General features: G+C 40.0%; 57 protein-coding genes (2 of these 57 running past the window's edge). 25 read left to right on the top strand and 32 right to left on the bottom strand.

What is annotated here, in order from left to right; translation table 11 throughout:
- A protein-coding gene (sthA, locus tag LEP1GSC195_RS18265; RefSeq protein ID WP_015683044.1) for a Si-specific NAD(P)(+) transhydrogenase crosses the window boundary here: on the bottom strand, window positions 1-337 show its beginning. 1067 nt of this gene lie to the left of the window's left edge; the window shows 337 of its 1404 coding nt (coding positions 1-337); it begins with the start codon at window positions 335-337; its stop codon lies off the left edge, out of view.
- A 173-nt stretch (window positions 338-510) separates the two neighbouring features.
- On the opposite strand from sthA, the gene LEP1GSC195_RS18260 reads away from it, so the two are divergent.
- From LEP1GSC195_RS18260 to LEP1GSC195_RS18250, 3 genes are all read left to right on the top strand, one after another.
- Window positions 511-3282 (top strand): adenylate/guanylate cyclase domain-containing protein, encoded by a 2772-nt coding sequence (locus LEP1GSC195_RS18260; protein ID WP_015682987.1) that lies wholly within the window; start codon window positions 511-513, stop codon window positions 3280-3282.
- Between the two features lie 120 nt (window positions 3283-3402).
- Window positions 3403-4038: a peroxiredoxin gene (locus tag LEP1GSC195_RS18255; RefSeq protein WP_002975579.1), complete on the top strand. Its 636-nt coding sequence runs from the start codon at window positions 3403-3405 to the stop codon at window positions 4036-4038.
- A gap of 50 nt (window positions 4039-4088) precedes the next feature.
- Window positions 4089-4505, top strand: a complete 417-nt coding sequence (locus LEP1GSC195_RS18250) for an OsmC family protein (protein WP_015683041.1) — start codon at window positions 4089-4091, stop codon at window positions 4503-4505.
- Between the two features lie 42 nt (window positions 4506-4547).
- Here LEP1GSC195_RS18250 and LEP1GSC195_RS18245 read toward each other — a convergent pair whose 3' ends face one another.
- The 4 genes from LEP1GSC195_RS18245 to dinB all read right to left on the bottom strand — a co-directional run bounded on the left by LEP1GSC195_RS18245 (window position 4548) and on the right by dinB (window position 7802).
- Entirely contained in the window at window positions 4548-5144 is a 597-nt protein-coding gene (locus tag LEP1GSC195_RS18245; protein WP_015682929.1) for a YdeI/OmpD-associated family protein, read from the bottom strand.
- Window positions 5145-5208: 64 nt separating this feature from the next.
- The gene (locus tag LEP1GSC195_RS18240) at window positions 5209-5967 is read right to left on the bottom strand and encodes a DUF547 domain-containing protein (protein ID WP_015682976.1); all 759 of its coding nucleotides are present in this window, start codon (window positions 5965-5967) and stop codon (window positions 5209-5211) included.
- A gap of 53 nt (window positions 5968-6020) precedes the next feature.
- On the bottom strand, window positions 6021-6722 hold the full coding sequence (locus tag LEP1GSC195_RS18235; protein WP_015682944.1) for an alpha/beta hydrolase: 702 nt from the start codon (window positions 6720-6722) through the stop codon (window positions 6021-6023).
- A gap of 3 nt (window positions 6723-6725) precedes the next feature.
- Complete coding sequence (gene dinB / locus LEP1GSC195_RS18230; RefSeq protein WP_015682861.1) at window positions 6726-7802, bottom strand: DNA polymerase IV; 1077 nt, start codon at window positions 7800-7802, stop codon at window positions 6726-6728.
- A gap of 76 nt (window positions 7803-7878) precedes the next feature.
- On the opposite strand from dinB, the gene LEP1GSC195_RS18225 reads away from it, so the two are divergent.
- The gene (locus LEP1GSC195_RS18225; protein ID WP_015682813.1) at window positions 7879-9012 is read left to right on the top strand and encodes a PP2C family protein-serine/threonine phosphatase; all 1134 of its coding nucleotides are present in this window, start codon (window positions 7879-7881) and stop codon (window positions 9010-9012) included.
- Entirely contained in the window at window positions 9009-11009 is a 2001-nt protein-coding gene (locus tag LEP1GSC195_RS18220) for a PAS domain-containing sensor histidine kinase (RefSeq protein WP_015683058.1), read from the top strand. Before LEP1GSC195_RS18225 ends, LEP1GSC195_RS18220 begins: the two co-directional genes overlap by 4 nt.
- Here LEP1GSC195_RS18220 and LEP1GSC195_RS18215 read toward each other — a convergent pair.
- Together LEP1GSC195_RS18215 and LEP1GSC195_RS18210 are read right to left on the bottom strand one after the other, a co-directional pair.
- Window positions 10993-11388, bottom strand: a complete 396-nt coding sequence (locus LEP1GSC195_RS18215; RefSeq protein WP_015682997.1) for an ExbD/TolR family protein — start codon at window positions 11386-11388, stop codon at window positions 10993-10995. The genes LEP1GSC195_RS18220 and LEP1GSC195_RS18215 overlap by 17 nt on opposite strands.
- The gene (locus LEP1GSC195_RS18210) at window positions 11375-11740 is read right to left on the bottom strand and encodes a MotA/TolQ/ExbB proton channel family protein (protein WP_232227857.1); all 366 of its coding nucleotides are present in this window, start codon (window positions 11738-11740) and stop codon (window positions 11375-11377) included. Before LEP1GSC195_RS18210 ends, LEP1GSC195_RS18215 begins: the two co-directional genes overlap by 14 nt.
- 124 nt (window positions 11741-11864) lie before the next feature.
- Here LEP1GSC195_RS18210 and LEP1GSC195_RS18205 point away from each other — a divergent pair, with 124 nt between their 5' ends.
- From LEP1GSC195_RS18205 to LEP1GSC195_RS18195, 3 genes are all read left to right on the top strand, one after another.
- Complete coding sequence (locus tag LEP1GSC195_RS18205) at window positions 11865-12590, top strand: ubiquinone/menaquinone biosynthesis methyltransferase (protein ID WP_015682922.1); 726 nt, start codon at window positions 11865-11867, stop codon at window positions 12588-12590.
- Between the two features lie 180 nt (window positions 12591-12770).
- Window positions 12771-14552: an LruC domain-containing protein gene (locus tag LEP1GSC195_RS18200; protein ID WP_015683054.1), complete on the top strand. Its 1782-nt coding sequence runs from the start codon at window positions 12771-12773 to the stop codon at window positions 14550-14552.
- A 61-nt stretch (window positions 14553-14613) separates the two neighbouring features.
- A complete protein-coding gene (locus LEP1GSC195_RS18195) occupies window positions 14614-16023 on the top strand; it encodes a non-ribosomal peptide synthetase (protein ID WP_015682914.1) in 1410 nt (469 codons plus the stop codon).
- A gap of 7 nt (window positions 16024-16030) precedes the next feature.
- Here LEP1GSC195_RS18195 and LEP1GSC195_RS18190 read toward each other — a convergent pair whose 3' ends face one another.
- Together LEP1GSC195_RS18190 and LEP1GSC195_RS18185 are read right to left on the bottom strand one after the other, a co-directional pair.
- Window positions 16031-16402: a PAS domain-containing protein gene (locus tag LEP1GSC195_RS18190; protein ID WP_015682828.1), complete on the bottom strand. Its 372-nt coding sequence runs from the start codon at window positions 16400-16402 to the stop codon at window positions 16031-16033.
- Window positions 16403-16433: 31 nt separating this feature from the next.
- The gene (locus LEP1GSC195_RS18185; protein WP_015683017.1) at window positions 16434-16688 is read right to left on the bottom strand and encodes a hypothetical protein; all 255 of its coding nucleotides are present in this window, start codon (window positions 16686-16688) and stop codon (window positions 16434-16436) included.
- Between the two features lie 74 nt (window positions 16689-16762).
- Between LEP1GSC195_RS18185 and LEP1GSC195_RS18180 the strand changes: the two genes are divergently transcribed.
- Together LEP1GSC195_RS18180 and LEP1GSC195_RS18175 are read left to right on the top strand one after the other, a co-directional pair.
- Complete coding sequence (locus LEP1GSC195_RS18180) at window positions 16763-18013, top strand: methyl-accepting chemotaxis protein (protein WP_015682955.1); 1251 nt, start codon at window positions 16763-16765, stop codon at window positions 18011-18013.
- 73 nt (window positions 18014-18086) lie between these two features.
- Entirely contained in the window at window positions 18087-18581 is a 495-nt protein-coding gene (locus tag LEP1GSC195_RS18175) for a DUF4442 domain-containing protein (RefSeq protein WP_015682901.1), read from the top strand.
- Window positions 18582-18585: 4 nt separating this feature from the next.
- Here the strand turns inward: LEP1GSC195_RS18175 and LEP1GSC195_RS18170 are convergent, their stop codons facing one another.
- The 5 genes from LEP1GSC195_RS18170 to LEP1GSC195_RS18155 form a co-directional block, all read right to left on the bottom strand.
- Complete coding sequence (locus LEP1GSC195_RS18170) at window positions 18586-20571, bottom strand: hypothetical protein (protein ID WP_015682992.1); 1986 nt, start codon at window positions 20569-20571, stop codon at window positions 18586-18588.
- 193 nt (window positions 20572-20764) lie between these two features.
- Window positions 20765-21223 (bottom strand): TraR/DksA family transcriptional regulator, encoded by a 459-nt coding sequence (locus LEP1GSC195_RS18165; RefSeq protein WP_015682815.1) that lies wholly within the window; start codon window positions 21221-21223, stop codon window positions 20765-20767.
- Between the two features lie 8 nt (window positions 21224-21231).
- Window positions 21232-21393, bottom strand: a complete 162-nt coding sequence (rpmG, locus tag LEP1GSC195_RS19625) for a 50S ribosomal protein L33 (protein WP_081431684.1) — start codon at window positions 21391-21393, stop codon at window positions 21232-21234.
- A 34-nt stretch (window positions 21394-21427) separates the two neighbouring features.
- On the bottom strand, window positions 21428-22372 hold the full coding sequence (locus tag LEP1GSC195_RS18160; protein ID WP_015683030.1) for a bile acid:sodium symporter family protein: 945 nt from the start codon (window positions 22370-22372) through the stop codon (window positions 21428-21430).
- Between the two features lie 22 nt (window positions 22373-22394).
- Window positions 22395-23597, bottom strand: a complete 1203-nt coding sequence (locus LEP1GSC195_RS18155; protein WP_015682862.1) for an aminotransferase class V-fold PLP-dependent enzyme — start codon at window positions 23595-23597, stop codon at window positions 22395-22397.
- Between the two features lie 55 nt (window positions 23598-23652).
- Between LEP1GSC195_RS18155 and alr the strand changes: the two genes are divergently transcribed.
- Both alr and LEP1GSC195_RS18145 read left to right on the top strand, forming a co-directional pair.
- Window positions 23653-24783, top strand: coding sequence for an alanine racemase (gene alr, locus LEP1GSC195_RS18150; RefSeq protein WP_015682943.1), 1131 nt, complete (start codon window positions 23653-23655; stop codon window positions 24781-24783).
- Window positions 24784-24792: 9 nt separating this feature from the next.
- A complete protein-coding gene (locus LEP1GSC195_RS18145) occupies window positions 24793-25686 on the top strand; it encodes an alpha/beta fold hydrolase (protein ID WP_015683034.1) in 894 nt (297 codons plus the stop codon).
- On the opposite strand, the gene LEP1GSC195_RS18140 is transcribed toward LEP1GSC195_RS18145, so the two are convergent.
- On the bottom strand, window positions 25683-26492 hold the full coding sequence (locus LEP1GSC195_RS18140; RefSeq protein WP_015682994.1) for a carbon-nitrogen hydrolase family protein: 810 nt from the start codon (window positions 26490-26492) through the stop codon (window positions 25683-25685). The genes LEP1GSC195_RS18145 and LEP1GSC195_RS18140 overlap by 4 nt on opposite strands.
- 20 nt (window positions 26493-26512) lie before the next feature.
- Between LEP1GSC195_RS18140 and argB the strand changes: the two genes are divergently transcribed.
- From argB to LEP1GSC195_RS18125, 3 genes are read left to right on the top strand one after another with little or no spacing between them, the layout of a single operon-like run.
- Window positions 26513-27391: an acetylglutamate kinase gene (argB, locus tag LEP1GSC195_RS18135; RefSeq protein WP_015682916.1), complete on the top strand. Its 879-nt coding sequence runs from the start codon at window positions 26513-26515 to the stop codon at window positions 27389-27391.
- Window positions 27392-27397: 6 nt separating this feature from the next.
- Complete coding sequence (locus LEP1GSC195_RS18130) at window positions 27398-29143, top strand: SpoIIE family protein phosphatase (RefSeq protein ID WP_015682876.1); 1746 nt, start codon at window positions 27398-27400, stop codon at window positions 29141-29143.
- 15 nt (window positions 29144-29158) lie between these two features.
- Window positions 29159-29749 (top strand): hypothetical protein, encoded by a 591-nt coding sequence (locus LEP1GSC195_RS18125; protein ID WP_015682938.1) that lies wholly within the window; start codon window positions 29159-29161, stop codon window positions 29747-29749.
- 10 nt (window positions 29750-29759) lie between these two features.
- Here the strand turns inward: LEP1GSC195_RS18125 and LEP1GSC195_RS18120 are convergent, their stop codons facing one another.
- Window positions 29760-31067 (bottom strand): ATP-dependent 6-phosphofructokinase, encoded by a 1308-nt coding sequence (locus LEP1GSC195_RS18120; RefSeq protein ID WP_015682858.1) that lies wholly within the window; start codon window positions 31065-31067, stop codon window positions 29760-29762.
- 84 nt (window positions 31068-31151) lie between these two features.
- Between LEP1GSC195_RS18120 and LEP1GSC195_RS18115 the strand changes: the two genes are divergently transcribed.
- A complete protein-coding gene (locus LEP1GSC195_RS18115) occupies window positions 31152-31973 on the top strand; it encodes a hypothetical protein (RefSeq protein WP_015683023.1) in 822 nt (273 codons plus the stop codon).
- On the opposite strand, the gene LEP1GSC195_RS18110 is transcribed toward LEP1GSC195_RS18115, so the two are convergent.
- From LEP1GSC195_RS18110 to LEP1GSC195_RS18070, 9 genes are all read right to left on the bottom strand, one after another.
- Window positions 31966-32355, bottom strand: coding sequence for a hypothetical protein (locus LEP1GSC195_RS18110; RefSeq protein WP_040507244.1), 390 nt, complete (start codon window positions 32353-32355; stop codon window positions 31966-31968). The two genes, LEP1GSC195_RS18115 and LEP1GSC195_RS18110, sit on opposite strands and share 8 nt — an antisense overlap.
- Window positions 32356-32519: 164 nt before the next feature.
- Window positions 32520-32831: a hypothetical protein gene (locus LEP1GSC195_RS18105; protein ID WP_015682849.1), complete on the bottom strand. Its 312-nt coding sequence runs from the start codon at window positions 32829-32831 to the stop codon at window positions 32520-32522.
- 33 nt (window positions 32832-32864) lie between these two features.
- Window positions 32865-36581, bottom strand: coding sequence for a methionine synthase (metH, locus tag LEP1GSC195_RS18100; protein ID WP_015682918.1), 3717 nt, complete (start codon window positions 36579-36581; stop codon window positions 32865-32867).
- 60 nt (window positions 36582-36641) lie between these two features.
- Window positions 36642-36941: a ferredoxin family protein gene (locus LEP1GSC195_RS18095; protein WP_015682883.1), complete on the bottom strand. Its 300-nt coding sequence runs from the start codon at window positions 36939-36941 to the stop codon at window positions 36642-36644.
- A gap of 48 nt (window positions 36942-36989) precedes the next feature.
- Window positions 36990-38309, bottom strand: coding sequence for an adenosylhomocysteinase (gene ahcY / locus LEP1GSC195_RS18090; RefSeq protein WP_015682890.1), 1320 nt, complete (start codon window positions 38307-38309; stop codon window positions 36990-36992).
- Complete coding sequence (locus LEP1GSC195_RS18085) at window positions 38293-39282, bottom strand: ArsR/SmtB family transcription factor (protein WP_015682846.1); 990 nt, start codon at window positions 39280-39282, stop codon at window positions 38293-38295. The genes ahcY and LEP1GSC195_RS18085 overlap by 17 nt, the downstream gene beginning before the upstream one ends.
- Window positions 39283-39348: 66 nt before the next feature.
- On the bottom strand, window positions 39349-41889 hold the full coding sequence (locus LEP1GSC195_RS18080) for a methyl-accepting chemotaxis protein (protein WP_015683039.1): 2541 nt from the start codon (window positions 41887-41889) through the stop codon (window positions 39349-39351).
- A gap of 76 nt (window positions 41890-41965) precedes the next feature.
- Window positions 41966-43093 carry an Lsa36 family surface (lipo)protein gene (locus LEP1GSC195_RS18075; RefSeq protein ID WP_015683032.1) on the bottom strand — a complete coding sequence of 376 codons (1128 nt, stop codon included), beginning with the start codon at window positions 43091-43093 and terminating at the stop codon, window positions 41966-41968.
- Between the two features lie 53 nt (window positions 43094-43146).
- Window positions 43147-44067, bottom strand: coding sequence for a DMT family transporter (locus tag LEP1GSC195_RS18070; RefSeq protein WP_015682886.1), 921 nt, complete (start codon window positions 44065-44067; stop codon window positions 43147-43149).
- A 44-nt stretch (window positions 44068-44111) separates the two neighbouring features.
- Between LEP1GSC195_RS18070 and LEP1GSC195_RS18065 the strand changes: the two genes are divergently transcribed.
- The gene (locus tag LEP1GSC195_RS18065; protein ID WP_040507243.1) at window positions 44112-44414 is read left to right on the top strand and encodes a hypothetical protein; all 303 of its coding nucleotides are present in this window, start codon (window positions 44112-44114) and stop codon (window positions 44412-44414) included.
- A gap of 11 nt (window positions 44415-44425) precedes the next feature.
- Here the strand turns inward: LEP1GSC195_RS18065 and LEP1GSC195_RS18060 are convergent, their stop codons facing one another.
- The gene (locus tag LEP1GSC195_RS18060) at window positions 44426-44704 is read right to left on the bottom strand and encodes a TIGR04454 family lipoprotein (RefSeq protein ID WP_015683024.1); all 279 of its coding nucleotides are present in this window, start codon (window positions 44702-44704) and stop codon (window positions 44426-44428) included.
- Window positions 44705-44769: 65 nt separating this feature from the next.
- Between LEP1GSC195_RS18060 and LEP1GSC195_RS18055 the strand changes: the two genes are divergently transcribed.
- The 4 genes from LEP1GSC195_RS18055 (at window position 44770) to LEP1GSC195_RS18040 (ending at window position 50264) form a co-directional block, all read left to right on the top strand.
- Window positions 44770-45126, top strand: coding sequence for a VOC family protein (locus LEP1GSC195_RS18055; protein ID WP_015682832.1), 357 nt, complete (start codon window positions 44770-44772; stop codon window positions 45124-45126).
- A 55-nt stretch (window positions 45127-45181) separates the two neighbouring features.
- Window positions 45182-47242, top strand: coding sequence for a methyl-accepting chemotaxis protein (locus LEP1GSC195_RS18050; protein WP_015682907.1), 2061 nt, complete (start codon window positions 45182-45184; stop codon window positions 47240-47242).
- Window positions 47243-47525: 283 nt separating this feature from the next.
- Window positions 47526-49304, top strand: a complete 1779-nt coding sequence (locus LEP1GSC195_RS18045; protein ID WP_015682840.1) for a M61 family metallopeptidase — start codon at window positions 47526-47528, stop codon at window positions 49302-49304.
- Entirely contained in the window at window positions 49305-50264 is a 960-nt protein-coding gene (locus LEP1GSC195_RS18040; protein WP_015683052.1) for a magnesium transporter CorA family protein, read from the top strand.
- Window positions 50265-50266: 2 nt separating this feature from the next.
- Here LEP1GSC195_RS18040 and LEP1GSC195_RS18035 read toward each other — a convergent pair whose 3' ends face one another.
- Genes LEP1GSC195_RS18035 through efp form a run of 5 tightly spaced genes read right to left on the bottom strand, consistent with a single transcriptional unit; the run spans window position 50267 to window position 54760 of the window.
- On the bottom strand, window positions 50267-52087 hold the full coding sequence (locus LEP1GSC195_RS18035) for a hypothetical protein (RefSeq protein WP_040507242.1): 1821 nt from the start codon (window positions 52085-52087) through the stop codon (window positions 50267-50269).
- A gap of 3 nt (window positions 52088-52090) precedes the next feature.
- Complete coding sequence (locus LEP1GSC195_RS18030) at window positions 52091-52828, bottom strand: SDR family NAD(P)-dependent oxidoreductase (RefSeq protein ID WP_015682954.1); 738 nt, start codon at window positions 52826-52828, stop codon at window positions 52091-52093.
- Window positions 52829-52833: 5 nt separating this feature from the next.
- Window positions 52834-53574, bottom strand: a complete 741-nt coding sequence (locus LEP1GSC195_RS18025; protein ID WP_040507241.1) for an SDR family oxidoreductase — start codon at window positions 53572-53574, stop codon at window positions 52834-52836.
- Entirely contained in the window at window positions 53571-54191 is a 621-nt protein-coding gene (mtnB, locus tag LEP1GSC195_RS18020; protein WP_015682998.1) for a methylthioribulose 1-phosphate dehydratase, read from the bottom strand. Before mtnB ends, LEP1GSC195_RS18025 begins: the two co-directional genes overlap by 4 nt.
- A 2-nt stretch (window positions 54192-54193) precedes the next feature.
- A complete protein-coding gene (gene efp, locus LEP1GSC195_RS18015) occupies window positions 54194-54760 on the bottom strand; it encodes an elongation factor P (RefSeq protein ID WP_015682970.1) in 567 nt (188 codons plus the stop codon).
- Window positions 54761-54828: 68 nt separating this feature from the next.
- On the opposite strand from efp, the gene LEP1GSC195_RS18010 reads away from it, so the two are divergent.
- The 4 genes from LEP1GSC195_RS18010 to LEP1GSC195_RS17995 all read left to right on the top strand — a co-directional run bounded on the left by LEP1GSC195_RS18010 (window position 54829) and on the right by LEP1GSC195_RS17995 (window position 57514).
- Entirely contained in the window at window positions 54829-55893 is a 1065-nt protein-coding gene (locus tag LEP1GSC195_RS18010) for a KamA family radical SAM protein (RefSeq protein ID WP_015682915.1), read from the top strand.
- The gene (locus LEP1GSC195_RS18005) at window positions 55877-56431 is read left to right on the top strand and encodes a hypothetical protein (protein ID WP_015682868.1); all 555 of its coding nucleotides are present in this window, start codon (window positions 55877-55879) and stop codon (window positions 56429-56431) included. Before LEP1GSC195_RS18010 ends, LEP1GSC195_RS18005 begins: the two co-directional genes overlap by 17 nt.
- An 87-nt stretch (window positions 56432-56518) precedes the next feature.
- On the top strand, window positions 56519-56725 hold the full coding sequence (locus LEP1GSC195_RS18000; RefSeq protein WP_002975617.1) for a hypothetical protein: 207 nt from the start codon (window positions 56519-56521) through the stop codon (window positions 56723-56725).
- 3 nt (window positions 56726-56728) lie between these two features.
- Complete coding sequence (locus tag LEP1GSC195_RS17995) at window positions 56729-57514, top strand: hypothetical protein (RefSeq protein WP_015682850.1); 786 nt, start codon at window positions 56729-56731, stop codon at window positions 57512-57514.
- A 16-nt stretch (window positions 57515-57530) separates the two neighbouring features.
- On the opposite strand, the gene msrB is transcribed toward LEP1GSC195_RS17995, so the two are convergent.
- Window positions 57531-57671, bottom strand: the end of a protein-coding gene (msrB, locus tag LEP1GSC195_RS17990) for a peptide-methionine (R)-S-oxide reductase MsrB (RefSeq protein ID WP_015682924.1). 405 nt of this gene lie beyond the right edge of the window; only the last 141 of its 546 coding nucleotides appear in the window; the start codon falls outside the window, past its right edge; its stop codon occupies window positions 57531-57533.

Raw genomic sequence — 57671 nt, 5'->3', positions numbered from 1 at the left:
GTGTGGTGACACGGTTTTGAATCATTTGTTCTCGTGTGACATCCTCTTCTTTTTCAATAACAGTAGAAGCACGGAACATGAGTTCCTGTAATGTGAGCATTGCAGTTTGGGGAGACTGCATCCCATGCAGTTTGGACAACTTTAAGTTCCGATAGAACCGGCTCGTTTCTTGTAAGGATTTCGAAGGGATCGTTCCATAGTGGACACAACCACCACCCAAGTAAGGGTCTTTTTCTATAATGGCTGCTTTTTTTCCCATTTTGCTTGCTTGGATAGCAGCTTTTTGTGCGGCAGGACCGCCCCCGATGGCGAGTAAATCAAATCGATTGATGGACATTTGCTAAAAAAACAATACCGACGGAGTGAAAAATAGCAAGCAAAATTGAAAGAACAAACTTCCACTGGGTTCTTTCCTTTTTTCGCCTAACAAAGTAACATACTAATTACAAAATATCTTGCCTTGGAAACTGAGAGTCTCATGTTTCATCTATCCCTATGGAATTCTTTAAAATGATCCAATCCGGGCTCACCTCCGTCTGGAAAATCCTTTCCGAAGGAATTAGAGCCAAACTCGCTTGGTTTACAGGCACCCTAATCGCCTTAACTATTCTTTTACTTTCCATCATTACCGTCCGCCAACAAACAGCCATCCTCTCGGAAAGTTATGAAAAACAAGCCGCCGTCTCCAAGAATTTTATCGCTAGTCTGGTAATGGAGATTGAGAATATATCGCAAAACTTAATTCGAATTGAAGAATTCAAATCAAGAATAGAACGGCAAAGAGAAGAATTAAAAAAATACCGAACTGCCAAAGTAGTGACTAAAAAAAAGACAGTTTCTGTCTTCGGTTTCCAAACGAATCTTTTTGGATCCCTTGGGACATCTAAGGTAGTCAAGAAGGTAGATACATTTTTTTCAGTGTACTTAACAAAAGATGATGTGGATGTTTTGGAAAGGGAGATCCGTCACCAACTTCGGGAAGCGGCCAATCGGAATATCAGCGAAAGAGAATGGAACACACTAGTTCACCTTGCATCTTCTTATGTTCGCAATGAAGAAAAATATATAGAAGCCCAAAAACAAACACCTCCAGAAGATCCGGATGCTAAACTCAATTGGGAAACCAATCTTAAAAATCTAAAAAAAGAAATACGAAATCATAAATCCCAACTAGACCTTTTCATCGCAAAGTTCTATGCTGATTCCAAAAAACGCAAACTAGAAGAACTAGGTCTCGACACCCAACTCTTTAGGATCCAAACCTTCCCTTTATCTGCAATGATTCCAGGAGAAACTTCACTAGCTTCTTTTGATACACAAATCATCGACAATACCTCTCCATTGGCAAAGATCGATCAGTTCGATCAAATGGAAGAAAGTTTGGTGGAATCTTTCCAACGCCTAGCAGATGATATATCTTCACTAGATGAAAATGAAAAACAGTATGTTTATGAATGGGAAGACAGAGAAATCCAAGCTCTCCATTCCCCCCTATTCCGTCACCAAAACTCTACAAAAAGAGCCTTTCATCTAAGTAGTGTTAAGTCTAGTTTAGGTGACTACAGAGAAGTCATTAAAGAGGACTATCGGATCACTAACGAACTTTCGGAACTCATTCCAAAACTGAGAGAACGTATCCAGTTCTTAAAAAATTCCAAACCACCGATTCCTCCCGCCAAGGACAAACTTTTTACCAGTTTTTATAAATCCTACAATGAACTCATTGAATCCAGAGATCAAATCTTTGATGCGGTAACCACAAACTACCCCATTCCAGAGGAAAATTGGGAAAAAATTGAATCCTTAAGAAGTTTACGTGATGTGGCCTTGGAAGATTGGATTTTAATGAAATTCAAAACTGATCCCACCGAATACGAAAGGTATTACCAAGACCCAGAATCCAGGGAAACACAAAGGAATCGATGGAAAGCCATTCGAAAATGGATTGTCAATGCCGAGCAGGAAACACCAACAAAAGAGTTAAAAAAACTTTTCCCTGATGGAAGTTTTGGCCACTCCCGAAGTGAATCAGAAGAAATCATGTGGAAGTTAGACGGAACCCATCTTTTGGAATCGGAAAATGTTCCAAACTTGGTATTACGTGATAATTTTTCAGGCCTCATTCGAACCCTAGTGGATAGAACTGACGGGATTCGAGCCATCAAAGACAACAGAAACCAAATTGTATTCACAGCCATTACCATTTGTTTGGTGGCGATTCTATTTGCTATTTTTATCTCTGGTGTGGTGGTTCAAAAAATCCGAAAAATCATTCGCAGTGCAGAAGATGTAGGCCAAGGAAATCTTCATGTCCATTTTGATGATGGGGGAAATGACGAATTTGGAAATCTAACCGTGGCATTGAACCAGATGGTGTCCGGCTTAGAAGAACGGGAAAAGATGCGTGGTGTACTTGGAAGTATGGTGGATCCTGTTGTGGTAGGGGAAGCCCTCAAAGATTTAGAAAAACTAAAACAAGGAAGTGAAAAAATCATCACTGCTTTCTTTTCAGATATAGCAGGTTTTAGTGCCATATCTGAAAAACTAAATTCAAAGGAACTCGCCAATTTACTGAACGAATATCTATCGGCAATGACTATCATTTTAAAACATCATGATGGGGTTTTGGACAAGTACATTGGGGATGCCATCGTCGGAATTTTTAATGCACCACTCGATGTAGAAAACCATTGCCTGAAAGCAGTATCTGCCAGTGTCGAAATGCGAGACAAACTAGAAGTTCTAAAAGAAGAATGGATAAAAAACAATAAATACATTCCAGAAGCCCATACAATGAAGTTCCGAATTGGACTAAACATGGGTTATGCGAAGGTTGGATTTATGGGAACTGATGCCCTTGCGTCCTATACGATGATGGGAGATACAGTGAATCTTGCAGCGAGGCTTGAGGCAGCAGGAAAAGACTATGGTGTTTGTATTTTAGTTTCTGAATTTGTTCATGATGAAGTCAAAGCGCATTTTTTCACTCGGAAATTAGATATTGTTCGCGTGAAAGGCAAAACCAAACCAGTGACACTCTTTGAAGTTCGTGCTAAAAAAGGAGATGAAACAGAAGCAGACCATAAATTTGTCGAAGCTTACGAAAGCGCCCTTTTCTCTTATTTAAACCGTAAGTTCGAGGAAGCGGGGAAAAAGTTCTACACCCTCCTTACTACAAATGGCGACGAGGCCTGCAAACTCCTTTGGGAACGATGCCAGTACTACCTCGAATCCCCTCCAGAACCAGATTGGGACGGGGCTTTTACCAGGACAAAAAAGTAAGAAATCTACGAATTATTTCAATAAAATGGAAATTTCCTCCAATAAAGTGTAACAAACTCTTGCATTTTTAGAGAACCATTCTAAATTGGGACCAACTGATCATCTTACAGGAGACAACTCATGGCACTACGTTTAGGCGATGAAGCACCCAATTTCCAAGCGGAAACCTCTGAAGGCAAAATTGACTTTCATGAATATTTAGGACAAGGTTGGGGGATTTTGTTTTCTCACCCCAAAGACTATACTCCAGTTTGTACGACCGAACTTGGATATGTTGCAAAAATTAAACCAGAGTTCGAAAAACGCAATGTGAAAGTGATCGCACTTTCTGTTGACCCTGTTGACAGCCACAAAGGTTGGATCTCTGATATCAACGAAACACAAGGAACCAAAGTTAACTACCCTATCATTGCTGATGCCGATCGTAAAGTATCCAATCTTTATGATATGATCCACCCGAATGCTAGTGAAACGACTACTGTTCGTTCGGTATTTGTTGTAGGGCCAGATAAAAAAGTGAAGTTAACTCTTACTTACCCTGCTTCCACGGGAAGAAACTTTGATGAACTATTACGTGTGATCGACTCTTTACAACTCACTTCTCAGTTTAGCGTAGCAACTCCAGCGAACTGGAAAGACGGAGAAGATACAATCATCGTTCCATCCGTTTCTGATGAAGATGCAAAGAAAAAATTCCCAAAAGGATTTCGCACCATCAAACCTTATTTACGTTACACTCCACAACCAAATAAGTAGTATTTAAGCAAGCGGGTCTTTGGCCCGCTTCGCTCTTTCGTTTTTTAATTATGAATATAAAACTGAATCGAATTGAATCCCCTTACGTTTTGGAAGCTCGGAACGAATCCGGAAATTCCATTCGGATCGATGCCTCACCGGAAATCGGTGGAAAAAATTCTGGTCCAAGACCTATGGAACTTTTGATTATGGGGCTTGCCGGTTGTAGTAGTATCGACGTTTTGATGATCCTTGCCAAACATAGAATTGAAGTGAAAGATTATTCAGTAGAAGTGGATGCCGATAGAGAAAAAGTCGAAGAAGCCAATCTCTTTAAAAACATTCATATGAAATTCAAAGTACAGGGTGACTTCAAAGAGGAACAAGTAAAACGTGCGATTGATCTCAGTTTAGAAAAATACTGTTCTGTCGCAAAGACTCTCGAAAAAACAGCAAAAATCACTTACGAATTGGAATTAGTTTCGTAAGACCAACTTACTTTCCATGAAAGGGATTTCTTAGAAAACAATTTAGTGCAATTTTTGTCGATTCTTCATCATTTCGAGAAGAGCGTCCATTCGTTTGTCTCTTGTTTTTTGAGTCTTTGCTGTTTGTAATCGCCAAGCAATTGCATATAAGTTGGCTTTATTTAATGTTTTAAAGAATTCGTGAGCTTTCTGATCTTTTGCTAATTTTGCTAGAAAATCAGGGGGAATTTCCATTTGGCTGGGAGAATCATAGGCTTTGTCCCATCTACCATCTTTTTTTGCAGCCTCTATTTCTAATAATCCTTTCGGCTGCATTCGTTTTTCTTTGATAAGCAGATCTGCTCGTTCTCTATTTCGCTTTGACCAATTACTTTGAGGTCTGCGTGGAGTAAATTTCTGAATCCACGAGATTTCATCGTACGTTTTTTTCTGGCTATCGATCCAGCCGAAGCAAAGAGCTTCCTCTAGGGCCTCATCATAGGTTATTGTTTTTTTTCCGGAGTCTTTCTTATAAATTCGAAGCCAAATACCATTAGGAACTGTTGCAAAATGTAACATAAGCCATTCCTTCCATTTCGTTGAGGAAGAAAAAGATTTGATAATCATTTCATGATTTTTATCCATAGAATTTCCATTCATCTGAAATTTTCCATTGAATTCAACAATTACTTAGGCAACGAAATATGGCTCTTTATCTTATATTTTATTTTAATTCGTTTAAATCCCAACTGTATTCGTTATAAACAATTTTCGCATCTGGTTTGATAGGTTCTTCAAATCCTTCTTGTACATATTGGATGAGAGTTGTTTTTTTGGTGAAATCTATTTGGAACCAATTAAAAATTTTACTTAAGTACAAAGTGTTCGTTGTTTTATCATAAGAATTCTTTTTTGGATTTTTTAAAAAACCAAGTTTTGCTGATTGGAGTTGTTTTTCTAAAGCAGTCGGTGTGTAGGCTTCCGAAACTATATGAGGGCAACCGATGGAAGCACAAACAATCGCAAAATGGATTCTTGGTTCATTAAAGTCCTTTCGTAACTTTTCATGTTCAATCCAATCCAAATGCCTTAATTTTCCAAGTAGGGAAAAAAATTCTTTTTTCCAAGGAATCCCACGAGCCAAGTTGATTTTGGAAAATGGAGATCCAATTTCAGTGATACTTTCCACAGGGTAGTAATCCAAAATCAATTTGATAGTAAAGGCATTGTAGGCATTGATGAGAAAACTTTGTTTTTCTTTTTCTGTGAATCCTTGGTATTGGGCCTCGGAGACTTTGGAAAGATTGTCCAAATACTGACGGAGGGTTCCTTCTTCCGATTGAATTCCTTTATAGGAAACAAGGCCATTCTTTACATATTTTTTCAAAAGTGCGTCCCAAACCAAATGTTTATGATCGAACCCTTGGGCAGAGATTCCTTGCCATAAACCAAAACAAAGAAAGCTAACGAAAAACTGTTTCATAACAACCATCCACTGACTTAGACTGATCCAAACTGGTTTGCCAGCGAGAATTTTTAAGACAAACTATTCAAATAACGGCTGATCCCTTGGATGACAGGTGCCGGAATTTCATGTCCGCCGTTAAAGCCAATGAATTCGCCAAGAAGTCCGGAGTTCCGAAGTAACTTTTCTAATTTTTTTGCGTTCGCATAACCAAGAATAGGATCAAATTCACCATGAGATTGGAAAAACCGTAGATTTGATTTTTTAGGCGCTAACTCTTTCCAAAGTGATTCATTTACAAGTGCCCCCGAAAGGATCATAAGTCCCTTGGAGATCTCCTCTTTTCGGAGTGTTAGATCTGTGGCAAGCATCGCACCTTGCGAAAATCCACCGAGAATCAATTGGTTCCAAGGAACGCCAATCGCATCTAACATTAAATATGCGGCTTGACGAGCAACATCCATTCCTTCAGGGTCCCTGTCTGCAAAATTTCTGAAATCATTTTTTCGAATGGCTTCTTCCAAAGCTGCCATATCAATCGGGAACCAGGCTCGACCTGAATAACCTGGCATAAGCGGGATACTCAAGTGACCATGTGGAAATACCCAGTTGAATTTTTGATCTGTGACTAAGACCTCATGGATGGGATATAGATCGAAGGCACTAGCACCATAACCGTGAAATAATACTACAGTAGGTGCATCCGGGTCACCTTGGACTCGCAAGGCTTGTAAAGGTCCGAGAGATTCTAAATCGTTGTCGTTATCTAACATAGTTTAACCGAAGAGTGAAGGTTGATCCTGATTGATTGTATCTGAAATAAAGTTGGTAACAGAAATTCCTAAAAGTCGAATTTTTTTAACTGGATCGATGTTTTCCTTCCAGACAGTTGCCAACAAATTCGAGGATTGTTGGAAAAGGTTGTCTGCCAAGTAGAAAACAGAATCGGAAGAAATAGATTTTTGTTTCACAGTAAAATCTTCGAATTTGGTTTTCAAAGTGAGAGTTTTTCCCTGTTTATTTTTTCGACTCATCCTTAATTCTAATTCAATAGATAAGGCCTCCAAGGTGAGAATCAAATAAGAAAAGTCTTCCGAATCATGACTAAAAGTAGTTTCCACACCAATGGATTTGGGATCTCGGAAAGGGATCACATCCCTATCATCAATTCCCCTTACCATTCGATAAAAAACCGCACCCATCTTTCCAAATTCTTGAACTAAAAATGATTCCTCTGCTTTCCGCAGTTCCGATCCTTTTGTATATCCCAATTGAGAGAGTTTTTCATAAGTTTTTTTTCCGATTCCGTGGAAACTGTACAAGGGAATGTCATTTAAGAATTTTTCTTCTTCCCCAGGGAGAACCACATATAATCCGTTAGGTTTATTTTTTTCAGAAGCCATTTTTGCTAAAAATTTATTTTGCGCAACTCCTGCAGAACAAGTGAGCCCAGTGCGTTCAAAGATTTTTTTCCTGATCTCTCTTGCGATTGTACTGGCTAATGGGATATTTAATTTATTGGATGTGACATCTAAGTAAGCTTCATCTAAGGACAAAGGTTCTACTAAATCGGTATATTCCAAAAAGATGGATCGAATCTCTTTAGAAACAGTTTTATACACTTCAAACCTGGGTGGTGTAAAGATAGCATCGGGACAAAGTTTATAAGCCTGAAAACAAGGAATGGCAGACCGCACCCCAAATTTTCTTGCCTCATAACTAGCGGCACAGACCACTCCTCTCGAATGCGGAGATCCACCAACCACTACAGGTTTCCCTCTCATTTCAGGGAAGTCTCTTTGTTCCACTGATGCATAAAATGCGTCCATGTCGATATGGATGATCTTTTTCATTTCTCTATCTTATAGAATCAAACTAGATTAAAAATCTCTTGCCAAATGTTTTTTTGCACCGAATCCTTCATGAATTGTGCACACAAAACAAGCGGCAAAGATTTTGGTTGTCGATGATAATGAAACCAATATTGAAATTATCACTCATATTTTGCTTAACCAAGGGTATGAAGTGGCGGTGGCATACGACGGCGAATATGCTTTAGAACTTGCAGAAGCACTCGATTTTGACTTAATCCTACTCGACATTTTGTTGCCAGGAATCAGCGGACTGGATGTCGCCAAACGATTGCTTACTACAGATCGCTCCAAAAACACTCCTATTCTCTTTTTATCGGCTCTGAATGAGACCAGTGACATTGTCAAAGGATTGGAAACAGGAGCCGTTGATTATATAACAAAACCTTTCCAAGAAACAGAAATTTTAGCTAGAATCAGAACTCATATCAAAATCAAAACCTTAGAAAAAGAGAGAATCGATCTTTTGCAAGCCATCCAAAAAGATTTGGAACTAGCAAAAGCAAACCAAGAAAATCTTGTAACTTTCCAATTCCCACCTTCTCCCCTCTATCAAATTTACACTTCCTACAAACCTATGGACTTGGTGGGAGGAGATCTTATCACCTACGATCTGTTACCTTCTGGTGATTTGGATATATTATTTGGGGATGTGACCGGTCATGGAATTGCAGCTGCAATGATCTCTCTTATGGCTATCATTACTTTCAAAACCATGGATAAATCTTTTTTGTCACCTAGCGAAAGTTTATATTGGATCCACAGTACTCTTACACCACTGATTAGCACTCATTTCATTAGTGCAATTTATATTCGTTATAAAGCAGAAGAAAACCTACTCTCATACTCAATGGCTGGCCACCACAGTATGTTTCTCATTCGAGACCAAAAGATCACGAAACTCGGGACCAAAGGTTTTTGTCTTATGATGTTCCCTGACCAACTCAATGCTGAAAATGAAGACTTGTTTTTGAGTTCGGGAGATCGTTTGTTCCTATTCTCCGATGGAATGTTTGAAGTTCCCAATGATAACGAAGAGTATTTAGGGGATCAAAAATTTTCCGAAATTATCGAAAGTCGGATTCATCTATCGGGAAGAGAATTCCTAGATTCGGTTCAGGAAGAAGTGTTGGATTACTCTGGTGGAAAAGTAGCTGACGACATGACTATGTTATTATTGGAAATCAAATGATTAATGAATTCCTAACAATTCTCTTTGCTTTTGGATTGTTGTTTATAGCCTATTACTACCACAACTCTTATAGAAGGGAGAAAAAACTAAGGTTAATTCTCTTTCGAAAAAATTTAAGTAATTCTGAAGAAATCGAACGCATCATTCGCGAAAAAGAAAAACAGTACCAAGATATCTATGATACAGCAAACTCTATTATCATTCGCTGGAGCCCTGATTTCAAAATCCATTCCATCAATCCTTATGCTGAAGAATTCTTTCAAATCTCTAGAGAAGTAGCCGAAGGGAAAGACGTAGTATTAGATTTGTTTCAAATTCCCTTTGAAAAATCCAACGAAGTGAAATCTCAACTATGGAATATTTTCCATAGACCAGAACAAAATATTAGGCAAGAATACGATGTATTCATTGGAGAAAATGACAAACGGACCGTTACTTGGTCTAACCGAATTTTAAAAAATGAATTTGGATATCCTTATGAAGTTTTATCGATCGGAAACGATATAACAAACAGAAAGATTGCCGAAGAGAATTTAATGAAATCTTATGAGAGGATTTTGGACCTCTACAACAATGCTCCGTGCGGATACCACTCTCTTGACAAAGATAACATAATTGTTTCGATCAACGATACTGAATTGGATTGGTTGGGTTATGCCAGAGAAGAGATCGTTGGCAACTTTAAATTTAGTGACCTACTTACAGAAAGTAGCCAAGAAAAATATAGATTGATAACAGACTCTTTCCCAAATGAAAACCTAACTGGTGTTGAGTTAGAATTTTTAAGAAAAGACAAGTCTACTTTCTTTGTAAGCCTAAATTCAACAGCTACCTTCGACAAAAATGGAAATTTTGTAATTAGCAAATCAACAGTCTTTGATATTACCGACCGCAAACTAGCGGAAGATAAACTAAATGATTATTCTCAAAAGATCCAATTACAAAACAAACGATTACAAAAAGCCGTAGAAGCTGCCATCAAAGCCAATCGCTCCAAATCTGTTTTCTTTTCTAAAATCACACATGAATTGAGAACACCCCTTCATGCGGTGATTGGGTTTTCTCAAATTTTAGAAAAGGATCCAAATCTTCCGAACCACTTAAAAGGTTATGTAAATTCTCTCTATGAAAACGGAGTCCATTTACTCGGAATGATCAATGATATTTTGGATCTATCGAAAATTGAAGCAGGAAAAATGACGGAATCACGCGAACGATTTTCGCTCGTTCAACTTTGGGATGCTTTATTCTCCATGTTTTCCTATCGGTTTTCTGAAAAATCAATTAGTTTCGAACTTTTAAATCCAAGTGCAATTGAAGCCTGTTATTACGAAGCAGATTTACAAAAAATCCGCCAAATACTTGTGAATTTACTTGGGAATGCCTTAAAGTTTACAAACCAAGGTTCCGTAAGTTTAGAAATTCAAATCCAACGTACCCCGGAACATTCTTTCGATACAGTAAAATTCATTGTAAGAGATACTGGAATTGGAATTCCGAATGATCAATTACATTCAATCTTTGAAGCATTCCAACAAACAGAACAAGGAAGTTCCTACAAAGAAGGAACTGGGCTTGGGCTTTCCATCTGTCACCAGTTAGTTGAGTTCCTAGGTGGTTCCATTTATGTAAAAAGTATCATTGGAGAAGGATCTGAATTCTGGTTTGAAATTCCTTTAACTAGATTAGAAGTCATTCCTGGAGAATTGGTTCAAAAATCAAAAATTGGTCCCATACATACAAAAGAACTTGGAGAAACAACAAAACTAGAAGAATCTGAAGAGGAATTTGTACAAACTTTTTTAAACACATCAGCGCCAGGACTAAAACGAGAGATTTTACAATTGATTCGGATTCAAAACTTTGGGCAACTCATGGGAGTTCTTGATGCAATTCAAACCAATGATAGAGGAAAAACTATATTGGAACAAAAAGTGAAAAACAAAAAATATAAATTTTTAATCGATTTGGTCCAATCCTCTAATCCTTTCGAGTGATGATGTCAACTTTTTGATATCCTTTTGACTTTAATAAGTCCGTTACAAAAACAAAAGATTCAAATACAGCTCTCTTATCTACCTCCAAAACAATGGGAGATTTTCCATCCTCATTTTTGGGAATGATGAGTGTTAGTGAATCTTTGGATGTTTCTTTCCCATCGAAAAAAACTAAACCTAAGTGGTTGATTTGGATTTTAAACTTGGGAGACTCTTCCCCAATCGACTCCGTTTGTGTTTTGGGAAGATCGAGTTGTAAAGTTGATGTTGTTTCCGTAAATCGAACAGCTAACATTAAAAAGATTAATAAAATAAATAATACATCGATGAGACTACTGATATCAATCGATGAATCCGAATTTGATTTACGGAGTTTCATGGACCTTCGAAAAATCCTTTACCATAAGTTCCGAAATGTATCGAATTTTGTTTTCAGCAAATCGGTGGAAATACAACGACGGAATTGCTACCAGAAGACCAACAATTGTAGTATTCAATGCGTCTTTGATTCCACCAGCGAGTACATCTAAACTTACCTTCCCTTGGGCTTCCATGGCACCAAAAGCAGAGTTAATTCCAATAACAGTACCTAAAAGTCCGAGAAGCATCGAAAGGGAAGCGATGGTTGGTAACCAACGAATGGTTCTTTCCAATGGGGAAAAAAACAATTCCACCTCTGCTTCCGTTGGTTCTTTGGGAAATACCGAAGAACGGAAATTTCGATCTTCCAATTTCCTTAAGCCCAAGATCATTCGAAAGAAAAAATAAAAGGAAGTGAGTGAAAAACAAAAAAGAAGAATAAAAATCAAAATTGCGGGAATTGAAAATGTCCAATTCATGGATGTATCGACCTCTATGAACCAATACCAACTGCCATCCCAAGAAAAGAAACCCGAATATGTAAGAACCAATTTTGATGGAATCGCCAAGGCCTACGACAGATTCAATGATTGGAATAGTTTTTTCCTACATCGGATCTGGAAAGATTGGGTGGTCAGAGAGGCCAAAAAATCTGTCCCAGAAGCCAAATCTGCCCTAGACTTATGTTGCGGAACTGGAGACATAACCTTTCGGCTCTGGAAAGAACCGCAATTGGAACGAATTGTAGGCCTTGATTTTTCCGAAAAGATGTTGTCCTTTGCCATCCACAAAATCCCAAAAGACCCAAGAGTCCAACTCCTCATCGGGGATGCCATGGACCTCAGCCAATTTTCTGATGGTAGTTTTGATATTGTGACTATGGGATTTGGCCTTCGTAATGTTTCTGACCTAAAGAAGTGCCTACTAGAAATCAAACGAGTGTTAAAGAAAGATGGAGTTTTTGTCAATTTGGATGTGGGACGTGTGCGACCAAAATTTCTTAAGTTCTTTGCAGACTTTTATTTTTTCAAAATTGTTCCAATATTCGGGTATTTACTCTATGGAAAGGAAAATGAGATGTTTGATTATCTCCCCCATTCCTCTAAGGTTTATCCTGACCAAGAAACCTTGGCAAATATCTTAAAAGAATTGGGATACCGAGAGGTTCGGTTTCAGAATTTTGTTTTTGGGAATGCGGTGGCTCACGTAGCAACAAACTAAAGTTATATGGAGAGCAAATCAGATTTATGTCTGATTTGTTTGGGGATTCGTTCATTTTTTTACACCCCTGTTCGTACTTCTACCCAAATGTCCAATGGATTTCCCTAATTTCTTCCAATTCTCCGTTGATTTTTTTACTATTTTGTCGTTTAATTCCCTATACAGGTAGGAAATCTCAATATGAAACGATGGTTAGTTCTTTTATCAATTCCCCTTTTAATTTTGGACTGTTCCAATAAAAAGAAGGGTTTATTACTTCTCCCTTTTTTGGGATTAGGTGATGGGTCCTCAACAGAGACCAAAGCAGAAGCGGCAAATACCGGTGACGGTACTTTTACAGTCGTTGGATTAGAAACCACAGATCCAACCCAAGTGACAACTCCCACTGAAACTACTGGCGGTTCCACAGGTGGAGACCAAACAGCAACCACACAAGGAACTGAAGTTTCAGCACCCGCAGCACCAGTAACTTCAGCTCCCACACCAGCACCGACAACGGTCAATAACGAAACCACAGTCGTAGTGGTAGACCAAACCAATGGTGGTAGCTTTAATTTTGAAACAAACATTACTGTTCCCGTAACTGTTGTTGTAGGAAACGAATCGGGGCCAGTAGCTAACGCACCAGTAACCGTTACAGAAACTACAACTACAGGAGAGCCGAACGTAGTGGGTACAGGAACTACCGATTCTAATGGATCCGTTACCATCCCTATCAGTGTTCCGCCAACTGTTACTACAGTCGAAGTAAGTATCATCGGTGTGAATCCGACTACAGGTGAAGTGGTAGAGATTACAGGATCGGCTCCTGTTCAACAACCATCTACTGGTTCTGGATCGGAAGGAACTGTCGTTGTGGCTCCCGTTGTTAATGTAGACACAACCAATTTCCAACCAGTGAATGGTTGTGTCCAAGCGGTTGATTCTGATTGTGATGGGATTGCGAATGCTCATGATGAATTTCCAGAGGACCCAAGCCTTGCAACCACAGCACGTTCTGGTCGATATACGATTGCTTTTGAAGATATGTATCCATCAGCAGGAGATGCGGACTTAAATGACCACTCGACAATATTCAGCACAGAAATGGACAAAACTCCAACAAATAAGGTGAAGGTGATTCGTGGAACGTATACACATGTTGCAAAAGGTGCAGGATACAATCATGAACTCAGACTTTCTTTGGATGTTCCCACAAATGCTACAGTGCAAGTGAGTTATGTAGACGGAAGTGGAAATCCATGGAATGGTTGTGCTGCTGCCTCGAAGTACACTGCAAATGTTGTAGGAGATTGCACAGGCGGAACTTTAAATACAGCGCAACTCAAACGAGGAGTTTTAATTCTTCCAAGTTCTGACAAGACACTTTTTGGCAGTAAAAATGCTCCGAAAGCAGGATCTACTTTTACAATCAATGACTTTGTTCGCGGTGTAACGGCACAAGTTACGATTACATTTGAAGAGCCAGTGGATTTGAATGAAACAAAAAACCTAGTGGGTGGACATTTGAACTACTTCCTTGCCATCAACCAAAAGACAGATGGAGTGTTCAGACAAATCTATCGTCCTGGTTACTTTAAAGACAGTAAGGGAAAAGATTCCTTTATTGATAAAAATGGATTCCCTTGGGCAATCATTGTTCCAGGAGTATTTAACCACCCAACAGAAGGTGATGACATTCGTAAACCTTCTACTTCTGGTTATATCTTCTTTAATTCTTGGATGCACTCGAATGGTGTGGCTCATAAGGACTGGTATTTGCATGTAGATCAAATTCCAGCACCAAACCGTCCTTCGTATGTAGTTCGCGTAAGTGATTTTTATGCTGACAATGGTTTTTCTGCCTACCTTCTCAAAGCTGTTCGCAAAAACGCTTTTGAAGTTTCGGCAAGTTTGATTGTTGTGGGAGCAGCCCTCGGGTTCCTAATGAAAAAACGTTTGGGAAAACAACAAGCAGCTTAAATATACACCTACCTTACAAGAAATCCTTCCTTCATTCTTTGGGGGGAGGATTTTTTGTTTTATGGCCTCTATTCTCCGATTCGCAAACAACGAGTATTTTCTTTCAGGGTATTTTGAATCCGATTTAGAATCTCAAAATCCGATCCTTGTCGATCCACTTTGGAAAGGAACCAAACTCGAAGAACATTTAACCAACTTCCCTCTCCCCTTGCTGACTTCACCCAAGTCATTTTGTCTTGTCACTTCTGGATCCACCGGCCTTCCCAAAATAGTATGTAAAGAATGGAGCGAGATAGAACAGGAAATTTCTTATTGGGTCAATAATCCTGAAATTCGATCGCTTTATACGAAGTCTGAAAAAGTCAATGTACAAGTCCCCCTCTGTCATCTCTATGGATTGCTCTGGGGTTTTTTATTACCCAAACGGTTGGGTGTCTCTTTCGAGTGCAACTCATCTTCAGACAGTGGGAAACTCTGGATCACCTCGGCTCCTAAGTTGCAATCGGCGCTAACACAAAGTAAATCGCTCCCCGAATTTGCCGTAGTCTCAGGGATGAAATTCCCCGTTCCTCTATCGCGTGTTTTGCGAGACCGAGGAGGGATTTCTGTTCTCGAAATCTATGGGTCTACAGAAACAGGTGGGATTGGATACAGAGACCCACTCAGGCAAAACAGGTTCCAAATTATTCCAGGATTAGAAACAAAGTTTCGATCCGAAGAAGGATTAGAAGAAACAGAACTCCAAATCCAGAGCCCATTTCTTTCCCATCAGTCCTTCTTATTGGAAAACAAAACTTGGACCAAAGATACATTGCCACCTAATTCTTATTATCCGACAGGAGATTTAGGAAATTGGTCTGAGCTTGGGTGGTTTCTTTTTGGAAGAAAAGATCGGATCATAAAACACAATGGGAAAAGAGTTTCCTTGGATCGGATTGAATCAGAAATCCTAGGACTCTCACTGGAAGGAGAATTTGTATGTGTTCCCATCTTCGATGGATTTGGACAAACCATCGGTCTTTTTTCTACGGGAACTTTACCTGCTTCGGAAATTTTACAAATTTTGAGAAGGGAATTGCCAGATAGCCATGTCCCAAGGGTGATTTTAACCAACGTTTCCTTACCAAAACTTCCGAATGGCAAACCAGACTACCCCACCATCACCAAACTTTGTAATGACGAGTACGAAAGGATTCAAAACCAAAAGTCAGGTTTAAATACACCTAAACCAAACGATTCTCATTCCAGTGTTCTAGCAATTTTAGAATCTATACTTGGAGTAAAACCAGAACCAAATAAACATTTAATTTATGATTATGGGATGGAATCCATTCAATATATGGATTTGATTTTGAAATTAGAAAAGAAAATAGAACATAAAATCCCAGAAGAAGACAAACAAACCAGTTACTTCGCGAGCCTTTCTGGGATAGAAGAATACATTCGAGAAAAACTTTATTTACTCAAATGACACTTCACTATCTCAATTTAACAAATATCCAATTGGAATCAGATGTTTTATCATAATACAAATGGATCAGAACATTGGTAGGTTTCATTCTATAGGTGAATACATAATTAAAAGCCGTGTCTAAGTTTTTAGAGACCATGCCCTCTTTAAATTTTCCATAAAAAATTCTGTTGTTTGCACAAATGGCAACCTCAGTGAAGAAATTTTTACCAATCACTGTGTCGTTAGGTAAATTTGAAAGTTCCGATTCATATTTGTTATACAATAGGATTTTTCCATTTCCATCCACCTTAACGATTCCGAAGGCAGCTGCATCCGCCTCTGCTTGTGTTAACGTTCCCAGTTTGTTAGAAAATTTTGCGTCTATTACTTTTTCCATGATTTCTCCCAAATCGAATTGTGTTATTTTTTTACGTCTCAGGTTCTGAATATAGGGAGTTCAGTTGTTCTTCCATTCCTTGAATGAGAAAGATTACTTCTTCTATAGATTTTGTATTTGTTTTTTCAAACAATAGTTCCTTTTCTGCATACAAAGTTTCTATTTGTACGATTAAATTCTTTGTCACTTCAACGAGACCAGTTACATCTTTTACACCACGCACTTGGTTTTGCAGAAGTTCCGCCAGTGGAGAGTATTCTTCTAGTTCCTTCTTTGTATATTCCATAGTCTAATAGTTTAGATGGAGAAATAATGGTTTTTCTCTAAAAAAAGTATATAAAAGTGATTTTTGATAACTCAATGGGAAATAATAGAAATAAGTATGAAGTACTCAATGAAAAATATGAGGTTTATCCTCCACTCAACCGTTTAGAAAACTTTTTAGTAACAATCCTAGTTGTATTGACTATCACAATCATTCTGCAATCCTTCATTGGTAGAATCCCCACTCCGTTTCCTATCTTGATTGCTCTCGGAGCAGTTCTCTTAACTATCCTTTACCTTTTTTTACTCAATAAAAAACGCAGAATCGTAAAACTATGGATAGAGTCAAAATCCCAAACGGCTGATCCCGTTCTTTTGCTTTCTGGATTAGGGATCGATATCCATGAATATTCAGATTCCTTATTACAACACTGTTCTTCCCTCAACAAACGAATGGACGAAATCAGTGCACATATCGCTGATCTAAATGGAAAAATTCATACTGCGGGTCTGGACATTGACCGCGTTTATCAAATTGTATCACAGCTGGCAACAGAAGAAGTAAAACTTATGGAAGCAGTGGGGAAAACTTCAGAAGAAATCGATATTATGTTTGATATTGTAAATATTGTCATCGCAGAGATCCAAAGTAGAAATGATACTATGGAGAATTTAGTTTTTTTAAGTAAGGACGGACGAATTAAGGTAGGGGATACAAATAAAACTATTAAAAAGTTTAGTGAATCTTCAGGGAACATTTTGAAACTCATTGATTTAATCAACGGAGTCTCAAAGGAAACAAACCTCCTTGCAATCAATGCTGCAATCGAAGCAACCCACTCTGGTTCAGAAGGAAAGGGATTCACTGTCATAGCGGATGAAATTGGGAAATTATCTACAATGACTGCAAACAACGCTAGACAAATCACAAAGATACTCAAAGAAAACGTGAATGATTATGGAAAAGCAGAGAAATTGGGCATTGAATCTGGGAGTGCCTTTCAATTCATTGCAGATGAAATTCATATTGTTCACGGCACCATTGCTGAAGTGATTCAATCCATTCAAGAATTGAAATCAAGAGGTGGAGCCATCCTTTCGAAAGCTAAAACACTTGATGATGTTGCAGAAAGAGTAAGAGATACATCAGGTGAAGTGTATGGTGAAATTGTAACCATACATACAAATTTAGAAAACATTAAAGACCTGTCAGAGACAATCCATCAGGAATGTGAGAAAATTCGCAAAGAGCAGCAAGGGATTTTACAAATCACCTATAAGATGAAGGGGCAATTGCGGGAAATTTCGAGTCAAACGGATGAAATTTTAGATATCTCTGAACCCTGATTTTTATGATTTCTCTATTTTCACTTACAAGAAATAGTAGACCGATCATTCTATACTTTAAATTCTTGTGTTTATGAGACACAGAGATATTCTTCTGGAATACAGAGTAAACCCCTTATGGAATTTTTTAGAACAAACGTATGGGTTCGAACAAGCCTTTCGTATGTTTAAACCCTATGAAGGTGCCAACATCCTGCCAAAACTTGTGGATCAAAACACCATGGTGGTTACTATGCCACTCATACTATCTAATACGAACTATGTAGGAACACATTTCGGAGGATCCCTTTATTCTATGTGTGATCCTTTTTTTATGTTTTTACTGATGATGAATTTGGGAAAAGATTATATGGTTTGGGACAAAGGGGCAAAAATTGATTTTGTCAAACCCGGAGAAGGTACGGTCACTGCTACCTTCCATATCCCAGATAGCGAATTTGAAGACTTAAAAGAACTATTAAAAAAAGAGAAAAAAACCATTCGAACTTATGAAACCGAAGTGGTCGGCGAAGATGGTAAAACCGTCGCCAAAATTACAAAGGATTTATACATTCGAAGGTTGGTATAGAACTCTAAAATTGGATTCGGTTGTTTCCATCAAACCCAGACCTGGGCAATCGAAATTCCAATTTGGATCTAGACTTAAGTCGAATATAAGATGCCCCCTTGGGACATTCTCCAGACCAAACATATCCTTGTCGAACTTCAGAAAATAACTCTTGTTTTATGGTCGTTCGATCAGAATTCAAAAATAATACTTCTACTAAAGGGCTTTTATTTGTGGTTTCTAAAAAGATTCGACCTGTCCTAGCAGAACCAAATTCCGAAAGTTTCCATTCCCAAACCTTCCCGTGAAATTCGTATTCATAGTTAGGTGATCCTGGAGGAAGAGTAGCTGCCGTTTGGTATTCTTTTAGTTGGTTTTTCCGAAACTCAGATCCAATTCCAGAATCCCAAAACCTTTGCGAATAAAAAAGTGCATAGTTCAAAGGAAGGCCGACAGAAAGGATGAGGAGTAAGGGGGAAAACCAAATTGTCTTTCTGAATTTATCAAAAGACTGAGAGTATCCAGTCCCTTTTTCCCCGAGAAGGATTAGATAAAAACAAAGAAAAGCCCCATCCGAGTTTTGGAACTGAACTCCAAAAAAAAGGGGAATCAGGAGTAGTGATGCCTGTTTCCAAAGACCCCTCTCCCACAAAAATACTCCGATATAGAACAAAAAGACAACTGCACCAAGAATCCCTAAGTCATGTACCAACCAAAGATAAAAGTTAGGTGGGAAGTCGATCAGTATGCTAGATGTTTTAGTTCCAATGCGGAAAGGATCGAGCATAGCAAGTGGGAAAGATCCAATTCCATTTCCGAGCCATAGATTGTTTTTGATTCCTTCCACGCAGATGGTCAGTAGTTCTGCTCGAACCAAATCCATTCGTTTGAGAGCTAAATATGGGTCTGATTTCCAAACCGGAAAGGCAGTCATGGTTCTTTTGGATAACTCAACTAGGGCCAGGTCCTTTTGTAAAAAACTAAGTCCATACAAAGTGAGAAATCCAAGGACTGGAATGAAAAAATACAATGCGACTCGTATGATTCTTTTTTTTGTGATAGAAATGATCCACAAATCGGTTGTTAGATGAATTATTCCGATAGCATTAGAGATGGTCCATACCACCCAAAATGCTTTCCCTTGTTTCAATCCAAGCCAAGTCACAAATAGAAAAGAAACAATCGCGAGCGCCAAACTTAATCTTTCTTTGGACTTACGCCAGTTGGTGATCAGTTTCGTAATCCAGAGTAATGAAAGGACGGGTAAGACCCAAGAAGCAGAACCTGAGTCTTGCAGAAGTCCCGTGGTCCGGCCTGCACTTACACTTTCTAAAGTCCCTTCGGAAAAAAAATCCAAACTCCAAAGGGATTGGATCGTCATCATTAGTAGATTGATTCCAAGTCCTAAAAAAATTCCGAACCGAATCTGCTCCGACAAACTATCCTTAGACGGTGTAGGCATAGACCTTTCTTCAGAAAACAAATACAACACCACAAAGGAAATAGGAACGAGAATCTTACAAGAAAGGCCCATGGCTTCTCTGGAAGAAAGAGAGGGAAAGTACAAGTACTCCTGGATACCAAGGCCTGTAACCAACCCAAGTCCTTGGTATTGGAAAAGACAGAGTACAGTCAAAATAAAAAGAAAAAGAACAAAACCAAAGTAGGTAGAATACCAAATCGGCAGGATGGATTTCCCTGTGGGGTTACGGATCATCCAATCGGTGAGGATTTGTTCGGATTGTTTGGGAAGAGAGGTTTCATTCCTACCTAGAAGGACAAGGATGACCTCCCGGCACCAAATCCCAAGGATGGCGCCAAGAAACAATCCCACAAGCTGGTAAGAACCCACCATGGGCAGTCCCGACATATAGGGAAGCCGAAGGAAAATGAAAACCCCAAGGCCAGTGAATATCCGTCCCCACTTCCTCTGATAGAATTGAGGAAAAAATCCAAAGGCAAATTGCAGAAAAAAGGATGGATAGAAGGATTGAGCCGGTACTGGCTCCACATACCGATGGAGGTTCCAAACGGAGAAAGTACATAAGAAAAAGAAAAGGATATCTGAAATAGGTAAAGAACGCAGGCGACCTAGAAAACTCACGATAGAAAGAGTTTAGAGCGTGGCGTGGCGAATCAATTGTAAATTTAAAAGAATTGGGAGAATTCGGGGTGGGTTTAAAGAAAAAGAATAAAGGATTCTCTTAATCTAGAGAATCCACATCCATTCCGGTCGCAGGATAAGCAGACAAAGAATCCATGCGGTAACCAGCACGGTTTCGGCTTTTCGCCATTTGTTCTGCAAATTCTACAGTAAATCTTGTCCACGGGAGCGCCTTGAGCCTTGCAATAGGAATTTTTTTCTTCGTTCCTTCGCAGATCCCATAGGTTCCGTTTTCAATCTTTTCTAACGCAAGTTCGATCTCACGTAGAGTTTCAATTTCGTTTTCAGTCAAAACAGAAGTTAAGGCCTCTGAATTGAGTTCGGATGCGATGTCCGCAATATCCCCCATCTCCTTCAATCCAGAAGGAGAACTGGTGTCTTCCCATTGGTTGAGTTTGATGAGAAGCGACTCTTTTTTCTCTTGGAGGAGCTCACGCACCTCTTCGATGAACTTTTTGTCGACTCCCTTCTCTGAAGATTTTGCAGCTGGTTTCGGCATCTTATCCCTTAGACTTTGGATTCCTTGTGATCAGTATGTGATTTGCAAAATTTGCAATATTTTTTAGTCACAAGTTTTTCCGACTTAGTCTTCTTATTTTTAGTCTGGAAGTAATTTGACCGCCCAGGTATCGCACATGGGACACAGGTTAGTTTTATGATTTCTCTCATAATTTATGCCATGACGTACCGACCCCATATATAGTCAATCGACAATAGCGGGTTTTTTCGGTTCCTTTCTGAAATAGGTCGCAAATAAACTTCCCAAGAGCGAATGAGTCAAACTCGATAAAGCACTAGGAATGGCGGTGCTCGGATCTAGAAAGTGGGTCCGAGCCAAAACCGCCCCGAGCCCGGAATTTTGCATCCCCACTTCAATCGAAATGGTTTTTGCCGTTTTGGGATTTTTGGTGAGATAAAAGCTAAAGATCCCTCCCAGTCCAAACCCGCCTAGATGCAAAAGAATCACCGCAAAAAAAATGCGAAAGTCCGATTGGAGGATGGTTTCTTTTCCACTCGCAATGATAGAAGCCACAATCATCGCAATGAGTAAAACAGAGAGAACCGGAAAGAAATCCTGAATCTCTTTTGTGAGTTTCGGGAAGAGTGACTTTAAAAACAAACCAAGAGCCACAGGAACTAAGATCACTTGGAAGGTAGTGATCACAAGACCCAAACGATCGATCTCCAACCGACTGCCAATGAGAAGGGCCACAAGAAAAGGTGTCATAAGGATTCCAAGGATGGTAGAGACAGAAGTTAAAGTCACACTCAAAGGAACATCGGCTTTCGATAAGAAGGTAATGACATTGGAGGCAGTTCCCCCAGGACAACAAGACACAAGGATAAGTCCCACTGCATAGGGTTCTGGCAATTGGAATACATAACCTAACGTATAACCAAGAACTGGCATGATAGTATATTGTAAAACCGTTCCAATCAAAATAGGTTTTGGCTGTTTTAAAATACGAACGAAGTCCTCTGCCTCAAGTGTCAGTCCCATCCCAAGCATAATAGCACCGAGGCTATACGTGATCCAAGAACCTTGAAACCAAATGATCTTTTCTGGATATATAAATCCAATCCCTGAGATAAGAAGTAAAACCAAAGGGAAGGCATTCACGATTTGTTTAGAAATTTTTGTGAACATATTGGATGGATAAACTCTTCGCTTAACTTAAGCTCAAGTATTCTTTTAGGGCATCTCTCACTCGGACTACATGTTCTTCTTCAATCGCAATATGAGGTGCCATTCGGAGCCTACCCAACCGCACAGCAGTTGTGATCCCTTTTTGTTTTAAGAAAGATTGGATGGCTTCTGGTTGGAATTTGGAGGGATCTTTATGACCCGTGATGGCAAGAATCCCTGTTTTAATAGTGGGAAAAGCATCCGATTCCAAAGAAAATCCAAGTTCATGGAGAGCTTTTTTAAAAAGATCCGCAACTTCATAGATACGATCTCTCACTCGAGAAAATCCAAGTGTCGACAACATCCGAAGGGATGCATAAAAATAAATCCAATCATTGAAATTGATGGTACTTTGTTCAAATTGGTCGGCGGCTGGTTTCCATTCATCTCTATAAGGAAAATAACTGGAATCGTTGACCACACTCGCTTGGCCTTTGAAAATAAGCTTAAATCCTTTGGATTCTTCTTTGGATAAATAAACAACCCCAAGTCCTAAGGGACCGAGTAACCACTTCCAAGCAGCAAAGGCACAAAAAGCCACTTTGATTTTTCCAAAATCGAGGGCAATATGTCCTACGGCTTGGCTTCCATCAATCACAAGTTTGGTGTGATGGTTCTCACAAAGTTGGGATACGGCTTCCAGATCAAAAACCACACCTGTGCACCAATGAACAGGTGATAGGCTAAGGATATATACATTCCCTTTTTCTAACTCCTGTTTTAGATTGAAAAGAAATTCTTCGGGAGTTTTTCCCACGGGGATAAATTCTAAACTGACTCCCTTCTCTTTCCAATGTTCCCAAGGATACACATTACTTGGGTATTCGTTCTCCAAAACTAAAATCCGTTTCCCTTTTGGAATCTGGATGCTATGGGAATAAAGATTGATTCCTTCACTTGTGTTATGTACGATTCCTATCTCAGAAGGATCACAAGCGAGAATTTCTGCAATATATCCACGAATGGAGGCTTTGATCGCAGGTTCGGCAAAGTTCGGAGCAAAGATACCGTACTTGGCATATTCCTGAAAGTAGAGATTCATCATCTCGATGGCATAAGTGGAGACAGGTGTGGTTCCGCAATAGTTCAACCAAACAGAATCAGCTTGTACAGGAAAGTATTGGGAGATCCCTTTCCAGTTTGCAAAGGGAGGAAAAGAGGGAAGTTCAGAGTGATTAGGAAGCATTCAAAAATAGAAATATCTGAAGCGACAGAAGAGAAAAGTAAAAAAAAATGGAACCGTGCTCTCTTCTCGGATTTACCTCTCACGGTCGGCGTTTAGTCACAATATCGCCCTTTTCCGCAAACTCATTGGACCCAAAACCAAGTTTACTGCCATCATCAAATCCAATGCCTATGGGCATGGACTCCTCGCCACGGCTTCCATCGCCCTCGATGCTGGTGCGGATTATTTGGGGGTCAATTCTTTAGAAGAGGCCTTATCCATTCGCAAGGTTTTTTCCAAAGCAACAGTTCTCATTATGGGGAGCATTCCCAACTTAAAAGAGAGAAAGGAGTCTCTCGCCGATGAAAATTTTTGGGTGATGGTCTCTCGTGTGGAAGAAATGGAAATCTTAGCCAAACTTTCCCCCACTCCCAAAATCCATTTAAAAGTCGATACAGGAATGTCAAGACTGGGAATTCCAACAAATAGTGCCGAAGTCCTTGCCAAAGAAATTTTTGAGAAAAAACTCCCTCTTTCTGGGATTGCCACTCACTTTGCGAGTACAGAAGATTTTACAGAACATAGTTATTCTATGTTACAATTGGGAAGATTCCAAGATACTATTGATACATTCGCCAAACACGGGTTTATTGACCTAATTTGTCATTGTGCTTCTTCTGCCTCTGCAATGTTATTTTCGGAAGCAAGGATGGATTTGGTTCGTGTGGGGATTTCTCTCTATGGACTTTGGCCAAGTCTAGAAACCAAACTTTCTCTCTCTCTTATGAAAAAAGATGTAGGGATGTTGAAACCAGCACTTACGTGGAAAACACAAATCCAACACATCCAAAACCTAAACCAAGGAAGTTTTATTGGTTATGGGTCCACATATAAGACCACTCACGATACGAAATTGGCAGTTGTTCCCGTCGGATACTATGAGGGACTGGATCGGAAACTATCCAATAATGGATATATGTTAGTTCGTGGTGAACGTGCTAAAATTTTGGGAAGGATCTGTATGAATATGACTATGCTCGATATCACACATATCCCAGATGCATCCATTGGTGATGATGTAGTCATTATCGGAAAATCTGGAAACGAAACCATATCAGCAGATGACCATGCGACTTGGACGGGAACTATCAATTATGAAGTGGTAACAAAAATTCTAGGATCCTTTCCCCGCATCATAGAAGACTAGAGGATTTATATGTCAGAAAGACAAATTTATAACTGGAAAAATCATAGACTCACTTATGTAAAACATAAGTCACTCAATCCCAAGTCCAAAGAGACAATTGTTCTCATTGGTGGTTGGTGTTCGGCGGCAGGGTATTGGGGTCTTAACATTCCTTTTTTTCGTGAACTAGGAGATGTCATTGAACTCGACTTAGTCGGTCATTATCCGGCAGAAATATTTGATCAAAAAAAAGGTTTAACCCTCCAAGACTTTTTAGAAACACAAGCACAAGGAATTTGGGCCTCTGCGGGAGAAAAGGACATCACACTCGTTGGCCATTCTACTGGTGGGATGGCGGTCCTTGCGATTGCTTCTCTATTCCCACAAAGGATCAAACAAGTGATTTCCATTGCTCCTTTTGTTCATGGTCCAGTTCCTGGGATTTTAAAAATCGGAGTGGTCGGACTTCGTGCCAACTTAGGTAGTTTTTTCGATTTTGGATTTAAAGTGGGGAAATCTCTCCCAAAAGCCTTACAAATTGGATTTTCCTATGGTGTGTACGACTCTGCAGCCTTCCATGCAAGAGAAGAAATCAAACAATTCTTAAAAGAATATAACCCACAATTTGAATGTTTGAATCCAAGACAAATCCTTATGATTCTTGAGATGTTAGATCGCACTGACATTCGGCCCATTGTGTTTGGAAATAGAGTTCCCACCCTCATCATGCGAGGAGAAGAAGATCCCATCATCCCAGGAAAGGACGTAATGGAATTAGAAAGAACCACTCCTCATGTAAAAGCAGTTTTATTTTCTGAATGTGGACATTTTGTACACATGGAAAAACAAAAAGCAGCAGAAAAAGTGATGAAAGACTTTATCCTAATGAAAAAATCTTCAACGACAAAAAAATCTTTTTTTTAAAACAGACGATGGTTCAAACTCGGGAGTTGATTTCTAATATCGCTTAACTTTTGTAAGTCGATATCGGCAATGGCAAATCCTTCCTCATTGTCTATTTCATCTAAAATTTCTCCCCAAGGGGAAATGATAAGAGAATGACCAAAGGTTTTGCGTTTCCCATGCGGGTCATGGATTCCCGTTTGCCCCGGCGCTAACACATACATAAAATTTTCGATCGCTCGAGCTCGAAGTAATACATGCCAATGCGCTTCTCCGGTGGGGACAGTAAAGGCTGCCGGCAAAAAACATAACTCTACACCCTTCTCCGAAAGACTGCGAAATAGTTCTGGAAATCGAATGTCGTAACAAATTGCCGAAGAGATTTTTCCGTATTCTGTTTGGATGACATCGGGAACCTTTCCTCCACTTTCCGTGGAATTAGATTCACTATAATTGAATCCATCACCTACAACTGCGTTGAAAAGGTGGGCTTTATGATAACGAAATACTTCTTTTCCACTTGGGTCAGTAATGACAGCCGTGTTGTATACTTTACCAGTAGGAGCCTTGGTCGGGAATCCTCCCCCCAAAAGGTAGATCCTCAAGTCTTTTGCTGTCTCTTTTAGAAAAGCGGTCGTCTCCTCTTCGATTTGACCGAGGAGATTTTTTTTCTCCGATTCTGTTCCCATAAAGGAAAAGTTTTCAGGAAGGCCTATGACTTTGGCACCAGCACTGGCCGCCTCTTCCACAAGTTGCCTACACTTAGTTAGGTTATTTGAGACTCTTGCTGTACTTGTGACTTGCACTGCGGCGGCTTTAAATTTCATTATCATAAATGAGGTCTTTTATGAACCACCATTCTGAAAAAATCAATCATATCTTGGAAGCTCTTCCCTATTTGATCAATTATTCGGGGAAAACCATTGTCATCAAGTATGGCGGGGCTGCCATGGTGGAAGAAGAATTAAAAGCATCTTTTGCTGAAGATATTGTACTATTGAAGTATTTAGGAATCAATCCCGTTGTTGTCCACGGTGGTGGCCCAGAAATCAACGCTCTGATCAAGTCTCTGAACCTGAATACTCAGTTCATTCGTGGCCATAGGGTCACAGATGAAGCCACCATGGAAGTGGTGGAGATGGTTCTTACGGGAAAGGTGAATAAACAGATTGTTTCTCTCATCCAAGAAAAAGGTGGAAAACCAGTTGGTCTATCGGGTAAAGATGGCGGACTTGCGATTGCAGAAAAGTATCTGATGGAAGTCGAAGGGGAAGACGGCAAAGTTCAAAAAGTGGACTTAGGACTTGTGGGAGAAATTGCGGAAGTGGATCCCAAAATTTTATTCACCTTACAACGTGAAGGTTTTATTCCTATTATCTCTCCTGTCGCCATGTCAAGAGATGGCCAAACACTCAATATCAATGCTGACACAATGGCAGGTGCGATTGCACAAGCTCTCCATGCAGACAAACTCATTTTACTCACCGACACACCCGGCATCCTCATTGACGGCCAATTGGTAACGGGTCTCAAAAAGGCAGACATTCACAAATATATAAAAAGTGGACAGATCTCTGGTGGCATGATACCTAAAGTAGAGTGTTGTTTGGGAGCGATTGACTCAGGAGTCAAACGAGCCCACATCATTGACGGTCGAGTTCCCCATTCCGTCTTAATTGAAATATTGACGAACCAAGGGATTGGAAGTTTGATCGAACAAGGATAGATTCGGATGCCTACAAAACTACTGACATTAAGTCTGATTTCAGACATTACAAGCCGAATCAACTCTCACGAAGATTTGGACACTCTACTCAGCGAAATCATGGGTATCACCCGCGATGTTCTCCAAACAGAAGGATCTTCCCTTCTTTTATATGATAAAGAAAATGATCAGTTAGTGTTTAACACAACCAGTGGATTAAAAGAAGAGTCCCTTGCTCACCTAACAGTCCCAAGGGGAAAAGGGATTGCCGGGATGGTTTTAGAGACTCTCAAACCAGAAATTGTCAACGATGCTGCCAATGACCCAAGGATATTCAAAGCCATTGATCAAAAAGTGGGGTATGTTACAAGAAATCTTCTCTGTGTTCCCATGATTGCCCAAGGAGAAGTACAAGGTGTACTGGAAGCTGTAAACTCTCTCGACAATCGTGATTTCAATCATACCGATATCAAAATTTTAAAGTATCTATCTAACTTAGCAGCCATTGCTGTCAAGAACCGACTTCTTATCGACAACCTAAACCTACGAGCCAACGAACTCAATTGCCTATTCCAAATTTCCCAGGCCCTTGCTAACATCCAAAGTTCTGACGAATTTATGGATCTTGCGGTCAAAACCATTTCAGAAGTTTTACAAGTGGATAGGGTTTGTCTCAACTTCGAAAAAATTGAAAAGAAAGGCCTTCCTAGATCCAAATCCAAAGGTTTTTCAGACCAAATCCATGATGAAGATGTAGAAGTTTTACTCTATGCTGATAAAGCCGATTGGATGTTCAAAGGATTCAAAATTATTTCTGCAAACTCCCCCCAAGGAATCCAACTCACACACAAAGGGCTTTTCCAACACAGTCTGATCATTTTCCCCATCCTAAAAAACAAAGAATGGCTCGGTTCCCTAGTGGTATCTGACAAAACATCTCGCACTCGATTCGATGAAATGGACATTCGTATTTTACGAACCCTTACCAACCAAGTCGGGGAAGCTTATACAGCATTGCAAGTGAAGATACAAAGTGAACGTTTAAAAAACATAGACCGCGATATGCAAGTGGCAGCTATGATCCAGAAACACTCACTGCCCATCATTCCGAAACAATACTCGCTATTAGAGTTTGATACCTACTACCAAGCATCAAGAGAAATTGGTGGAGACTTCTATGATATGGTAGTCCATGGAAAAGATGAAGTCTCTGTGATCATTGCCGATGTTTCAGGAAAAGGAACTCCTGCGGCACTCTTTATGGAATTTTCGAAAACAGTATTGCAACAAGAAGTTTCGAAAACCACTTCTACTAGCGAAGCACTCTTCAATGCAAATAAAATCTTACAGGACAAATCAGGTTTCCTTATGTTTGTCACTGCTATGCTTGTACGGATCAATATGACTAAAAAAGAATTAACCTATTCTTCCGCAGGTCATAATATGCAAATCATCTATCGTAAAAAACATCATAAAATCCAACACCTTTCTGGAAAAGGCCAACCGATGGGAATTGGGAATTGTGAATTTTCCGAACATACGGTGAGTTATCTCCCTGGGGATTTGTTAGTTCTATACACAGATGGTGTGACAGAAGCTATGAATATGAAAGAAGAACTCTTCTCGGAAGAAAGGTTAGAGTCAGTGATTCTATCTCATATCAATGATCCACCAGAAGTCGTGAGACAGGCCATTTTACAAAAAGTAAGTGAATTTGTGGGCGAAGCAGAACCCCACGATGACCTATCTCTCTTTATTATTCGTCTAAACTAATAATAAGGAGTTTTTATGAAACGCATTCTATATGCAATAGCAGTGACCTTACGATTGGATAAACTGCATAAAGCCATGTTAGATGCTGTTATAGAAACACGTGTCAAAAACGCGCTACAAACATCTGACAAATTACGCAAAGAACAAGATCGTTTGCGAGAAAAAGATTTTCGCAAACAACTAGATGACTTACAGAACAATCACAACAGCAGTTTTGAAAATTATAAACTGGAAACTGAAAATCTAATTCGAATTTTTAAAAACCAAATCCTGGTAGAAAAAAAAGAAGTTCTAAAAGAACGAGAAGTAGTTCGGGAAATGCAACGCCAAGCCATGATCCGCGAAAACAGATTCCAACACTATATCTTACGATTCAAAGAAATCTTATTTGTAAATAAAAAGGTGGTGGAATCCATCCAAAGTCTTGTAAAAGTTGAATCCAACATCGAAGATCTGTTATACGAAATTGACAACTACGATGAAAGCAAATTCATCAAAAAACCAGAAATGATTTTGGATACTGAGTTTCTAAAAGAACTCCACCAAAAAGAGGAAGAGATCCGAGACAATATCCTCAAGTTCCAAAAAAAAGTGGAAAACAGCTGATCTAAAAAGATCAGCTCTTCGCCTTCATCACATTCGGCTGGCCAGTCGAGGCAAGCAGTGCTCGCCATAAAGTACTTCTCTCTGGCCGAAGGACCTTTCTTTCGGCAATCGCTAAGGAAATTGGCATGACTGTAAACACATTGTTCCAAATTCCCACCACACAACCCGTTCTACCGGCAAAGGCAGCATGCACTGCGTTCTGAGCGAGAAATCCACAGAATACAGAGTCTTCTGCATTGGCAGGAACGGAGCGAATGATATAACTTGGATCTATATATTTTAAGTTGAGTGCGACATTTTCTTTTTTGAAGTATTCTGTGATTTTATCCTTAATAAAAATCCCAATATCCGCCAACTTCTTGTTACCCGACTGGTCTTTTTCACCCTTGTCTTCAAAATACTTTTGACCAGCGCCTTCTGCTACAATGATTACCGCATGTCCTCTTCTTTGTACCCGTTCTTTCAATACAGTAAGAAAGGCACCCTCTCCTTCTAAATCAAAATCAAGTTCAGGGATGAGTACAAAATTTACATTTTTGGAAGCAAGGGCCGAATTAACCGCAATAAAACCGGAATGTCTTCCCATTAGTTTCACAAGTCCAATTCCATTGGGAGCCCCTTTGGCTTCTTCGTGAGCGCAGTTCACTGCTTCCACCGCCTTACTAAACGCAGTCGAGAAACCAAATGTCTTTTGAACATAATTGATATCATTATCAATCGTTTTTGGGATTCCCACAATGGCGATGTCTTCTTTTCGTTTGCGAATTTCCGCTTGGATGGCCTGAGCTCCACGAAGAGTCCCATCCCCACCGATACAGAATAACATCTTCACTCCATAAAGGCACAATGTATCGACCATATCTCCAATATTTTGATTCCCACGAGAAGATCCTAAAATGGATCCACCGAAGTTCATAATGTGAGCCACTTTGTCGGGTGTGAGTTCCACGGGTCTATGCCCAAATTTTTTGACAAGACCTTCATATCCAAAAGGAAATCCCAAAATACGAGGCACTTTGTACCGGTAATGAAGCTCCATCACCAAAGCGCGAATGACATCGTTGATTCCTGGGCAAAGACCCCCGCAAGTGACAATGCCCGCAGTGACCTCTTCCGGACGAAAGTAGATCTTCTCTTTGGGACCAGCTTGTTCAAAAAATACAGGGCTGGTCTCTACAGTCTTTTTGGCATCGGCATGACCTGAAAATATAGTTTGGAAAAGTACGACGGAGTTGTCTTCCGTCCAATAGTCATACCCTGCTGGGTTTGGGATGGTACAGGGACCAAATTGTTCAACCTTGGTATCGTTTTCATTCATCGGTTAAACTTATAACAAAAAAAGAGCGAGAAGAAAGCAAATTTCATTGCCAAACTAAGGAAAAGCAGGCAGAAATGCTTTTAGATGCTTAAAAAGATAGTACTACCTACCATTCTCGTTGCCATGACGAGCCTTACTATTTTTGCACAAGGCCTACCCTTCTTTTCTAGTTATTCTTTCTCAGATCCTAGAGCTTCTTTATTCCAAGTCGGCGGCTCACATAACGGAAATTTGGCGATACTAATCCCTTTTCGTTTTCCAAAAGAGTTGGAACTCGGATTCGATGGTAAACTTCCTAAATCCGATGACCCCATGGCGGGGATTCAAATTTTTTCACCCATAATTCCGTTTTCTACAACTAACCCCTACAGAAACCCAGAAGGGAATTTTGATGTCCGCCCTGAGCGAATGAACTCAGCTCTACTTTCCTACCAACCCAATGTCACTTATGTGTATTACCGCAATGGTTTTACTTTTGATTTAGGACTCAGCATAGGAATGTCTATGAACCAAGGTGCTTCTGGGTATGTGGATGTGGCAGAATCTAGAGTGCGGATCAAATACCGACTCAACCGTAATTTGTTTTCCTTTATTAAAAACTCTCGTTGGGAACTCTTTTTGCAACTGTCAGAACTTCATCGTTTTGATAACGATATCAATAGTCGTCTCAATTCTTCCATTCGTGCACAAGAACCTTCCAGAACCAACTTTGTGGGAAGACAAGTCTACGTAACACCAGGAATTAGCATTTCTAACAGCAATCTAACTTTAGAAGGAATGGTAAGAGTTCCTCTGAACGCAAGGGAAGCTGGTCGAACTCTGGATGAACTTTGGGCGCCAGAAATCCAAGGAAACTTAGGCCTCAAGTATTATATGCCTGTGGCCCCATCATCTAACGCTAATTAGAAACTTTCATTTCGAAAGTTGCTAAACTGACAATCACCAACATTTCTAAAACAAAATACAATTCACCAAAGATAGTTGTCTGATCCAAATTCAAAATTAGATAAACCATAGTTACCAAACAGTACAAAAAGTTTGCACTGGCTATCACACGTAAATAAAACTTCCACTGGAACGGATTCAAAAAATAACATAACAAAGAATAAATGGCATAAACGATCGGCAATATTGATAATGTATAAAGTGTTTCTAAAGGCATCCCCAGGAAGTCGATAAAGAGAGGTAACACAAAAGCAAGTAACACAGCAGAAAGAATGGCACCAAGACCATCCAAAAGAAATATATACCGGGGATTGTTTTTAAAAAATACCATTGAATCTACCATTGTTCTATCTTTGCTTTATATGGCGCATCGAATTTGATTCAATGCGAAAATCGAATCGAATCACCGACCGGGCTCTACGCTGCAATCTTTCCAAAATGATTCTGTACAATATTATATTCTGATTAAGGAAAGGATTTCCGCTGCGATCCCTTGCGCAAAGGTCGTTAAATTTTACTCACAAACCGCTTCCAAGACAAATCCACATCCATCTTAGAAATCATTTCTTTTTTACGAGAGATCCGAAACTCATGTTTGCTTGCCTCAGGGATCTCATTCCAAACAATCAAAGTTTCTTCTGTCGGGCAACTGGATTCACCACAACTCACTTCCAAAATTTCTAACTCTGCTTCCTTAGGAATATTAGTATATTCCTCCAGCCATGTGGCAAGTTTCGAATGGAAGGGAAATCCACCGCCAAGGGTTCCTTTGGCAACAGACTTCCATCCATGATTGTGACTCTTTTCAATGAAACTCACCTGATCCCCCTAAACGTCGTAAACGTTTTCTCTTTAAGTCTTAGACTTACGAGAAGGGTCATAGTTGAGAATCGGTGACAACCAACGTTCCACTTCGGATTTTTCCATGGATTTGTCCTGTGAATAGGTAACCACCTGGTCTTCGTTAATTTTACCAATGGCAAAATACTTTGACTCTGGGTGAGAGAAATAATACCCACTGACGCTACTTGCCGGCCACATTGCGCAGGATTCTGTGAGTTGGATTCCCGCATTTTTTTCCACATCCAGAAGTTTCCAAATTTTCTTTTTCTCTGTATGGTCAGGACAAGCAGGATACCCAGGTGCCGGACGAATGCCACGGTACTTCTCACGAATGAGGTCTTCTGTGGTTAGGTTTTCGTCCTTTCCAAATCCCCACTCTTCACGCATTCTATGGTGCATGTATTCTGCAAAAGCCTCGGCAAAACGGTCCGCAAGGGCCTTCACTAAAATAGAATTATAATCGTCTTGTTTGGCCTCGTAAGTTTTTGCTAACTCTTCAATTCCATGCCCTGCAGTGACTGCAAAAAAACCGATATAGTCATTTTTATCTTTTTCTTTGGGCGCAATAAAATCCGCCAAACTATAGTTTGGTTGATTTGTCATTTTGACAGTTTGTTGGCGTAACATCGGATAGAGTCCCAAAGATTTGTTTTTGGAATCATCTTCAAAAATTTCGACAACTTCCCCATGAGAAACTGCCGGGAACATTCCCACAACGGCTCTTGGTTTAAGAGAAGGATTCTCCAACATTTCCTTCAAAATGATTTGTGCATCATTGAACAAAGAAGTCGCTTCTTTTCCTATGATTGCATCTTTAAGAATCTGAGGATAGCGACCTTTGAGTTCCCAAGCTAAAAAGAATGGGGACCAATCTATAAAGGGGAGCAAATCTTTCAAGTTCACATCATCGATTTTTTTTACTCCCGTAAAACTTGGCTTTGGTGGAGTATAGCCATCCCATTTCGCATGGAATTTGTTTTTGATCGCATCCTGGATCGGTAAAATGTTCCGTTCATTCTCACGAGAATAAAATTCTTCTCGGATTCGAGACTGTTCTTCAACAACAGTCTTTGCATAATCCGCCGATGTTTGTGGATTGAGAGCACTGTTCATCACATTTACAACACGAGATGCATCCATCACATGAAGCACTGGCTTCGAATACTGTTCAGCGATTTTTACAGCAGTGTGCGCTGGTGAAGTAGTTGCCCCACCAATGAGAAGTGGAACTTTGAATCCTTGGCGTTCCATTTCTTTGGCAACATAAACCATTTCATCAAGAGATGGCGTAATGAGACCTGAAAGTCCAATGGCAGCTACGTTTTCTTTTTTTGCTGTTTCTAGAATTTTTTCGCAAGGAACCATTACACCAAGGTCAATCACCTCATAGTTGTTACATGCAAGAACAACACCCACAATATTTTTTCCAATATCATGAACATCACCTTTCACGGTTGCAATGAGAAATTTTGCTTGTTTACTTTCGTCTTTTTGGTTTCGCTTTTCTTCTTCCATGTAAGGAAGTAAGTAGGCCACGGCTTTTTTCATCACTCGTGCACTTTTTACTACTTGTGGAAGAAACATCTTTCCGGCACCAAAAAGTTCCCCCACTACTTTCATTCCATTCATGAGAGGCCCCTCAATCACTTCGAGTGGCCTTGCAAAACTTGTTCTTGCTTCTTCTGTATCTTGCGTTACAAATTCATCTATTCCTTTCACAAGAGCATGAGTGAGACGTTCTTCCACAGATCCGCTTCTCCAAGCATCATCTTTCTTTTGGACTTTAGCTTCCCCATGAAAGGTAGCTGCAGCATCAATCAAACGTTCTGTGGCATCGGAGCGACGATTCAGAATTACATCTTCAATCAGTTCGAGTAAATCTTTGGGAATTTGTTCATAAACTTCTAACATCCCTGCATTCACAATTGCCATATCCATTCCTGCTTGGATGGCATGGTATAAAAATACGGAGTGCATCGCTTCCCGAACGGGGTTATTCCCACGAAAAGAAAAGGAAATATTACTTAAGCCCCCAGATACTTTGGCACCAGGACAAATCTGTTTGATCTCACGAGTGGCCTCAATAAAATCCATCGCATAGTTATTATGTTCTTCGATCCCTGTGGCTACAGTAAGAATGTTCGGATCAAAAATAATATCTGTCGGATCAAAATCTAATTTATCCACAAGAAGGTCGTAAGCCCGTTTACAAATGCGGACTTTGTCATCTTTTGTTGCCGCCTGCCCTTGTTCGTCGAATGCCATAACTATCGCTGCAGCGCCAAATCTTTGGATCGTGCGAGCGTGACTAAGGAAAACTTCTTCTCCTTCTTTCAAAGAGATTGAATTGACTATGGGTTTTCCTTGGATGCATTTTAATCCAGCGAGTAACACAGACCATTTGGAAGAATCCACCATAAAGGGAACTCGTGCAATGTCCGGTTCTCCTGCGATTAGATTTAAAAACTTGGTCATCGAGGCTTCCCCATCTAGGAGAGCTTCATCAAAGTTGATATCTATAATGTTAGCACCAGCTTGCACTTGTTGAAGAGCCACTTGCACCGCTTCTTCAAAGTTACCATCTAAGATGAGTTTTTTGAATTTGGGAGATCCCGTTACATTGTTTCTTTCCCCAATATTGATAAACCCTTGGTCTTTAGTAAGTTTTAAAGGTTCAAGCCCTGCAAAAGTACTTAGTTTCGGTTGTTCCCTTAAAGGGCGGGGAGCAATGTTAGAGACTGCTTCTTTGGCAGCTCGTATATGATCTGGTGTAGTTCCGCAACATCCACCGACGATGTTTAAAAAACCTGCTTCTGCAAAGTTTTTCATCCAACCACCAAACTCTTCTGGCGTTTGGTCGTACCCACCAAAGGCATTGGGAAGCCCTGCATTCGGATAACAAGACACATAACCTTCGGCTACACGAGAAAGTTCTTCGATATAAGGACGCATCTCACCGGCACCGAGCGCACAGTTGATTCCAACAGCGAGAGCTTTGGCATGTTTGATCGATATATAAAACGCTTCGCCCGTTTGGCCGGAAAGTGTTCTACCAGAGGCATCGGTAATCGTCACCGAAAGCACAACGGGGATACGAATTTTACGTTCTTCGAACACCTTCTCAATCGCAAAAATACAAGCCTTAAGATTTAAAGTATCAATATTGGTTTCTGGTAAAAGTAAATCTACACCCCCATCTAGGAGTGCCGAAACTTGTTCATAAAAACAATCCACTAACTCATCAAAGGTGACAGCGCGGAATGCAGGATTGTTAACATCCGGAGAGAGCGAAGCAGTTTTTACTGTCGGTCCAATGGAACCTGCAATGAACACATCTTCTTTCCCAGTTTTTGCTTTATACTTAGCTACTGCATTTTTAGCACAGGTCACGGCCGCAAGATTTAGATCCCGAACCGCTGACTCCATTTGGTAGTCCGCCTGGGAGACAATATTCGAACTAAAAGTATTGGTTTCAATGATATCGGCACCAGCTTCTAGGTATTCCAAGTGGACCGATTCAATGATATCAGGGCGGGTGATCGCCAAAACATCGTTATTCCCTTTGATGGAAACTGGCCAATCCTTAAAACGATCTCCACGGAAGTCATCTTCTTCCAAAGAATGTCTTTGGATCATGGTGCCCATAGCACCATCTAAAACGAGAATTCTCTCATTAATTAGTTTTAAAAGGGATTTGGAGGAAGGATTGGTATATTCAAATTTCATATAATTATATTAGTATATAGTAAAAGGGTGCAGGGCCTAAGCCATACACCCCTAATTCATTTATTTACTCGAATCGGAACACTTCGCACCTTTGAGGGGTGGTTTTGTAGTCACAATTACCGGGAATTTGTTTGCTTCTTTTGCGTTTACTTCGATAGAAGGTTTGTGTTTTTCCGGAACATCATAGTCCGGGAAAATCGCATCAATTGGACATTCGTATTGACAAGCATTACAATCAATACAAGTGTCCGGATCAATGTACAAAGTGTCCGGAGCTTCATGAAAAGCTTCCACCGGACAAACTGCTGCACAACTCGTGTATTTACAATCAACGCAAATTTCAGTTACAACATAAGCCATGAGAAACTCCATTGCCCCTTTTGGATTCCACCAAAAAGGGCGATTTTTTTAGTATCGGTAGTGGTCAGGTTTGTATGGACCTTCGAGTGGAACGCTGATGTAATCAGCTTGTTTTTGAGTTAGTTTTGTTAAACGAACTCCTAACTGTTCTAAATGAAGTGCTGCCACTTTTTCATCCAAGTGTTTTGGAAGACGATGTACGCCCAATTCATATTTTGTAGTATAGAGTTCGATCTGTGCCAAAACTTGGTTAGTGAAAGAACTAGACATTACAAACGATGGGTGACCAGTAGCGCAACCAAGGTTTACCAATCGACCTTCTGCAAGAACGATAATGGATCTACCGTTAGGGAAAGTGTATTTATCAACCTGAGGTTTGATTTCTTTTTTGATCACACCTTTTTCAGAATTCAAACGAGACATTTGGATTTCTGTATCAAAGTGCCCGATGTTACAAAGAATCGCACCGTCTTTCATCGCTTTCATGTTTTCAAGTGTGATGATGTCATCATTTCCCGTTGCCGTTACAATGATGTCTGCATTTTCAATTGCATCTTCTACACGAAGAACTTGGTATCCTTCCATTACTGCTTGAAGAGCACAAATTGGATCGATTTCAGTAACAATCACTCGTGCACCGAAGTTACGAAGAGATGCTGCAGAACCTTTTCCTACGTCACCGTATCCACAAACAAGTGCTACTTTACCAGCAAGCATCACGTCTGTTGCGCGTTTGATTCCGTCAGCAAGTGACTCACGGCAACCGTAGAGGTTATCAAACTTAGATTTTGTTACAGAGTCATTTACGTTGATTGCAGGGATTTTAAGAGTTCCCGCTTTCAATTTTTTATGAAGTGCGATCACACCTGTAGTTGTTTCTTCAGAAACACCTTTGATGTCTGCAAGAAGTTGTGGGTATTTTTCATGGATGTAGTGAGTTAGATCATGACCGTCATCAAGGATCATGTTTGGTCCTTTGCCACCGTCAAAAAATAGTGTTTGTTCAATACACCACCAGTATTCTTCTTCTGATTCGCCTTTCCATGCAAATACAGGGATTCCTGCTTTTGCAATCGCAGCGGCAGCGTGGTCTTGTGTTGAAAAAATGTTACAAGAGGACCAACGAATGTCAGCACCTAATGCAGCCAAGGTTTCAATTAGAACCGCTGTTTGGATTGTCATGTGAAGAGATCCACAAATTCTAGCACCTTTGAGTGGCTTAGAAGTTCCGAATTCTTTACGAAGAGCCATAAGGCCCGGCATTTCTTTTTCTGCCAAAATGATCTCTTCTCTTCCCCATTCTGCAAGAGAGATATCCTTCACTTTAAATGGCAATCTTTCTGTTTTTGTTTCAGTTGCTGTGGACATATTGTCCTCCTTCTTCTTTTGTTGCTTTGATAGTTAAAATTTTAAAACTAGATTCTGTTTGGATCTCATTCATAGAGCCCACGCGAAAACCTGCATTGGACAACCAAGATTCAAATAACTCTGGTTCAAATCCAAGCCAAAGGTCCGCAAAATTATCACGCATATACTCTGCGTTGTGTTTTCCTAAATCAACAATACACAAAACTCCACCTGGTTTTAGAACTCGTGCCACTTCTTCAAGTACAGTAGGTGGGTGTGAAATATGATGCATTACCATAGAAGCAACAACCGCATCACAGGAGTGAGTTGCCAAAGGTAAATGCTCCATAGGAGTTTGAATCAAACTCACACTAGGATTTTTTCCATAATGAGACGAAGCACTTTCAATCATTTTAGAGGAGTTGTCCACTCCTGTAACATGTTTGGCTTTGTTCAAAAGAAAAGGGATAAGCCCGCCAGGCCCACAACCCAAATCCAAAATATTTTCGCAAAGAGGGAGCTCCTGTAAAATCCAAGACCGGTAGAGTTTGGGATGTAGTGTCTCTTCTTGTAATTTTTCCCAACTTTCGGCAACTCCATCAAAAAAGGATTTTGATTTTCGTTCCCGAGTTTCCAGGATTTGGTGGACCATTCTTTGGTCCCTTTCCCTTGAGGGCAGGTCTTCTTTATAAGATAACAATAATTTGGTGAGTTCGAGTGGAAATTTAAGTTCTGTATCTTCTTCCTCAGGAAGGAAACTATAAACAAGGCTTCCTTCCCGACGAGATCCAATAAGTCCAGCCTCAGTGAGTATCTTCAAATGACGAGAGATCCGAGACTGTCCCATACCCAAAATTTCTACCACTTCATTCACAGAAAAGGCACCAAAACTGAGGATATGGAGGATCCGAATCCGCGTTTCATCGGATATGGCTTTGGTTGCGGAAAGCAGGTGGCCAGAGGGCCTAGACTGGGGAAGGGTTTCTATTGCCATATCCAAGATATCTACATATCAAGAAATCTTGATATGTAGATCCCGGCAAGCAAAATATGCAAGAATTTAGGAGATTTTGAAAAAGTTGATTTTTCTTTTTAGGGTTTCTGCTAAATTTGCAATCCCGTTGGAGGTGGCAGTCATCTCTTCGAGCCCAGCGGCGGTCCCTTGGGTCAAATCGTTGATACTGAAGATAGCCTGTGCCACTTCTCCGATTGCATTTTTCTGCTCTTCCATGGACAAACGGATGGCTTGGCTGATCTGGTTTACCTTGTCGACCTCTTCGCCTACCTTTTGGTTGATAATGAGTTGGTCCTTGGTACTGGCTTCAATGGTATCTGTCATCTCATTGAAGGAACTAACTCCTTGGATGATCCGTTGGATGAGAGAAATGGTAGTTTCAATGTTCTCTCGACCATTCTCAATCTCCTTTTCATTGGCTTGGATGAGTTCTCCAATATCACCGATAGACATCGCAGTTTTTTCTGCCAACTTTCCAATTTCATCGGCAACCACGGCAAATCCCCGTCCATAAACACCGGCTCGGGCCGCCTCAATAGCAGCATTTAACGCTAGTAAGTTGATTTGTTCAGAGATATTGTTGATAATTTCAATCACACTTCCAATTTCTTCAGAACTATTGCTGATTTTGGTGATAGAATTTCTCATCGAGTCCAAAGAAGCTTGGCCCGACCTTGCCTCTTCCGAAATCAGTGTTACATCCTTAGATGCCTTCCCTACTTGCCTTCCCGTCGCTTCAATCAAACTGGAAAGCTCCGCCATTTTTAATTTCAAAAAATCAACTTTGCGGAATTGGTCTTCTGCTTGTGCATCTACATTTTGGACAGCTGCCGAAATTTCCTCGATAGAAGCAGAAATTTCTTCTGCGGAAGCAGCCTGCGTTTGGGCATTGGAAGACAACATGTTAAGTGAAGCTGACATTTGTTCTGCGGAAGATGCCAGATCTTCTGAAAACGCCTGATTGGATCCTACCACTTCTGAAATTTGTTTTAACGTAGCGTTTAAACCCCGAGCAAGTCTTGCAAACTCATCGGAGGACTCCATTTTCGCGTTGTGGCGTAGGTCCCCAATTTCGATGTCTTGTAGGATCTTTCCAATGGTTTTCATTGGTTTGAATCTAGCAGTAAATAAAAGATAAATTGCTAATGCAATGAGTGCTGCTCCAATAATACTAATTACTGTTAGGCCCCTTAGAGAAGAGAGACTCTCCACCTCAATTTCTTTTAAATCAATTGTGGAAAAAAACTGAAGGCCATACTTTTCACTGACCTTTCTTCGTAGCAGGAAGGTAGATCCCTCCCAAGGATTACGAAAGGAATCCGTTTCTCCGGCATTTTTTGCCAAAGTTTCAAATTCAGAACCTTTAAAGCTATTCATTAAATACTTCGGATTGGGATGGTAAACCATAGTTGATTTCCTATCGAGTAGGAAAGAATACCCAGTGGTTCCAATCTTTACGTTTTTCAGAAAAGATTCCATTGCCTTCCCAACAAGAAACGGCATTCCCACCATACCAATGACGGTTCCATTGGCACTCTTTACAGGACTTGTCACCATAATCACGATATCGCCTTTAAATGGAGATTTTACAGCAATGCCAACATGGCTTTTGCCTTCCTTAGTGGCATTGATATTCTCCAATACATCTGGGTTAGAAGCTAAGGAATAACCTATGCTTGCTCCATTGGGAAGTCCAGAGGCAACAATGGGCACTCCCTCGGCGAAGGAAGCAATAAAAGCATTTTCCAAAAGTAATTGAGAGTCCCCGAGTACTTTCGAAAGCAACGGTTCTGCTTGTTTGTAATTTTTGGTTTCGAGGGCAGCCCTAATGACAGGTAAGGAAACCACTTCTTTCAAATTGGTTTCTACTGACTCAAAATAAACATTGATTCCGGCTTCGTTACTTTGATTGAAGTTATACAACTGATTCGAAAAGGCTTTTTCCAAAGACTTGGCATTGACATTGAATGCATAAATCAATAGGAAAATGGAAAGCACCATGACCATAAGCGAAAATATAATAGGAACCGTATTTCTTAAGTTTCTATAATAAGGAGAAATTCTTTCTTTTAGTTCTGCTTGAAAAATATCATCTTCCAAAACCAAATGAGATGCTTTTTCCAATAGGATAAAAGAAAACACAACGTTGAGAAGTGCTGTTAGAATGAGGACGCAAACGATATAAAACGAATCCGACTTACTAGTTTCGGGAAGGTAAAGAAGAGGACCAATAACGATAGGAAGAGCTAACGCCCACTGGGAACTTCCCACGAGAGCACCAATCACAGGCATCTTTGCAATTAGGTTCCAAACGGCAACGTAGGTTTTAGGATCCTTCTCCGTTTGGGACTCGAGCTCAACCAACCCCTTTTTGATGGCCTTTAGTTTTTTAGGAAAGATGAGTGAAGGGATGAGCAAACTCACAAGGGCCGCCGCAATGGTGGCACCAATGAAAGTTTTTATCTGATTATGACTTAAATCGACATAGAATAGAATTAATGCAATTCCGATTGGAACCACAATTCCCAAGGAAAAAACTTGGGAGGCGAGAGTGAATGCCCTTGCATAGCGTTTGTATAACTTCATTGAAACTTAGACCTAAGACGTAAGCTAAATTCCGCAATCCGTACGGCAAGGTTTTATGGATTTCCCCGAAGTTTTCCTAAAAAGAGAGTTTGACTCCCAGATTGGCAGAGTACAAGTCCTTTCCACCGTACAAGCCTTCTGCAATGACCTTTAAGAGAAACAAATCAAATTCTAATCCAACAATCCCGTACCCAACTCCGCGTTTGGAGTTAGATTCGCTACTTGCTTTAAAACCAAGCGTCGCATTCGGATTTTGTGCCAATAGTTCTTTGTCAATAGCGGATTGGTATTCCCGAGGCAATTCCAAAGGTTGGGCTTCATTGGAGTTGATGAGGAATGGGCCTCGTCTAGAAAGTGAAGCTGAGTTACTCCCAGAGTTCCAACTATATCCCCCACCCACAATCACGTTCGCGATCCAAAAGAGTCCAAGCCCAGTTCGTAAATCAACATTGGTGGTTTGAACTTTGGTGTTAAAAGCAAAGTTGGTATCTCCTCCCCATTTTCCTTTCACACCTTGGAATTCAATTTGGGCGGCTTTTCCTTCTAAATAACTTAGACTCATGTTTTGTTCCATCACATGATGGCCCACACCTACGTTGATTCCGTTCCAGGTGATTAGGTTCATTAAAAAACCTTCTTTCTCAACCAATTGGTAACGTATCATTCCACCATACGACCGTACGGCGATACGGCCTTCGTAATTTTTGTTATTGGACGCAGACTGAATTTGGTCTTCCGAAATGGCAACGTTCATACCATGAAGAAAAATTCCCATCCGGCGGATGTAACCACCTTCTGAGGTTCCGAGTAACCATCCAGGATTGATATCCAAATGGAAGGAAGGAATTGCTGCACCACCTACGTTCGGAAGTTTTGGGTATTTGATATAATTATCTTGGATTTGGATATCGTCTTTTTTGTATCCAGCAGCAGAGGTACTGATACCGAATTGAATGCGCCGCACCATACCGGTTCCGATATTACTGGCACCAACGTTAGCAAGAAAACCTGCTTCTAAATTGGTTTTAAGTACTTCATTTAAATATCCCGTTTCAAATTTTCGAAGGGAACCGTTCCCTGCTTCCGTAAGTATTGGGGGTAAAAAGCTACAGGCTGATCCTTCACAAGTAAATTGAGCATGCAGTTCGCTTTGCGACACTGTTGTGACAAATACGAGTACAAACAGCAGGTTTCTTAAATTCATATAGACCTTTGATTCTCTACCAATTATCAACAATTGGAAAGAAAAATTCTTTCCTAAACAGACACTTCTTTTGCTTTTTTTGCAGTACTAATCCAAAAAACTCCAGTGAGTACGAATAAAGTACCAATGCTATGTAGTATTGTTATCGGTTCATCTAGTAACCAATATGCCAAAAAAAGAGTCGACATTGGTCCAACAGAACCCACTATAGCGGCTGTTTTGCTACCAACTCGTTTGATCCCTTCGGAAACAAAAATGGCTGGGACTACTGTATTCACTGTCCCCATAATAAAAGCAAGGGCATAAAAAGAGAATGGTTGGATGAGTTCCTTATAAGTTCCAAATATTGCAAAATGGATGTATACGGCAAAAGAAGAAATAATCAAAGCCCAAGCAGTATATTTTTTTGCACCTAACTTTGGGATGATGGACCCACTTCCCATCAAATAAATAGCGTAAGTAAGAGCAGAAAGTAAAATAAAAAATGCTCCTAAACTCACTTCTTTAGCAGAACCCAGCTGGACATCTTGTCCATAGGCTAAAAAAACACCGGTATATGTCAGAACGAGAGAAAACACTTCTCGGATATGGATTTTCTTTTTTAAAAATAGGAAAGATAAAATCACAACAAGGGTGGGGTAGATAAAAAGGATAATCCGTTCTAGGCCTGCACTAATGTATTTAAGTCCGAGAAAATCAAAAAGGCTAGCCAAGTAATATCCCACGACCCCCATAAGGAGAAGATGGATCACGTCTTTTTTGGTAAGTTTGGTTTTCCCTTCTTCCCTTTCTGCCTTCCAAGCAATCCAGGCCAAAAAAGGAAAGGCGAACAACATCCGAAAGAAAAGCGATCCAATGGCTGAAATTTCATACCGGTAGGTCAACTTTACAATGACTGCCTTCGCGCTAAATAATAATGCCCCCATAAGAACAAGCACTACCCCTTTCCATTCTGTACTCGCATTTTCTCTCACAGGCCCATCCTGAAAAACGCAGGAAATCCCGATAGTTTTATTGAATGAGACTAACTTTGACTTTGGGAACCATTGTATTTTTTGGTTTTGTCCTTTGGGCAGAGCCTGCGGAAGAACTATCCAAACCCTTTCTTCGAGTGTTCCCAAGTTTTCGGCCTGAAGAATGTGAAGACTGGGCAATTCGGCCTTTTATCTGCAAACAATGTTTAAGAGAAGGGAAACGATATGCGCAGGAAATTCGGTTTTTTGAAGATGGTCCTTATCGGACTCACGGATGTTATGCAGAACCTGGGGGATTTGAAAGTTTTGAGGGTGAAACAAAAACCGGGAATGCGAATCCCCGGTAGGATTAGTAGAATTATTTTTTTACGCAACCCATAATGCCAGCGAAACCTGGAGCATTTTTCAAGCAGTTAGGATCAAATTTTCCTTCCATACACTGATCGATCATTTTTTGTTTACCTTGTTGTAATCCTGCGAGAACTGGTGCTGCAGCTGGATTCTTTTTTGCTTCTTCTTCGATTTGAACGAATGTTCCAGCGAGAGCCGACTCACACTCTTCTTGGGTATACACTTTGGATTTACAATTAGCCAAGAAAAGCCCGAGAGCGAGCGCCAAAATGAGGGATTTTTTCATGAAAAACTCCGATACATAGATTTCATGATAGCTTCTTTTTTAGAAAGGGATTTGAAAACAAAAAAATGATCCACCACATTGCCATAGGTACGCCCCACCCTTCCCATTTAGCCAAATTTTACCTCAAAATTCCTGGTTCGAAAAAAATTCAGGAATTCTATTACGAATCGGGAGAAATCCGTTCCCTTTGGATTGGGTTCGGTCCGATCATTCTTATGTTAGAAGAAGGAGAGAAACAGTCCCCCCGCGCTCTTGTTTTTTCTTTTTCGGAAAGAGATCGATCCGAATGGATCCAGTTTTTAAACCAAGTAAAAATCCAAAACCAAACCGAATACACTGCATACTTTTTGGATAGTGATGGGAATTTGTTAGGAGTAAGCCAGTATCCAGAAAAACTAAAGGACCTTTTAGAAATGAGTTGAGAAAACCACTCGATTACATAAGGTAACATTCACTTAGGAATATAAATCCAAAAGAATGAGCATTAAACAGAAGTTAGCCTTTGGTTCGGCAGTTATTACCCTTTTTTCACTCGGAGTAATCCTCACACTGATTTCTTATGTCATATATAAAAATGCAAAAGAAGACGCACTAGAAAATATATCTGTCCTTGCAGATAAAATTTCTCTCGATGTGGGAGACTATTTATCAGCCCCACTGGGCGAAGCCTATCTACTGAAACAAATTCTACAAGAACCAAACCTTCTCGACCGAGAGCGAGTTTTCCAAATTTTAAATGTAATGACTGCCTCTAACGAATCTATCTTAGGCACTTACGTAGTATTTGAATCAAATGCTTTTGATGGAAAGGACTCTAACTACCGCAATACGAAGTACCATGATAATTCGGGCAGGTTTATCCCTTATTCTGTAAAATCAAATGGCAAAATTATTATAGAACCCGTGGTTGGGTTTGATCTTCCTGAGTCTGACTTTTACCAACTCCCCAAAAAAAACAAAAAAGTCGAACTCATCCCACCCTTTGATTATAAAGTCGATGGGAAAGATGTGACTATGATTTCTCTGGTTTATCCGGTGATTCGGAATCAAAACTTTATAGGAATTGCCGGGGCTGATCTTTCTTTAGAAACCATCCGCACCTATCTTCATAACTTAAAAATTTTAGAGGGAACTGTAAAGATCACCCTTGTTGCCAGTAATGGTTACGTACTTTTCAACGGACTTCATCCAGACAAAAAGGATGTGATATGGAAGGATGAGGAAGACAAATATATTAATTTAGCCATGTCTACCAAACAAAGACAAACTTATTCCGATTCCGAATACTTCCATGTGAGTTTGCCCATCCAACTGGTTGAAAACACAGCACCCTGGACACTTCGAGTTTCTTATCCGCAAGGGAAAATCACGAGCGAAATACAATTTATTTTTTGGATCGCTTTAGGACTTGGAATCACTGGTATTCTTTTTTCCACTTTAGCCAATATGATGATCTTTCGGAATCTAGTGGATAGAAGGTTACAATCTTTGATTGGATTTACAAAGGATGCAGCTAACGGCAATTTATCGAAAGAAATTGTAGACGAAAATAAAGATGAAATTGGTCACCTTGTAGAAGCTGTTGTAGCCATGGTAACAAACATTCGACATATCCTAAGTGTAGCTCAAACTTCTGGATCGGACTTAACAGATACCTCTCGATTTATGGAGAACACAATCATTGAGCTTTCTGATTTGGCCCAAAGCCAAGCCGCTTCCTCCGAAGAAGCAAGTGCCACCGTTGAAGAACTCAACGCATCTTCCGAAACCATCAATGCCAATGTAGAACAGGCAGTTAACAATTCTAAATCCATTCATACCTCACTTCATGCCATCCAAAATCTTGTTCAAAAAATCACAACAGAAGTGGAATCCTTTGGAGAAATTGCGGTAGGAGCCAATCAAAAAGCGGAAGAAGGAAGGAATATGGCAGGACTGACTTCTAAAGCCATTGAAGAGATCCAAGAGAAGTCTTTAGCCATCACCGAATTTTCGGATGTTATTTCCAATATTTCAGAAAAGACCAGCTTGCTTGCGTTAAACGCAGCAATTGAAGCCGCACGAGCTGGAGAATCGGGTCGCGGGTTTGCCGTTGTGGCCGAAGAAATTTCCAAACTGGCTTCCCAAGCAGCAGAATCGGTATCGCAAATCAATACACTCTCGGAAGAGGCTTTAGATTCCATCCAAAATGGAGGAACACAAGTTACAAAACTCATCGATTTACTCCGAGAGATTATCAAGGAGGTTTCTGTTATCTTTGAAAAAGCGAAAGACATTGTTCCTCTCATCCAAGACCAAAAAACGAGAACTGACCAAATTTATGTAGAAATTGAAGAAATCACTTCCCTTGTGGAATCCATCCAACAATCCACTGAAGAACAAAAAAGAGCCACCTTCGAACTATCAAACATGACCATCAACATTTCCAATGGTTCGCAAATTTTATCTGAACAATCGGAAACAATGTCTGCAAACTCACTCCGCATGACAGGGATTAGTTCAAAGTTATCGGAAATTTTATTAAAATTCCATTTATAGGTAGAAAATAAGTAAAAGGAATCTTTCCAAGCGACTGCTAAAAGCCCAAAGGAGACCACCCATTCGGAACTTGGAAAGACTGTGTCTGGTCGGTTTTGCAACAAAGCTAGAGGCGTTATTGCCCAGCCACCTCGCGAGTCAAAAATCTTGTGTTGTAACAACTACTATCCAATTAGACCACCTCCTTTGCTCATACCTTAGCTATGCCTTTTCTAGTACTATAAAGAAAAAACGTCAAGAAAACATTTGATCAAAACTAAAAATAAAAGAAGATAGTGTAACCATGGCAAAAGAACAAGAGGAAAAAACCATAGACAGGCCTGACCAGTCTAACTCGCTCCAGCTGGATTTTGAAGTCTCCCTATTTGACCTCTTCAAACATTATTTTCAAGTTAGGCTCCGTGTCAAAACAGACCAATCGGAGATGAACTTTTGTTTGCCCAGTTGGACCCCCGGTTCTTACATGATCCGAGACTATGGAACCCACCTACATAAATTCGCAGTAAAAAACTTGAATACTGGCGAAATAGTCCCTTGGGAAATGGTGGATTTACACCGTTGGAAATTAAAAAATTTACCCTCCGAATTCGAAATCTCCTATATCATTTATGCTTTTGAAGACTTTACAGTAAGGACAAATTATTTAGAAACTGAGTTTGGATTTATCAACCCCCCTGCATTATTTTTATACCCAGAGGGAAAACTAGAACAACCTTCTACGATTCAGTTTCAAGTTTCCAATCATTTCCCTTATGTATATTCGAGTTTAACTCGGAGTGAAGAAGACAATCATTTGTTTTTTGCAGAAAATTTTGATGAACTATTTGATTCCCCGTTCCACTTAAGCAAACAAAATTCGGTATTTTTTACAGCCGGAACCACCAAACATGAATTACTTGTGGAAGGCGATGTAAACTTCGATTTCAAAACAAAACTGGCCCAAGACTTAAAACGAATTACCGAAACACAAATAGATTGGATGATGGACTCACCCAATCCATATTATTTATTTGTTCTCAATTTGAGTTTGCCTGCGTATGGTGGGTTGGAACATAGAGCGTCCAGCATCAATTACTTCAATCCAGAACTCATTTTTGATGAGGAAGAATATAAAAAGTTACTCGAACTTTTATCTCATGAATATTTCCACCTTTGGAATATCAAACGGATCCGACCCATCGCACTTGGTCCCTTTGACTACCAAAAACCTAACCTAACGCGTGAATTATGGATTGCTGAAGGATTCACCAGTTTTTACGATGCTTACTTCCTCTACCACTCCGGTTTTCTCTCCAAAGAAGAATACCTATCCAAACTTCAGTCGGATATATTATCTTTGGAAGACAATGAAGCTGATTTTTGGATGAGTTTAGAGGAATCTTCTTTTACCGCTTGGACTAAGTATTACAAACGAAATGGGAATAGTCACAACATCACTGTCTCTTATTATACAAAAGGTGGGGTTATAGCCCTATGTATGAATTTATTTTTACTCAAAGAATCAAAAGAGAAAAAGACAATTCGTCATGTATTCCAAAATTTAAACGAAGTATTTGTTAAAACAAAAAATAGAGGGTTCACCAAACAAGAGTTTTTTGACACCGTAAAAGATGTGACCGGAGTAGACCTTAAAACAGAATTTAATCAATACCTAGAATATCCAAAACCCATTCCAGTAGATCATTATTTAGATATTATTGGAATTCAAAGAATCCAAACCGATTTGGTTGGAGAAACTGGATTCAAAACAAAAGAAAAAAATGGGAACCTTTACATCCAAAAACTTCTTCACAAATCAGATATGGACTCCTTTGATTTGATGTTAGACGATGAAATCCTTGCCATCAATGGGAAAAGAGCCACAGCCAATGCCTTACAAAAACTGGAGAAAAACCTAGGGCCTGGCGAAAAATTCCACCTCATCCTCTCCCGTTCCGGAAAAATCAAAGAATCGATGATTACGGCTTCTGGGTATTATAAAACAAGAAAATTTGTGATAGCGGAAGACTCCTCCGATGACAGAAAAGAACTACGAGATTTTTTCCTAAGGAATATTGTATAAATGCCTGCTCTCTTTAATTATATTTTAACTCCATCTAGTAAAGATGAAGTGCTTCTCGACAGACCTCTCCCTCTCTCCCATAGACATCCTAAACACTGGATTCATATCACAGCAGAGAATGAAGAAAAACTAATGTTTCTCTTCCAAAAACATGATATCCACCAACTTACCATTGAGGATATTTTAAATCCAAATAGTCGGATCAAACTGGAGATTTTCCCCAATTATATATTTTTTGTTTTTCGTGGTTTCCATTTTGAAAGAAATCAACTCACTCAAAAGAACTTTAACTTCATCCTAACACCAAACCAAATCATCTCTCTAACACTAGACTATCGGGATAGTATTGGCGACATCATAGACCAATGGAAGGTGAATAATAAAATTTTGGCTCGTGGGTATGAATTCATAGTTCACAAAATCTTGGATATAGAAACAGACCATACACTTGCCATCACTCAAAAAATTGAGGAACGGATCGAACATTTTGAAGAACAAATTTTTGGGAATGCAAAGTCCTTAGATATCAGTAACGTTTATAGTTTGCGGGCAAGTCTTTTATCGATCAAAAAAGGGATGCTTCAAAACAAAGAAGTTTTGGAGGATTTAGAAAAAATCAAAAATAGTTTTTTTAGTGATGAGGCCGATGCATTCTTTCGAGATGTAAGAGACCATTCCCTTCGTATATTAGAACTCGTCGATAGCAATATCGAATCTATATCTTCAGCCCTCGAAGCCCATATTGCCATTTCCACTCGTAAAACCAATGAAATCATGAAGATTCTCACCATCATGACTGCCATCATGTTACCCATGTCTCTTGTAGCAGGAATCTATGGGATGAACTTCCGTCACATGCCCACTCTCGAGTGGGAGTATGGATTTGTCACTGCTCTCGGAGCCATGGGTTTTTTAGGAATTCTAATGTTACTGTATTTTAGAATCAAACGTTGGTATTGATTCTAAATCAAACCACGAATCTGGACAAGTAACTCCGGGTCTTCTACTGGCGGATCAATTTCACCCCTTGTCCATTGATTAAAAAGATCCTTCAAACGTTTGTTAAGCGAATCAAATTCAGGGGAATTCGGAAATAGAATGACAGAATTTGGTTTTACTGTTTTCCCTGTTGTGGAGACAAAAGCAAAATCTGGGATCATTTTCTCTAGAGTCTCTGCAGAAAATGCAGGAAAGTTTGAACCGAGCCAATCCACAGAAGGTAAACAGTTTTTTTGAAAATAAGCATCGCTGAGGGCCGAAACAAGAGCTCGTTTTAGTTGTTGTTTTTTTTCTTTTTCGAGTCGTTCTTCTCTTTCTCTTAGTTTCTTTTTAAAGAAATTTTCTCTGCGTTTTTGGTACAAAAATTGGCGGTCCATCTGCGAGTATGTAAGGATTGATTTGGCTTTCGCATAACCGGAGTTTACGATTGGTGTGACACCCAAAAAATAAAAAAGTTTATAAAACCAAGGAATGTATTTAAAATAAACGGACTGGAGATTTTTACCGTATGTTTTCACAAAATCATCATCTTTGAAGATAGGTTTTAGTTCTTTTTCATTTAATTCAATGATGGCCTTTAAATACAAAATATGTTCTGTAGTGAACCTATAATTTTGAAAGATTAAGTGGTTGATGTCTTTGATATTGTTTTGGTTGTTATTCACAAAGATGGCAATTTTTGCGTCTTGGTCATGCCATTCTGCGGAGAGAACTTTTGGATTCTTTCTTAAGAGATCAATGATGATGGTATCATGTTCATTGTCCTTTTCCAAATTGATTCGAAGAAGTCTAGAATCAAAATCAAACTGGCTATCCAACATCTTCATATAAACCTTAAGAAGTCGGTCGACTTCCCGTTTTTTTTCAAGTTCTGCATATCTGGCGGCCATCTCAGCCACTTTTCGCAAATTATGAATTAAAGGATAGAAGCCGTTTTCTTTCAAAATCTCCTTAAATCCATACAACATATCAATTTTAGAACGGATCAGATCAATTTCACTTGGTTCGGTATTCCCACTCACAGGTGTCGTTCCGTGGATTCGATCAAATGCCAATCGAATTTCTGTATCAAAGGCTTTTGCCAAAGGTTCTACTTTGGTCATCAAATACTCATTGGCAATATGTAAAAAATTGGCCGCATCCATCTCCGGTACAAAATAGAATCCTACATGGGGTAGGACGACAATTCGTGGGTCAGCATCCAATTCATCAATCATTAGTCCGCGAGATCGTTTCAACATTTCCGCTGATGGTTGTAAGGGAAATTGTTTTGGCTCCAACAACCGATCTAACTCATCACCTGTTCCCTTCTCTTCTTTATAATCAATGTCTGCAAGTTTGTTAAGGACAGTACGCCAAGTATCTTCTGTTAAAATGCGTTTAGCCTGGATGTATTGGAAAAGGTGTTCGGTGGATCTTGCGATAAGCAATTTATAGGGTTCTTCTAATGGCATTCCTCCAGGAAGTCCCACAAGAAATGGTACAAAACGTAACTCTCCTACATCGGAATCAAATTTGATTTCAAAAAGTTGTGTGGCCAGGCCATAATCAATGAGCTGCCACAATGCATCCAAAGCAGTTTCACGATCCATTTTTAGTTTTTCAAAATTGGAGTCGGTCGGACGAAATAAATGTCCTGCTTCAATATTTTCACGAGAGCTTTGCACTTCTACTGTCTTCATTATAGACAAAGCTTCTTTTTGTAGGATGATCCCTGAAGACCGACCTAACGTCTCTTTGGTTGTCAGTTGTAAAAAATGATCGTGCGGAGGTGATATTCTCATACTTTAAATGGCAGTGAGTCCGCCATCAACAGTCCAATTTGATCCAGATATGTATCCAGATTCTTTTTGAAGGAGGAAATTAACAACACGTGCAATCTCGGAAGGTTCTGCAATTCGTCTAACGGGCGTCATCTCAATTATTTTTGTTTTATGATCAGATACTTGGTCTTCCTGGATTCCCATATTGGTATCTACAAAACCTGGGCTCACTGCATTGGCTGTGATTCCAAACTTTCCCCATTCATCAGCGATGGAACGGATAAACCCAACTAATCCATGTTTGGAGGCGGAATAAGCAACTGAGTTTGCAGAACCCACTATGGATAAAGAAGAAGCAATGGCCACAATTCGTCCAAAACCTTGTGTCTTGAAAACCGGTAGGAGTAATTTGGAGAGAAGGAACATAGTATTTAAATTGATGCGGAAAATAGATTCCCATTCTTCCACGGAAACTTCCGTGATTGGGTGGTAGGGTCCACCAAACCCAGCGTTGTGGACAAACCCATAAAGATCCCCGGTCTCAGAACTTTCTTGGATGATTTTAGAAAGGCTCCTCTCCACGACAAAGGGGGTTTCCGCCAAATCGATTTCTCTATAGGTCTCTTGCAGAATGGGGGAAGTGGGACGGACTTTGTCCAAGTTCCAGACAGAAAAACCCGCAAGGACAAGGGTACGAACGATTTCCCTTCCAATTCCGCCACTGCCACCGGTCACGAGCACAATCGATTCCTTGAATTCCATGGGAACTATAAGATTCCTTTTTTTGGGGTAATGGATAAGTCATCTACAAAGATAGATTTAGGCAAGTGGGAAATACTCCACAAATACTCGGAAATGTCCGAAATTGTAACCATATCATTCTTGTCAAACTGGGGTCTAGTGTCCCAAATTTCTGTGGCCACGGCCCCAAGACTGACATGCACCACCTTGGTCCCGAACGGTTTCCACTCTTCTCGGAGTGCTCGTGCGATTCCCAAAACCGCATGTTTGGAAGCACAATAGGCTACCGATTCAGGAAATCCTTGTTTTCCGGCAGTGGATCCCAAAAACACAAAGGTAGAACTGCGAAAAGAAGCTAAAAGCGGAGCGAATGCTTTCGAAAGTAAAATGAGAGAATGCACATTCAGATCAAAATGGGATTTTAAATCGGCCTCTTCCAGATCGGCAACGGGTCCAAACACCCCATCCCCCAAGGCAAAGTAAACGAGAAGGTCTGTGTTTTTCAGAGAAGGAATTGGCGATGGTACCTTGGTTTGGAATCCATATTTAGAGGCGAGTGATGTTTGGAAGGTTACCAGATCATTTCCTTTTTTAGCATCAAAAACAAAACTTCCTCTTTCTTTGCCAGGAAAGGATACGAGAGTCTCTTCTCCCTTTCTAGAAAATCCAAAGAGCGATACAGAGTTGTCCTCTAAAAAACGTTTGTGGAGCCCTTGTCCAATTCCGGAACCAATTCCAAAAATATACACATGGGTCCCGTCCTTCATATACGTCTGGCCATCACTTGCAAAAGAAAATGGACTGCTTCCAAATGTTTATTGGCTTCTGCCACCGACTTTCCCCAAACCGTAGGACCATGGCCTTCGATCAGTAAAAAAGGAACTTGGGGTTTGCCTTTAGTTTCTATATAGCGTTTGATTTCCGATGCAATGCTCGGAACATGAGTATGATTATAAAAAACAGGAAAAGTTAGATTTGGTTTTTCTTCCCAAATTCCGAAGGCCTTGATGATTTCTATCGGTGGAAGCGGAAAATCACGAAACCCCTCTTCTTTACCAACACCAAACTCAAGTAAGTTGGAATCTAAAGTATGGACATGAAGGGCCGCACCGACATCAGAGAGCTGAGAGTAGACCACCTGATGGATGCTAGTTTCCGCAGAAGGCTTCAAACCATCACGGGCAGAAACCAAAGACCCGTCAGCTACAGAAACACAAACAAAATCTTCTTCGTTTAGTTCCCCTTTGTGTTTTCCAGAAGCAGTGATCCAAAACACATCACCCTCTCTTGCGGAGAGATTTCCAGCAGTGGCATACATCCACTGCCTTTCATAATAGGTATGGGAAAGTTTGGTAAGTTCGTGAAGTGAGGGGTGAGGGTCCAAATCTATTTGTTCACTCGCTCCACATAACTCAAATCTCGGAGGTCAATTTTTACAGTGTCCCCTTGTCTGATAAAAATAGGAACTTGGACTTCTCCTCCAGTTTCTACAGTCACTCGTTTGAGTGCAAGACCTGTTGTGTCCCCTTTCAAACCATCTTCTGCATAGGTAACTTCCAACACAGCAAAGTTAGGAGGTGTGACTCCAATGGGTTTGTCATTGTAAAACGAAACTTCCACCGCTGTTTCTTCTTTCATAAAAGGAAGGATATCTTCCACATAATCTTTAGATACTGGGATCTGTTCGTAATCGTTGACATCCATAAAAATGATTTGGTCACCGTCAGCATAACAATACTGCATTTTACGGCGTTCTAAATCCACACTTTCCAATTTTTCTGCAGCTTTGAAGGTTCTTTCAATAGAAGAATCGCGGACAATATTTTTAAGTTTGGTACGGATGAATGCAGAACCCTTTCCAGGATTCACAAACTCGGTTTTGACGACGGAATAAAGCTCATTCTCAATCTTGAGAATCATTCCTTTTTTTACTTCTGTAATGCCTAAGTTCATAATTTCGTTACTCGTAAACAAAATCCGAGGGACTTGGCCCTGTGTCAACCGAAGTATGGTCATAAGCGATGACTTGGTCGGATTGGAAATGGCAATTACAAAACCGAATCACTACTCTTAAGGATTTGGAAGAAAAACTGACTCTCACTCCCGAAGAGAGGGCGAGTTTTACACCTGCACTAGAAGAATTTAGTTTTGCCGTCACTCCTTACTATTTAGAAAGGATCGACAAAGAAAATCCGAACTGCCCCATTCGCAAACAAATCCTCCCGAGGGCAGGCGAACTTACCAAAAAACCCAATGAAGTCGAAGATCCCCTAGCAGAAGAACGATACATGCCGGTAAAAGGTGTGACCCATCGTTATCCCGATCGTGCCATTTGGTACATTTCTCATGTATGTGCCGTATATTGCCGGTTTTGTACAAGGAAACGAAAGGTATCTGATCCAGAAGAAACACCCAATCGTAACGAGTGGGAAAAGGCTTTAGATTACTTTCGCTCTCATACAGAACTTCGAGAGATCATTTTGTCCGGTGGGGACCCACTCACCCTTTCTGACTCTTCGATTGATTACCTTTTAGGGGAATTAAAATCCATCCCTCATATCAACCAAGTGCGGATTCACTCCCGCCACCCAGTCACTATGCCAATGCGGCTTACTCAGGATCTTGCGTCAATTTTTGCAAAGTATTTTCCTTTGTATATGGTCACTCATTTTAACCATCCGAATGAAATCACAGAAGAAACCAAAACTTATGTTATGCGACTGATCAAGGAGGGGCATGTATCCGTTTTCAACCAATCGGTTTTACTTTCCGGAATCAATGATGATGAAAAGATTTTGTCCGAACTGAATTACAAATTAATCTCTATCGGGATCAAACCTTATTACCTCCACCAATGTGATGAAGTGTTTGGAAGCTCCGACTTTGTTGTACCCATTGAACGAGGGATTGAAATTTATCGCAAACTTCGCGGTTTCCATTCTGGAATCACAATCCCCAATTATGTAAAAGACCTTACGGGTGGTGGTGGAAAGGTTCTCCTCTCTCCGAATTATTTACAAAAGAAAACAAAAGATGGGTATCTATTTCAAAACTATTTAGGAGATGAATATGAAGTGGGGCATTAAATTAATTTCTATTTTTATCCTAACCCAAATGGCTGCTTGTCAGTCCGTAAAGGAAACCCCTCTAGAAAAAAAACAAGAGACTCTCCCGCAGAATTCCAATTCGGAATCAAAGAAACACCACCTAACCAAAGAACTACGCCTAACCTACCATGCAGTCTGGGTGGCAAAAGATAACTTTGAGTTAATTAAATCTGGTTCTATTTTTGGAACAGGGAATAGTTATGAAATCCGTTTGGATTCGGATGGGAAAATCCAGTGGCTCAGGTTATCCTCCACCGACAGAGAGAACCAATCCCAGTTTCCCTACTTCTATAAAGACGAAATCCAAAACCCGGATGTATCCTATTTTGTCTGGGGATCCAAAAAATGCAGTGTTCTTGTTTTTACACTCCCCGATTCCCAACTCTATGCTCGTTGGGAAGGGATTCATAATGGGTTTTTACTCGTTTTTGAGACGGTCACTTCCCATACCACTGGTCCCAAAGAACTGGCAAAAGACCTCCACCAGATGGTCCAACAATCTTTGGATCTCTACTAGGCTTCCAGATTTCTAACAAAGCCTGTTTTTTTAGAAAAAAAGATTAGGCAAATAGGGAGTGGCCGTTAGGCTTTGAGGAGAAATTCTATGTGGTTAAAACTCGGTGAATCGGAAGTTATCAATTTGGATTACGTTGCCTCAATCAAAAAAAATCCCAACCAACCTTCCATTGAAATCATTTACCAAGATCTCAATAATGTAAAATCTCTTCCTTTTCCTGGCCAAGAAGAACGTGATCGTGCCTTCAAAGCCATTTTAGAAAACCTATCCCGTATGAAATTATACTTTGAATAAACAATGGAATTTGAAGCACTAAACCCTAATCTCTACGCACAAGTTTTGGATGAATTAGAACTCATCCCGTCGACGAAACCCTACCAAATTCTTTTTTATGGATCTCGGGAACGTGGTGACTTTCATTCGGAGTCCGATCTCAATTTTTATTTAGTGGCTCATTCCACCGACCAAATGAAATCGCAATTCATTGATTCCATTTCTCGTGCCTTACAAAAGTTGGAAGATGTGGCTCCCGTGAATATGATTGCTGGAGATGCAGACTCACTTCGTCATAGATTAAAAATTTCAGAACCGGGGAGCCTACAACTGATGGAAGCCTCTTCTGTGTTTTTCGGTGAAGGACTCTTTGAAGACCTAAAAACCGATTGGGACAAATGGAAACAAAGAGAAATTCCAAAATCAGACCTCATCCAATATTTGGAAAAGAGAATTCGTTTTTTCAAACAACAAGTCACAAGAAACACAAAGGATGAGATCTCTCAATTAGAAAGAATTACCACACTCACTCTGCATATCTGGGCTTTACAAAACATCCATGACCTAACCCACGTGGAACTTTTAAAGATGGATACCCCCGACCAAGTGGCACCACTTTTTACCAATCTTTATAGAAAGGAAATGGAAGATTCGGTTTGGGAACTTTTGGAACTACAGACGCGAGTTCGCAAACTAAAAGTGGACATCCGTTGGAAACGGGAAGTCTCTCGTGAAGACATCCACGAAACCAAATACAAACTCATCTCGCTACGTAACGACGAAGAGTTTATGATGAATCTTTGGGCTTAAAAAAAACCTAAAAGAGTTATTTATTTTTATCTGATTCCGAAAATTCGGTAAGGAAATTTCCATAACCTCTTTCTTTCAATTTTGATTTAGGGATAAACTCCATTGAGGCCGAATTCATACAATAGCGTTTGTTTGTCGGCTCTGGCCCATCATCAAA

This window comes from Leptospira wolbachii serovar Codice str. CDC, assembly GCF_000332515.2.
In the GTDB taxonomy this organism is placed as follows: Bacteria; Spirochaetota; Leptospiria; order Leptospirales; family Leptospiraceae; genus Leptospira_A; species Leptospira_A wolbachii.
Note: the sequence above shows the minus strand (reverse complement) of the source record. Positions and strands in the feature narration are given on the sequence as shown.

Excerpts from the sequence above, each read along its gene's own strand:
- LEP1GSC195_RS18075 (WP_015683032.1), bottom strand. The coding sequence starts at position 43,093 with ATGAATTTAAGAAACCTGCTGTTTGTACTCGTATTTGTCACAACAGTG.
- rpmG (WP_081431684.1), bottom strand. The coding sequence starts at position 21,393 with ATGAGAGAAATCATAAAACTAACCTGTGTCCCATGTGCGATACCTGGG.
- LEP1GSC195_RS18050 (WP_015682907.1), top strand. The coding sequence starts at position 45,182 with ATGAGCATTAAACAGAAGTTAGCCTTTGGTTCGGCAGTTATTACCCTT.
- LEP1GSC195_RS18065 (WP_040507243.1), top strand. The coding sequence starts at position 44,112 with ATGAGACTAACTTTGACTTTGGGAACCATTGTATTTTTTGGTTTTGTC.
- LEP1GSC195_RS18200 (WP_015683054.1), top strand. The coding sequence starts at position 12,771 with ATGAAACGATGGTTAGTTCTTTTATCAATTCCCCTTTTAATTTTGGAC.
- dinB (WP_015682861.1), bottom strand. The coding sequence starts at position 7,802 with ATGAAAAAGATCATCCATATCGACATGGACGCATTTTATGCATCAGTG.
- LEP1GSC195_RS18140 (WP_015682994.1), bottom strand. The coding sequence starts at position 26,492 with ATGAAATTTAAAGCCGCCGCAGTGCAAGTCACAAGTACAGCAAGAGTC.
- LEP1GSC195_RS18240 (WP_015682976.1), bottom strand. The coding sequence starts at position 5,967 with ATGAAACAGTTTTTCGTTAGCTTTCTTTGTTTTGGTTTATGGCAAGGA.
- LEP1GSC195_RS18010 (WP_015682915.1), top strand. The coding sequence starts at position 54,829 with ATGACTTGGTCGGATTGGAAATGGCAATTACAAAACCGAATCACTACT.
- LEP1GSC195_RS18060 (WP_015683024.1), bottom strand. The coding sequence starts at position 44,704 with ATGAAAAAATCCCTCATTTTGGCGCTCGCTCTCGGGCTTTTCTTGGCT.
- LEP1GSC195_RS18120 (WP_015682858.1), bottom strand. The coding sequence starts at position 31,067 with ATGAATGAAAACGATACCAAGGTTGAACAATTTGGTCCCTGTACCATC.
- LEP1GSC195_RS18245 (WP_015682929.1), bottom strand. The coding sequence starts at position 5,144 with ATGAATGGAAATTCTATGGATAAAAATCATGAAATGATTATCAAATCT.
- LEP1GSC195_RS18220 (WP_015683058.1), top strand. The coding sequence starts at position 9,009 with ATGATTAATGAATTCCTAACAATTCTCTTTGCTTTTGGATTGTTGTTT.
- LEP1GSC195_RS18185 (WP_015683017.1), bottom strand. The coding sequence starts at position 16,688 with ATGGAATATACAAAGAAGGAACTAGAAGAATACTCTCCACTGGCGGAA.
- LEP1GSC195_RS18130 (WP_015682876.1), top strand. The coding sequence starts at position 27,398 with ATGCCTACAAAACTACTGACATTAAGTCTGATTTCAGACATTACAAGC.
- LEP1GSC195_RS18145 (WP_015683034.1), top strand. The coding sequence starts at position 24,793 with ATGTCAGAAAGACAAATTTATAACTGGAAAAATCATAGACTCACTTAT.
- LEP1GSC195_RS18250 (WP_015683041.1), top strand. The coding sequence starts at position 4,089 with ATGAATATAAAACTGAATCGAATTGAATCCCCTTACGTTTTGGAAGCT.
- LEP1GSC195_RS18165 (WP_015682815.1), bottom strand. The coding sequence starts at position 21,223 with ATGCCGAAACCAGCTGCAAAATCTTCAGAGAAGGGAGTCGACAAAAAG.
- LEP1GSC195_RS18000 (WP_002975617.1), top strand. The coding sequence starts at position 56,519 with ATGTGGTTAAAACTCGGTGAATCGGAAGTTATCAATTTGGATTACGTT.
- LEP1GSC195_RS18125 (WP_015682938.1), top strand. The coding sequence starts at position 29,159 with ATGAAACGCATTCTATATGCAATAGCAGTGACCTTACGATTGGATAAA.
- LEP1GSC195_RS18025 (WP_040507241.1), bottom strand. The coding sequence starts at position 53,574 with ATGAAGGACGGGACCCATGTGTATATTTTTGGAATTGGTTCCGGAATT.
- LEP1GSC195_RS18260 (WP_015682987.1), top strand. The coding sequence starts at position 511 with ATGATCCAATCCGGGCTCACCTCCGTCTGGAAAATCCTTTCCGAAGGA.
- ahcY (WP_015682890.1), bottom strand. The coding sequence starts at position 38,309 with ATGTCCACAGCAACTGAAACAAAAACAGAAAGATTGCCATTTAAAGTG.
- LEP1GSC195_RS18045 (WP_015682840.1), top strand. The coding sequence starts at position 47,526 with ATGGCAAAAGAACAAGAGGAAAAAACCATAGACAGGCCTGACCAGTCT.
- efp (WP_015682970.1), bottom strand. The coding sequence starts at position 54,760 with ATGAACTTAGGCATTACAGAAGTAAAAAAAGGAATGATTCTCAAGATT.
- argB (WP_015682916.1), top strand. The coding sequence starts at position 26,513 with ATGAACCACCATTCTGAAAAAATCAATCATATCTTGGAAGCTCTTCCC.
- LEP1GSC195_RS18110 (WP_040507244.1), bottom strand. The coding sequence starts at position 32,355 with ATGGTAGATTCAATGGTATTTTTTAAAAACAATCCCCGGTATATATTT.
- LEP1GSC195_RS18080 (WP_015683039.1), bottom strand. The coding sequence starts at position 41,889 with ATGAAGTTATACAAACGCTATGCAAGGGCATTCACTCTCGCCTCCCAA.
- LEP1GSC195_RS18085 (WP_015682846.1), bottom strand. The coding sequence starts at position 39,282 with ATGGCAATAGAAACCCTTCCCCAGTCTAGGCCCTCTGGCCACCTGCTT.
- LEP1GSC195_RS18115 (WP_015683023.1), top strand. The coding sequence starts at position 31,152 with ATGCTTAAAAAGATAGTACTACCTACCATTCTCGTTGCCATGACGAGC.
- LEP1GSC195_RS18035 (WP_040507242.1), bottom strand. The coding sequence starts at position 52,087 with ATGAGAATATCACCTCCGCACGATCATTTTTTACAACTGACAACCAAA.
- LEP1GSC195_RS18155 (WP_015682862.1), bottom strand. The coding sequence starts at position 23,597 with ATGCTTCCTAATCACTCTGAACTTCCCTCTTTTCCTCCCTTTGCAAAC.
- LEP1GSC195_RS18190 (WP_015682828.1), bottom strand. The coding sequence starts at position 16,402 with ATGGAAAAAGTAATAGACGCAAAATTTTCTAACAAACTGGGAACGTTA.
- LEP1GSC195_RS18160 (WP_015683030.1), bottom strand. The coding sequence starts at position 22,372 with ATGTTCACAAAAATTTCTAAACAAATCGTGAATGCCTTCCCTTTGGTT.
- LEP1GSC195_RS18235 (WP_015682944.1), bottom strand. The coding sequence starts at position 6,722 with ATGTTAGATAACGACAACGATTTAGAATCTCTCGGACCTTTACAAGCC.
- LEP1GSC195_RS18095 (WP_015682883.1), bottom strand. The coding sequence starts at position 36,941 with ATGGCTTATGTTGTAACTGAAATTTGCGTTGATTGTAAATACACGAGT.
- LEP1GSC195_RS18180 (WP_015682955.1), top strand. The coding sequence starts at position 16,763 with ATGGGAAATAATAGAAATAAGTATGAAGTACTCAATGAAAAATATGAG.
- LEP1GSC195_RS18005 (WP_015682868.1), top strand. The coding sequence starts at position 55,877 with ATGAAGTGGGGCATTAAATTAATTTCTATTTTTATCCTAACCCAAATG.
- LEP1GSC195_RS18255 (WP_002975579.1), top strand. The coding sequence starts at position 3,403 with ATGGCACTACGTTTAGGCGATGAAGCACCCAATTTCCAAGCGGAAACC.
- LEP1GSC195_RS18040 (WP_015683052.1), top strand. The coding sequence starts at position 49,305 with ATGCCTGCTCTCTTTAATTATATTTTAACTCCATCTAGTAAAGATGAA.
- LEP1GSC195_RS18175 (WP_015682901.1), top strand. The coding sequence starts at position 18,087 with ATGAGACACAGAGATATTCTTCTGGAATACAGAGTAAACCCCTTATGG.
- LEP1GSC195_RS18215 (WP_015682997.1), bottom strand. The coding sequence starts at position 11,388 with ATGAAACTCCGTAAATCAAATTCGGATTCATCGATTGATATCAGTAGT.
- LEP1GSC195_RS17995 (WP_015682850.1), top strand. The coding sequence starts at position 56,729 with ATGGAATTTGAAGCACTAAACCCTAATCTCTACGCACAAGTTTTGGAT.
- LEP1GSC195_RS18055 (WP_015682832.1), top strand. The coding sequence starts at position 44,770 with ATGATCCACCACATTGCCATAGGTACGCCCCACCCTTCCCATTTAGCC.
- LEP1GSC195_RS18030 (WP_015682954.1), bottom strand. The coding sequence starts at position 52,828 with ATGGAATTCAAGGAATCGATTGTGCTCGTGACCGGTGGCAGTGGCGGA.
- LEP1GSC195_RS18195 (WP_015682914.1), top strand. The coding sequence starts at position 14,614 with ATGGCCTCTATTCTCCGATTCGCAAACAACGAGTATTTTCTTTCAGGG.
- metH (WP_015682918.1), bottom strand. The coding sequence starts at position 36,581 with ATGAAATTTGAATATACCAATCCTTCCTCCAAATCCCTTTTAAAACTA.
- LEP1GSC195_RS18205 (WP_015682922.1), top strand. The coding sequence starts at position 11,865 with ATGAACCAATACCAACTGCCATCCCAAGAAAAGAAACCCGAATATGTA.